This is a genomic window from Kitasatospora sp. NPDC101447, from assembly GCF_044767225.1.
Classification (GTDB): Bacteria; Actinomycetota; Actinomycetes; order Streptomycetales; family Streptomycetaceae; genus Kitasatospora.
The window spans coordinates 226,774-281,583 of sequence record NZ_JBIWNL010000003.1 but is presented as its reverse complement, the minus strand read 5'-3'; the positions used below and the strand labels follow the sequence as shown (position 1 = coordinate 281,583).

Below are 54,810 nucleotides of genomic sequence, written 5' to 3'. Positions count from 1 at the left end.
GCCACGCCATCGAGCGCAACGAGCGGTACAAGTGGCGGCACGGCGCCGCGATCTCCATCGGCATGGTCTTCGCCGCCGAACTCGGCCGCCTGGCGGGCCGGTTGGACGACGCGACGGCCGACCGGCACCGTACCGTGCTGGCCTCGGTCGGCCTGCCGCTGAGCTACCGCGCGGACGCCTGGCCGAAGCTGCTGGACGCGATGAAGATCGACAAGAAGTCGCGCGGCGACCTGATCCGCTTCATCGTCCTGGACGGCCTGGGCAAGACCTCGGTGCTGGAGGGCCCCGACCCGTCCCTGCTGGTCGCCGCCTACGCGGAGGTCGCGGCGTGACCAGGGTGATGGTGCTCAACGGCCCCAACCTGGGCCGGCTCGGCAGCCGCGAGCCGGACGTCTACGGCGCCACCTCGTACGCCGGGCTGGTCGAGCGCTGCACCGCGCTCGGCAAGGAGTTCGGCTTCGAGGTCGAGGTGCACGAGACCAACTCCGAGCAGCAGATGGTGGAGTGGCTGCACGAGGCGGCCGACGGGCAGGTGCCCGTGGTGATCAACCCGGGTGCGTTCACGCACTACTCGTACGCGATGCGGGACGCCGCCGCGCAGCGCACCGCGCCGCTGATCGAGGTGCACATCTCCAACCCGTACGCCCGGGAGACCTTCCGGCACACCTCGGTGATCGCCGCGGTGGCCTCCGGCACCATCGCCGGTTTCGGGCTCGGCTCGTACGAGCTGGCGCTGCGCGCGCTGGCCGAGCAGCTCACCACGCGCTGAGCGCGGGCCGGTCCGCCTCCTGCACGCGGGAGCGCGGACCGGCCGCGCGGGGCCCGCGGCCCGGCAGCGGACTGTGCCCGCCGCCGGGCCGCCGTGTAGTGTCCCCGCTGAGAGGTGTCGGGAGGTGCCGTGACGCAGTACGCCGGAGGTGGGCAGGTCCCGCCGCGTCCCGCCGCTCCGCCGGTGCCGCCGGGGGGCGGTGCGGGGGCGACCCCGTCGGGAGCGCCGGTTCCGTCTCCGCCGCCTCCTCCGCCGCCGACGGTCAGGCCCGCGCCGGCCGCTCCGCAGCCGTCCGCGCCCGCTACCGCTCCGGCGCCCGCACCCGTGCCCACTCCGGTGCCCGTGTCCGCTCCCGCGCCCGTGCCCGCTCCGGTGCCCGTGTCCGCTCCCGCGCCCGTGCCCGCTCCGGTGCCCGTGTCCGCTCCGGCGCCCGTGCCTGCTCCCGCGCCCGTGTCCGCTCCGGCCCCGGCCGGGGGCCCGGCTCCGGCGCCGGCCCCCGTCGCGGCCCCGGCGCCCGCCCCGGCACCCAGCGCGCCGGTTCCCGCCGGCGGGACCGGGCACTTCGTGCTGCCGTCCGGGATGCCCGTCCAGCTGCCCGCCCACCCGCCGCAGCAGCACGCGCCCACCGGGCCGATCGCCGTCCTGCTGATCGGGCCGGCCGGGGCCGGCAAGACCACCGTCGCCCGGTACTGGGCCGAGCGCCGCCCGACCCCGACCGCGCACATCAGCCTGGACGACGTCCGCGAGTGGGTGCAGTCCGGCTTCGCCAACCCGCAGTCCGGCTGGAACAACGCCTCCGAGGCGCAGTACCGGCTGGCCCGCCGCACCTGCGGCTTCGCCTGCCGCAACTACCTGGCCAACGGCATCTCCTGCATCATCGACGACGCGGTCTTCCCGGACCGCCCGGCGATCGGCCTCGGCGGCTGGAAGCGGCACATCGGCCCCGGCATGATCCCGGTCGTCCTGCTGCCCAGCCTGGACTCGGTGCTGCGCCGAAACGCCCGGCGCAGCGGCAACCGGCGCCTCGGGGACGAGGAAGTGGCGCGCATCCACGGACGGATGGCCGGCTGGTACAACTCGGGGCTGCCGATCATCGACAACTCCTACCTGGACGTGGCCGGGACGGCCGCCGAGCTGGACCGCGTGATCCTGGCCCGGCTGATGGGCATGCCGGTCCGCTGACCTGCGGATTCGTGGAGCTGTCGGTGCCGGCTGCGATGATGGACCGGTCCTGTCGCAGCGCCCCGAGGAGCTGACGCCCGTGCCCGAAGGCCACATCATCCACCGCCTCGCCGTCCGGAACCGGAAGGCCTTCGGCGGGCGCCCGGTCCGGGTTTCCAGCCCGCAGGGCCGGTTCGCCGACGAGGCCAAGGTGATCGACGGGCAGCTGCTCACCGGGGCCGAGGCCACCGGCAAGCACCTCTTCCTCGGCTTCGAGGAGGGCGGCTGGGTGCACATCCACCTCGGGCTCTACGGCGGTTTCACCTTCGGCACCGGCCCGGCGCCCGAGCCGGTCGGCCTGGTCCGGCTGCGGCTGGAGGGCGAGGACGGCTACGCGGACCTGCGCGGTCCCAACACCTGCGCGCTCGTCACCGACGACCGGAAGGCCGCCGTCGTGGCCCGCCTCGGGCCCGACCCGCTGCGGGCCGACGCCGATCCGGAGGCGGCCTGGCGCCGGATAGCGGGCAGCCGGACGACGGTCGCCGCGCTGCTGATGGACCAGAAGGTGCTGGCCGGGGTGGGCAACGTCTACCGGGCCGAGGTGCTGTTCCGGCACGGCATCGACCCGTACCGGGCCGGGCGCGACCTCACCCGGAAGGAGTGGGACGCGATCTGGGCCGACCTGGTCGCCCTGATGCACGAGGGCGTCGCGGCCGGCCGGATCGACACCGTCCGCCCCGAGCACACCCCCGAGGCGATGGGCCGCCCGCCCCGCGTGGACGACCACGGCGGCGAGGTGTACGTCTACCGGCGGGCGGCGATGCCCTGCCTGGTCTGCGGCACGGACGTCCGCACGGAGGAGCACGCCGCGCGGAACCTCTTCTGGTGCCCGACCTGCCAGGCGGCCTGAGGAGCCGATCCGCCCTCCGGCGCGGCTCCCGGACCGTAGGCTGGGGCCGACCGGCCGGAGGGAGCAGGCAGATGGAGCAACGCCGGGTGGCCAACACCGTGTCAGGGACGGTGGGCGGCCACGTGGTGCAGGCCGACACCATCGGATCGGTGCACCTCCACCAGGTGGAGCCGCCGCCGAGACCTCGTCAGGTCCGGCTGCCGCACGGCCCCTTCGTCAACCGGGAGCCGGAACTCGCCGCGCTGACCGCGGCGTTGGGCCGGGTCGAGGGGGGCGGGCTGGGGATCGTGGTGTTCACCGGGCTCGGCGGGGTCGGGAAGACCGAGCTGATCGCCAAGTTCGCCGAGGAGCACCGGGACCGCTTCCCGGGCGGGGACCTCTACGCGGACCTCCTGGCCTACCGGCACCGGGGCGGGGTGGACCTCCCGTCGCTGCTGGCCGGCTTCCTGCGCGCCCTCGGGTCGGAGCCCCCGGCGGTGGAGGCGGAGCGCTTCACGATGTTCCGCACCGTCACCGCCGAGCGGCGTTGCCTGTTCTTCCTGGACAACGTCGAGCACGCCGCCGAGGTGCGCGCCCTGCTCCCGTCGAGCGGGCTGGTGGTGGTCGCGAGCCGGCGACGGCTGCCCGCGCTGCGGACGGACGGCGCCGAGGTGCGGCAGCTCGGGCCGCTCGGTACGAGCGCCGGCACCGACCTGGTGCGGGCCTGGCTGGGCGCCGGGCGGGGCACGGACGGGGAGTTGGCGGCGCTGGTCGAGCTGTGCGGCGGGCTGCCGCTGGCGCTGAACGCGGTCGGCAGCCAGCTGCTGGACCGGGACAACCTGCCGGTCGGCCGGGTGGTGGCCGAACTGCACGACCGGGAAGGCGGATCGGCCTTGCTGGACGACGAGGAGAACGCCCTCGGCCCGACGTACGACCTGGTCCACGAGCGGCTGTCGCCGAAGGGCCGGGCGCTCTACCGCCTGATCGGCGTGCACCCGGGCCCCTTCGTGTCGGCCGAGTCGGCGTGCGCCGCGGGTGTCGAGCAGGCCGGCGCGGCGCTGGACGAGCTGCGCGCCGTCCACCTGGTCGACGAGGTGGTCGACGACGGCCCCGGGACCCGCTACCGCGCCCACGACGTGGTGCGGCTGCACGCCTACCGCCGCGCCCGCGACCTGCCCGGCCGGCAGGAACTCCTCGCCCGGGTGGTGGCCTACTACCGGGGCCGGGCCGCGCTGGCCGACCGGGCGATGGGGGAGCGGCTGCGGCTGCAGGAGGCCGGCGGCGAGGAGCTGCCCGGTTTCGCCTCCGGCTCCGCCGCCCTGGAGTGGCTGCACGCCGAGCGGGCCAACCTGCGTGCGGTGGTGGAGGAGGCGGCCGAGCAGCAGTGGCACGGCGAGGTGTGGCGGCTCTGCGAGTCGCTCTGGCCGCTGTACCACGGCCGCAAGCTGTACGAGGACTGGATCGCGACCCACCGGCTCGGCGTCGAGTCAGCTCAGTGGGACAACCAGCCGGCCGCCGTGGTCCGGATGCGCAACCAGCTCGCCCGCGCCCACTTCGAGCGCAAGGAGTACCCGCTCGCGGCCGAGCAGTTGGCGCTCGCCGCGGAGCAGCTGCCGCTGGTGGCGGACCGCCGCGTGGTGGGGGTGCTGCACGAGACGGACGGCCTGCTCTGCCTGGCCGACGGCCGGCCCGGCGACGCGGTGGAGCGGTTCACGCTGGCCCTGGCGGAGAACCGGGGCGACGACCACGGTGAGATCGTCCAGAGCTACAACCTGGCGCAGGCGCTGATCGCCGACGGCCGGGCGGAGGAGGCGCTGACCGTGCTGGACGGCGCCGTCGCACGGGCCGCGGACACCGACGACCGCGACATGCTGATGAAGCTGCCACTGGTCCGGGCCCGGGCCCACCGCGCGCTCGGGCAACTGCGTCTCGCCGCCGTTCACGCCGGTGACTGCGCCCGGCAGGCCGAGCAGCGCAAGCAGTACGCCAAGGAGGCGCAGGCGCACACCCTGCTCGTCGGCCTCGCGGCGGAGCTGGGCGACGAGGAGCTGGCGGAGCGCAGCCGTGAGCGGCTGCGGGAGCTGCGGGCACGGGACGGCGGGGAGGGCTAGGGCAGGGACGGCCGGGAGGGCTAGGGCAGGGGCGGTCGGGACTCGGTGCCCGGGGCCGGAGCGGTCGGGACGGCTAGGAGGGGGAGGGGCGGGGCGGCTCGGTGGTGAACCAGACCCGGGTGCGGTGTTCGCCGGTGCGGACGGTGAGCCCGTGCTCGGGGAGGCCGGCCGGGTCGCCGCCGTCGGCGAGCCAGCAGGCCACGGCGGAGCCGAGCAGCAGCGGGTCGAGGCGGGGCTCGGGGCTGCCCCAGTCCGGTTCGGCGCGGGCTTCGAGGAGCAGCCCGGTGCGCAGCCGGAGCAGGTGGCGGGCCGGTCCGAGGGCGGCCACCGCGACGGCGAGGCCGGGGAGTTCGGCGACGGTGTCGGCGAGCCAGCGGGTGGCGGGGCGCTCGGCGCGGACCTCGGTGCGGGCCAGCACCTCGGCGGTGTAGCGCAGTGCGTCGCCGGGGTGCTCGTCGGTGAGTGCGTGGAAGCCGCGCGGGGTGTGGTCGGCCGGGTCGAAGGGGTAGCGCCGCAGTCCGACCTCGGTGCCCTCGCTCTCGCCCTCGACGTCGTACGCGGTGGGCGCGTCGGTGGTGCCGGGACGCGGGACGGGCCCGGGGTAGGGCGGCAGGAGCGGTTCGTCCCCCGGTTCGTCCAGCTGTTCCAGGAAGGAGTAGAGCAGCGGGCGCAGCACCTCGGCGGAGCGGCCGCGGCGGCTCAGCGAGCGGTCGGTGAGCGGGCGCAGGGCGGCCGGGTCCCGCTTGGCCAGGGCCAGTTCGAGCTGGGCGGCGAGGTCGCCGTCGGGGTCGAGCAGGGGCGCGGCCTGACCGAAGGCGTAGCCGGGGGAGCGCGGGTCGAGTTCGGCGGCGCCGGTGGCGACCAGCACGGTGGGCCGCTCCAGGGCGGCGCCGTAGACGGAGACCGAGCCGTGGTCGCCGATCAGGCAGTCGGCGGCGACCAGGGCGGCCTGCCAGCCCTGGTGCGGCGGGATCAGGCGCAGGCCCATCCGGCGGGCGGCGTCGAGCAGGGCCTCGGGGTCGTGGCGGCTCCAGATGTTGGGGTGCAGGACGACGGCGACGGTGTACTCGTCGGCGGGCAGCCGGCGGACCAGGCGTTGGGGCAGGTCGGGGCGGCGGCCGAATAACGAGTGCTCGCTCCACGTGGAGTTGACGACGACGAGCCGCCGGCCGTCGACGGCGCCGAGCGCGGCGCGGTAGGCGTCGCGGGAGCGCAGGCTGCGCAGCATCCGGTCGAGGCACGGGTCGCCGACCACCCGGGCGACGTCCAGTGCCTCGGGGCAGGAGACCCGCAGGCGGTCCAGCTGCTCCGGGTGGGAGAGGCCGAGGACGTCCACGAACACCCGCCCGCGGTGGGTGAGTTCCTTGCGGGAGAGGCCGGCGGCGCTGACCGTGTCGCCGGTGGACTCGGTGACCAGGCGGTTGTAGCCGGCGCCGTGCGGGAGCACGACGAGCCGGGCGTCCAGGCGGTGCATGGAGGAGTGCACGGCGCAGGAGACGGCCAGGTCGAACCGGTGCCGGACGGCGTCCTCCCAGTCCAGCAGGGTGAAGCCGGGCAGGCCGTGCAGGTATTCGTCCAGGGCGCGATCGGCGAAGGCGGAGCCGGGGTTGACGGTGAAGTACCGCTCGACGCCGTCCGGGTGCAGCAGGGTGAGGACGTCCAGGACCCGGGTGGCGGAGGTGAGGGTGCGGGCGACCGCCAGCACGCGGGCCTTGACCGGTCGGGTGTTCCAGCGGTCGGCGGGCCAGGCGTGGGGGTGGGACGGCACACCATGATCGTACTCATCCGGGGTGCCGGTGCGGCCGCGTTTCCCGAGTGTCGGTCAGCCGGCCGCGGCGGTGGGCTCGTGGTGCTCGGCGGCGACGCACTCGTCGAGGAGGGGGCGCATGTCCTGGTCGACGAGCCGGTAGCGCACGACTCGTCCGTCCTTGTCGCCGGTGACCACGCCGGCCGTGCGGAGCAGCCGCAGGGCCTGGGAGACGGCGGGGTCGCGCATGCCGGTGGCGACCGCGAGGTCGGTGACGGCGAGCGGGCCCGCCCGGTGGAGGGCGAGCAGCAGGGCGAGCCGTCCGGGGTCGGCGAGCAGCGAGAACCGCTCGGCCCAGGACCGGACGTGCGCGGCGTCACCGATCGCGGCGATGGCCTCGCAGACCCGGTGTCCGTCGATGGTGCGGTGGCCCGCGCGGTCGGCCGGTACGAGATGCATGCGGACATTCTTGCAGGCGGGCGGCTGTGATCCTGGACACCTGCGCAGGTGCGCAGCCTTGCATGGGTCGGGGCCGGGCCCCTACCGTGTAGCCCGCCGTGGTGCTCGGGAAGACCGGTGACGGACCCTCAGGGGTCCGGAGTCCGGAGCGGCCCTCGCCACTGTGATCGGGCCGTTCCCCCGTCCGCGGGGGAGCGCCGTCCGTACCCACGACGTCACTGGGCGCCTCGCGCACCCGGGAAGGCGGGTACGGGCGTGTCCCGTAAGCCAGGAGACCGGCCGCGGCATCTCACGAAGTGATTCCACGAGGTGCTGGAGCGTGATCCGCAGATGACCCTGCCCGAAACCGCCGCCGCGGAGGCCGCAGCGGCTCCCTCCGTGCTGCCCACCTTCCGGTGGCGGCGCGAGGACACCGTCCGCACGGCCGGGCTGATGGGCGTGATCCTGGCCATGCACGTGGTGGCCTTCGGGACGCTCATCTTTCTGGTGGCACCCGAGCGGTACGCGGTCGGTACCCAGGTCTTCGGGGTGGGCCTGGGTATCACCGCGTACACCCTCGGGATGCGGCACGCCTTCGACGCCGACCACATCGCGGTGATCGACAACACCACCCGCAAGCTGATGGCGGACGGCAAGCGGCCGGTCTCGGTGGGCTTCTGGTTCGCCCTCGGGCACTCCTCGATGGTGGTCATCATGGCCGCCCTGGTGGCGGGCGGCGCGCAGCTGGCGAACACGCTGATGGACGACGAGTCGACCACCCACAAGTGGCTCGGGGTGGTCGGGACGACGGCCTCCGGCGCGTTCCTGTACCTGATCGGGGCGCTCAACCTGGCGGCGCTGCTCGGGATCCTCAAGGTGTTCCGGGCGATGCGCGCCGGGCAGTACGACGAGGCGGAGCTGGAGGCGCACCTCGACTCGCGCGGCTTCATGGCCCGGGTGCTGAACCGGGCCACCCGGTCGATCACCCGGCCGGGGCAGATGTTCCCGGTCGGCATGGTGCTGGGCCTGGGCTTCGACACCGCGACCGAGGTCACCCTGATGGTGATGGCCGGCTCGGGTGCGGCCGCCGGACTGCCCTGGTACGCGATCGTCTGCCTGCCGCTGCTGTTCGCAGCCGGGATGAGCCTGTTCGACACCCTGGACGGGACGTTCATGAACTTCGCGTACCAGTGGGCCTTCGCCAACCCGGTGCGCAAGGTGTACTACAACCTGACCATCACCGGGCTGTCGATCGCGGTGGCCTTCATCATCGGCACCATCGAGCTGGTCGGGGTGCTGCACGAGAAGTTCGACCTCACCGACCCGGTGAGCGGCTGGATCGCGGACATCTCGCTGGACAACGTCGGCTACGCGATCGCCGGGCTGTTCGTGGTGGTCTGGGCGCTGGCGATCGGGTACTGGAAGCTCGCCCGGGTGGAGAAGCGCTGGGCGCCCGAGGGCTCGTGACGGGTCCGAGCCCGGGGGCATGAGCGCGGCTCATGACGTCGGGCATGAGCGTGACTCATGGGGTCCCATGAGGTCGGCTCATGGCGTCGGGGGCATGAGGTCGGCTCATGGCGTCGGGGCATGAGCCCGGCTCATGCGGCCGCCCCATGAGCGCGGCTCATGGGGCAGCCCCACGAGCGCCTCTCATGCGGCCGCGAGCAGCAGCGTTCCCGCGACGGCGAGCCCGGCGCCGACCACCTGGACCGGGCGCAGCCGCTCCTTGAACACCCCGCGTGCCATCAGCGCGGTGACCACGGGGTAGAGCGAGGAGAGGACGGCGGCCACCGTGGCCGAGCCGCGGTGCGAGGCCATCGCGAAGACGGCGTTGGCGACGACGTCGGCGAGACCGACCGCGGTGAGCAGCGGCAGCCGGGCCCGCAGTCCCGGCAGCAGGCCGGCCGCAGCCCCGGAGCGGCGCAGGCCGGCCACCAGGACGGTGCCGCCGACGGCGACGTTGCACAGCCGCTGGACGCACAGCACCAGCAGCAGGCCGCCGCCGGCCGAGGCGTGCGCGATCAGGGCCATCACCGTGCCGAAGCCGAGGGCGGCGCCCAGGGTGAGCAGCAGGGTGCTGCGGGCGGCGGCCCGGCCGCCGCGCTCGGGCCCGGAGGCGAGCACCACACCGGCCACCGCGACGGCGATCCCGGCGATCCGACCGGGGCCCGGGCGGTCGCCGAGGGCGAGGCCGACGCCGACGGGCACCAGGACGGCGACGGTGGTCAGCGGCGAGACCACGCCCATCGGGCCGAGGGCGAGCGCGCGGTAGAAGGCGAGGACCGCGAACGGGCCGATCACCCCGGCCGCGACCGCGTACCAGAGGGCGGGGGAGGCGTCGGCCCAGCCGCCGGTGGCGAGGACGGCGGCCAGCAGTACGGCGGCGGCCGCCGCCTGGGAGGCGACCACCACGGCGAGCGCGGGCAGCCGCCGGGCGAGTGCGCCGCCGCCGAAGTCGGCGACGCCCCAGAGCAGGCTGGCGGAGAGCGCGAGCAGGGCGGTCACGGGCGGGCCCCGGGCCGCAGGGGGCTGCCCGGGGCGGTGGGCCCGCCGGGCACGGAGGGACTCAAGGACAGCACAATGCACTCCGAAGTACAGTCGGATGGACTCGTTGCCGAGGTTTGGCAGCGTAGTGCAACAAACTGAACTTGCCGAACACTATTTCGTACTGTTTCGACCAGTGGACACACCGGAGGACTGACCGCGTGCCGGACCCCGACCTCGTCTCCCGGGCTCTCGCCCGGAACCTCAAGCGGCTGCGCACCGAGCGCGGTCACACCCTGGACGCCCTCGCCGCCCGCTCCGGGGTGAGCCGCGGCATGATCGTCCAGATCGAGCAGGGCCGTACCAACCCGAGCGTGGCCACCGTCGTCCGGCTCGGCGACGCGCTGGGCGTCTCGGTCGCCACGATGCTCGACTACGAGAAGGGTCCGGACGTCCGGATCGTGCCGGCCGACCAGGCCGTGCCGCTGTGGGCCGGGCCGTCAGGTGGTACCGGCACCCTGCTGCACGGAATCGAGGCGCCCGGCCCGCTGGAGCTGTGGAGCTGGCGGATGGAGCCGGGCGAGGAGTACTCCTCGGAGCCGCACCCGGCCGGGACGGTGGAGATCGTCCGGGTCGACGAGGGCGAGCTGACCCTGGTGCACGACGAGCGCGAGCACCCGGTGCCGGTCGGCGGCACGGTCTCCTTCGACGCCTCGTACCCGCACGTCTACCGCAATGCGGGGGAGCGGACGCTGGCGCTGACCATGGTGGTCTCGGTACCGCCGCCGCGCTGATCCCCGGCGCCGCCCCGGTTGCGGCCCCCTTGCTCGCATGCCGCAACGGCGCCTCCCCACCCGGGGAGGCGCCGTTGCGGCGTTCTCGGTGTCGACCGCCCTCAGTGGCGGGCGCCGACTGCCTTCGGTCGCGGGTGCCGGTCGCCGTCAGTGCCGGTCGCCGTACCGCTGGCGGAAGCGCTCGACCCGCCCCGCGGTGTCGAGCACGCGGGACTGGCCGGTGTAGAAGGGGTGGCTCGCCGAGGAGATCTCGACGTCGATCACCGGGTAGGTGTTGCCGTCCTCCCAGACGACGGTGCGGTCGCCGGTGACCGTCGACCGGGTCAGGAAGGCGAGGCCGCCGACCTTGTCGCGGAAGACGACCGGACGGTAGGCGGGGTGGATTCCGGGCTTCATGGCGGGGTTCCTCCTGGGGGTCGGTCGGGTTCGGGTTCGGGGCTGGGTGCGGGGGTGCTCAGCGCTCCTCGCGGAAGTCGACGTGCCGGCCCGCGACCGGGTCGTACTTGCGCAGGACCATCCGGTCCGGGTCGTTGCGGCGGTTCTTGCGGCTCACGTACGTGAAGCCGGTGCCGGCGGTGGAACGGAGCTTGATGACGGGACGCAGTTCGCTGCGGGCCACGGGGTGTCCTCCTGGGGTCGTGGTGCGGGTGTCCGGGGTGCCGGGCCGAAACCGTACACCGAAATGGATGTCATTTTCATCTGGTGTAACGTGAGCTCCGTCCTGCCCATTCCCGGACGCCAGGGAGCAAGAAGCACCCATGTCTGCCCACTGCCAACTCACCGGCCGCCGGCCCGGCTTCGGCAACGCGATCTCGCACTCGCACCGCCGCACCCCCCGCCGCTTCGACCCCAACATCCAGCGCAAGCGCTACTGGCTGCCCAGCGAGGGCCGGTACGTCCGGCTCGTGCTGAGCGCCAAGGGCATCCGCACCGTCGACGCGATCGGCATCGAGGCCGCCGTCGCCCGCATCCGGGCCCGGGGGGAGAAGGTCTGATGGCCAAGCAGAGCAAGATCGCCAAGAACGAACGGCGGCGCGCCGTCGTCGCCCGCTACGCAGAGCGCCGGGCCGAACTGAAGCGGATCATCGCCCGGCCCGGCACCGACCCCGCCGAGCGCGCCGCCGCGCAGACCGAACTCGCCCGCCAGCCGCGCGACGCCAGTGCCACCCGGATCCGCAACCGCGACGCCGTGGACGGCCGCCCCCGCGGCTACCTGCGCGCCTTCGGCCTCTCCCGGGTCAACCTCCGCACGCACGCCCACGCCGGTCACCTGCCGGGCGTCCGCAAGGCCAGCTGGTGAGCGGCATGACGGCCGACCCGGACGGGATCAAGCTGCCGGTGGTCGTCGTCGCCGGTCTGCACGCCGACGAACGTCGCGCCGCCGTCGGGGAACTGGCCGCCGCCGCGGTGGACGCGGTGGTGCTTCGGCACGATCTGCGGGACGCCTCGCTCGGCCTCGTCCACCGCGAACTGCAGGACGCCGGAGGGGCGTTCGACGTGGACGACGTACCGCTGACGAACGACTGCCCGTGCTGCGCCCTGCGCGAGGACCTCCTGCCCCGGCTGCTGGAGATCGCCGACGAGGGCCGCCACGGGCTCGCGATCGTCGAACTGTGGGGCGGCAGCGACCCGCACCCGGCCGTGGAGGTGATCGCCGGAGGGGAGTCGGACGGCCGGCAGCTCGCGGACGTCGTCGAGCTCGCGGGCGTGGTCACCGCGGTCGACCCGGACCGCCTGATCGGCGAACTGTCCGTCCCCGACGACCTGGTGGACCACGGCGAGCACACCGCCGGGCGGGACGAGCGGACCCGCGCGGAGGCGCTCGCCCATCAGATCGAGTACGCCACCACCCTCGCCGTCCCGCGCGCCACGGCGCACGCGCCGGGGCTCGCGCTGCTGCGTCAGCTCCACGCCACCGCCAGGGTCGTCCGGCTCGGCACCGGCACCCTCACCCGGGCCGCGCTCGGCGGGTTCGACGTCGCCGCCGCCCGCGACCGGGTCAATCCGGCGATCGCGCTGCTGCCGCAGCAGCGGGACGAGGCGGGCGTCACCACCCTGGTGTGGGAACGCCGCCGACCGCTGCACCCGGGGCGGCTGCACGAGGCGCTGGAACTGCTCGTCCCGGCGGCGCAGCGCAGCCGCGGCCGCTTCTGGCTGGCCAACCGGCCCGACCTGCTGCTGGCCTGGGACGCGGCGGGGGCCAAGCTCGCGGTCGAGGAGTGCGGGCCCTGGCTCACCGCCCTCCCCGACGCGGCCTGGGACCTCTACCCGCCCGCGCGCCGGGCGGCCGCGGCCCTCGACTGGCACCCGCTGCACGGTGACCGGGTCCAGCAGCTCAGCTTCACCGCGGAGGGGCTGGACGCCGACGGCATCACCGCCCTGCTCGACTCCTGCCTGCTCACCGACACCGAACTCGCCGCCGGCGAAGGGGGCTGGAAGGCCCTGCCCGATGCCTTCCGGGACCTGCTCGACCCCGTCCACTGACGTCCGCCGAAAGGACTAGGAGACCCCGATGGCCGTACCCAAGCGCAGGACCTCGCGCAGCAACACCCGCCACCGCCGCGCCCGCTGGAAGGCGACGGCTCCGCGGCTGGTCCCGATCACGGTCGACGGCCGGGAGCTGCTCGTGCCGCAGAACCTGGTTCCCGCTTACCGGCGCGGGCTGATCGGCCCGGGCGGGGCGTAGCGCGGTTCGGTCCGGGGTGGCGCCGTCGGGGGTGTGGGCTCCCCGGCGGCGCCGCCCGCGTTCCCCTTCGGGGGAGCGGCCTGCGGCGGCGCCCCGGCCACCCGGTGGCCCCGCCCGGCCCGGGTGACGGCGGGAACCCTTCGGCCGGTACCGGTCGCGGGAACCGGTCGTGGGAACCAGCCGGTGGTACGGGGGCGCGGGCGGGCGCGGGGAGGCACCCCGGGGTCCTGTCGGGGGTGCTCGGCGGGCGGTTCGGGCCGGGGGTTCGTAGGCTCGACGCATGGCGGATGCGTACGCGGGGCGGCGGGAGCGGGTGAGGGAGCACTGCAGTGCGGCCGGGGCCGATGCGGCGCTGATCACCCGGGCGGCGAACGTGCGGTATCTGACGGGCTGCGCGCCCTGCGGGGCGACACTGCTGCTGACCAGGGAGCGGGCGCTGCTCGCGCTGCCGGACGACGTGCCACCGGACGACACGGGGGAGCACCTGATCGCCGCGGACGTGACCCAGCTGCCGGTGGCGGCCGGGACGGACACCGCGCTGGCCGCCGCGGCCACGGCGGCGAGCTTCGGGGTGGCGGGGCTGGCGGTGGAGGAGCACGACCTGACCGTCAGCCGGCACCGGGCGGTGGCGGGCCGGGTGGAACGGGCCCGGCTGGTCGACCTGGGGCAGCTGGTCGAGCGGCTGCGGGTGGTCAAGGACGAGCACGAGATCGCCGACCTGCGGATCGCCGCCGAGATCGCCGACCAGGCGCTCGGCGAGCTGCTGGAGTCGATCCTGGTCGGGCGCACCGAGCGGCACCTGGCCATGGAGCTGGAGCGCCGGATGATCGACCACGGCGCCGACCGGGCCGCCTTCCCGGTGTCGGTCGGTACCGGCAGCCACTCCGGCCAGGCCGCCCACCAGCCGACCGACCGCCGGGTGGAGGAGGGCGACTTCCTGACCGTGGTGATGGGCGCCCAGTACCGCGGCTACCGCATCTCCACGGCCCGCACCTTCGTGATCGGCGCTGCTCCGGCGCCCTGGCAGGTGGAGCTGCACCGGCTGGTCTTCCGGGCCCAGCGGGCGGGCCGGGAGGCGCTCGGCCCGGGTGTCGAGCAGTGCGTACCCGACCGGGCCGCCCGGCAGGTCCTGGAGGCGGCGGGCCACACGGAGACCTCGCCGCATCCCGTGGGCCACGGCATCGGACTGGAGATCCGGGAGGCGCCGCGCCTCGGCCCGTCGGACATGGGTAAACTGGACAGCCGCGTACCGGTCACCGTCGGTCCGGGGGTCCACCTCCCGGGCAAGGGCGGTGTCCGGATCGAGGACACGCTCGTCGTGCGCCCCCTCGAAGAGGGCGGGCCCGAGCTGCTCACCATCACCACCAAGGAGCTCCTCGCCCTGTGACCGCGGCCCACGGCCGTCGGCGGCAGGACGCAAACCTTGGTTCCTTGACAGCTATATCCAGGAGTAAGTGCGCCCGTGGCTTCCACGAACGATCTCAAGAACGGCATGGTCCTCAAGCTTGATGGCGGCAAGCTCTGGTCCGTCGTCGAGTTCCAGCACGTCAAGCCCGGCAAGGGCCCGGCCTTCGTGCGTACCAAGCTCAAGGAGGTCCTGACGGGCAAGGTCGTCGACAAGACCTTCAACGCCGGCACCAAGGTCGAGACCGCCAACGTCGACAAGCGCGGCATGCAGTTCTCGTACAAGGACGGCGAGAACTTCGTGTTCATGGACATGGACACCTACGACCAGATCACGGTCGAGCCGTCCGTCGTCGGTGACGCGGCCAACTACCTGCTGGAGGGCTTCGAGGCCCTGGTCGCGACGAACGAGGGCGCCGTCCTCTACATCGAGCTCCCGACCTCCGTCGAGCTGGTCATCTCGCACACCGAGCCGGGCGTCCAGGGCGACCGCTCCACCGGTGGCACCAAGCCGGCCACCCTGGAGACCGGTGCCGAGATCCAGGTCCCGCTCTTCGTCGTCACCGGCGAGAAGGTCAAGGTCGACACCCGCGACGGCAGCTACCTCGGCCGGGTGAAGTAAGTCCGTGTCGGCCGCACGCAGCAAGGCCCGCACCCGGGCCTTCCAGATCCTCTTCGAGGCCGACCACCGCGGGGTCGACCCGCAGCAGGTCCTCGCCGACTGGGTGGCCCGCGCCCGCGACCCCAAGCCCGACGAGGGCACCCCGCAGGTCGGTGAGTACACCATGGAGCTGATCGAGGGGTACGTCCAGCACGCCCGTCGCATCGACGACCTGATCTCGCAGTACGCGGTGGGCTGGACGCTCGACCGGATGCCGATCGTGGACCGCAACGTCCTGCGACTCGGCGCGTACGAGCTGATCTGGGAGGACGGCGTCCCGGACGCGGTCGTCCTGGACGAGGCCGTCGAGATCGCCAAGGAGTTCTCCACGGACGACTCCCCGGCCTTCGTCAACGGTCTGCTCGCCCGCTTCCTGGAGCTGAAGCCGAGCATCCGCCGGTAACGGCCACGCCCTTCCGGCGGCCGTCGGACCCGAACACGGGTCCGGCGGCCGTTCGGCGTTCCCGGCCGCGTTCGGCGTTCCCGGCCGCGTTCGGCGTTCCCGGTCCCGTCCGGCCCGGTCGCGTCCGGCGTTCCCGGTTCGTCCGGCGTTCTCCGAGTCTTCGCTGTTCCCGGCCGTCGCGCGTTTCACCCGGGCGGCGTAAGGTGAGTTCCTACTCATCAGTAACTTGGTGTTCGGAACCCCGTGCGAAGGGCAGGTCCCCCACATGACCACCGCGATCCGCAGCGAGTTCGACCAGGGCATCGCCCTGACCAGACACGCCGAGGAGGCCGGCCGCTACGAGGCCGAGCTGGGCGAGGGCTGGCAGATCGGCGGCGGGGTGAACGGCGGGCTGCTGCTCGCCGTGGCCGGACACGCGCTGTCGCTGGAGCACGGCACGCACCCGGACCCGGTGTCGATCAGTGGTTACTACCTGTCCGCCTCCACCCCCGGCCCGGCCACCGTCCGCACCGAGGTGCTGCGCTCCGGCCGCGGGCTCTCCACCGGCACCGCCTCGCTCAGCCAGGACGGCGTCGAGCGGCTGCGCGTGGTGGCCAGCCACGGCGACCTCTCCACCGCCGACGGCGAGGTGCGCACCAGCGCGCAGCCGCCGCAGCTGCCGCCGCCGGAGCAGTGCATCGGCGTGGAGCACGCGCCCAAGGAGCTGATCGCCCAGGCCGCCCTGCTGGAGCGCTTCGACCTCCGGCTGGACCCGGCCACCGTCGGCTGGGCGCTCGGGCAGCCCTCCGGCAACGGGCGGATCCAGGGCTGGTTCCGGCTCGCCGACGGCCGCGAGCCCGACCCGCTGCTGCTCCTGCTGGTCGCCGACGCGCTGCCGCCGGTCACCTTCGACCTCGGCATGCCGGGCTGGGCCCCGACCGTCGAGCTGACCGTCCACCTGCGCGCCAAGCCCGTCCCGGGCTGGCTGCGCGTCACCCACGCGACCCGCAACCTGGCCGGCGGGTACTTCGAGGAGGACGCCGAGGTCTGGGACGAGTCCGGCCGCCTGGTCGCGCAGTCCCGCCAGCTGGCCCGGGTGCCCCGGTAGGTCCGGCACGGGCGCGGCGCCGGTGCTATTACCCGTGGTTACATTCCTGTGACACGCCGTACGTGTGCGACGCGCGGGGGGTGGGGAGGAAGGCGGTCAGCGGCGAGCACGCCGCCGACCGTCACCGCCGATGCCAGGAGCCACCCGTGAGCGAGCGAAGCGAGCGAACTGTCGAGAGGCGTGCCCGGGCGACCGCCCTCGCCGAGCGCGGCGAGGTGGGCGCATGAGCCGGAACGGTCGCGCCCGTCGCAACTCCGACTGCACCGCCGGCGGTCCTCGGCCCGCGGTCCGGGCCTCGCACCGGCCGCCGCGGGCCGAGGGCGGCGAGCGGGCCGAGGGGGCCGGGGCGCCGGCCGGGGGTGCCGACCAGGCGTTCGTCATCGGCGTGCTGACCGACGCCGCGGACTTCGCGCGGGCCCGCGCCTGGGGGATCTCCGACGCCCCCGACTTCGAGCGCTACCTGGCCGACACCGCCGAGCTGCTGGCCGACGCGCTGGAGCGCTTCGAGACCGTCCGGGCCCGGATGTTCCACCCGCAGGACTTCGAGGAGTTCTGCCTGCTCCACGGCCTGGACCCGGCCGCACCCACCGCCCGTGACCGCTACCTGGTCAACCCGCCGCTGCAGACCCAGCTGCTGGCCTATCAGGGCGAGGAGCTGGCCGGGGACTTCGTGCCGCGCCTCGTCCGGGCCCGGGAGAACGGGCTGACGCTCAGCCACGCCGACCTGCTGCTCGACGGCGGGCTGTACGGGGGTGCGGGCGAGCCGGACGACGGGCACGCCGACTGGGTGCGCGCCGCCTACCGGCGCGGGGGCGAGGTGTTCCGCCGGATGCTGGTCGGCGCGGGCGCCGGCGTGTACGAGCTGCGCCTGCGGGTGGACGCTCCCGGCGGGGCCCTGACCGCGGCGGCGCGGGTGCTGCAGTGGGAGGACGGCGTGGTGCGGGTCAACGACGAGGACCTGGAGCTGGTCTGCGCGGTGCTGTGCGCCGGGCTGGCCCTGGAGCTGCCGGGCGTCGCGGTGCTGCACGGTTCGCAGGGCTCGGCGGCCTCCTGCGGGGAGTACCTGCCGGCGTCCTGGGCGTGGTCGAGCGGGGGCCAGGACTGGGCGCCGGCGGACCGGCCGGTCCGGCTGGACGGGGTGGCGGCGCGGCCCGGCTACAGCCTGGGCACCGTCTGCTGAGGCCCCGGTGCCCCGGTGCCCCGGTGCCCCGAGGCCTGCGGCGGTGCGGGCGAACGCCGCGGCGCGGCCCCGTTTCGGGGTGCCGCGCCGTGACGTTTCTGCTTGTCAGCACTGGTGAAACGAGTGCTGGGAACTGCAAGGGATCCGCTGGCGGGAGCCGGTGCGGTGAGCCTCAGCTCGCGTCCTCCTCGCGCACCGCGCGGCGCGCATCGGGGTTCAGCACGCCCCACGAGATGAGCTGCTCGGTGAGGATCGACGGCGACTGGTCGTAGATGACCGCCAGGGTGCGCAGGTCGTCCTGGCGGATCGACAGCACCTTGCCGTTGTAGTCACCGCGCTGGCTCTGGATGGTCGCCGCGTAGCGCTGCAGCGGACCGGCCTTCTCGGAAGGGACCTGGGTCAGTCTCTCCAGGTCGAGGACCAGCCGCGGCGGCGGCTCGGCCGCGCCACCGGGGGTGCCGCCGGGCAGCAGCTCCTGCACCGGGACGCCGTAGAACTCCGCCAGCTCGGCCAGCCGCTGCACGGTGACCGCACGGTCACCGCGCTCGTACGAGCCTACGACGACTGCCTTCCAGCGCCCCTGGGACTTCTCCTCGACACCGTGCAGGGAGAGACCCTGCTGAGTGCGGATCGCTCGGAGCTTGCCTCCGAGTTGCTTCGCGTAGTCGCTGGACATTGATCTCCCCGGACGAGATTGCTTCGCGTTCAGTGGTGGGTCACGGGCGATTGCCGACGCCGTTACCGGTGGGTTCGACGTCCGTCTCGTAACTCACTGTGAGGTTACGTAGAGTAAGGTAGTTGCGTCAAGCCGAATGGGGCAGTCGTGCGAATGGCCCGCATCGTCGGCGCGTCCGGGGTGTAAACCACGGGAAGCGGAATGATGGACTTCTGTTTGCCGTCCGGGGCGCTGCTACGATGACCCGAAGCCCACGCCGGTCCGGCGGGGGCGATCCCAGACATCCTTTAAGGCCCGTCCAGTGAGGCGGGGAAGGAGGTCCGCTTCGGCATGACCGCATACCAGGATTCGACGCCGCGACCGCCGCACCAGGTGCTGGACGGTACGGACATCGCCCGGGTCATCACCCGGATAGCGCACGAGATCGTCGAGCGCGCCAAGGGCGCGGAGGACGTCGTGCTGCTCGGCATCCACACCAGGGGCGTCCACCTCGCCCGCCGCCTGCACGGCCGGCTGGCCCAGATCACCGGGCGCGACATCCCGCTGGGCACCCTGGACATCACCATGTACCGGGACGACCTGAGGCTGAAGCCCGCCCGCGCCCTGGAGCACACCGAGATCCCGTCCGGCGGCATCGACGGCAAGCTCGTCGTGCTGGTCGACGACGTGCTCTTCTCCGGCCGCACCATCCGCGCCGCGCTCGACGCGCTGAACGACATCGGCCGGCCCCGCGCCGTCCAGCTCGCCGTCCTGGTCGACCGGGGCCACCGCGAGCTGCCGATCCGCGCGGACTACGTGGGCAAGAACCTCCCCACCTCGCTGCGCGAGGCCGTGCAGGTGCGCCTCTCCGACAGCGACGGCGTGGACGCCGTCCTGGTCGGCGACCGCGACTTCGCCCAGCGCTCCTCGCAGGCCATGGCAGCCAAGCCCACCGAACCGCACCTCCCGGAGTAACCCGCGTGAAGCGCCACCTCGTCTCCGCCGCCGATCTCAGCCGCGACGACGCGCTGCTGATCCTGGACACCGCCGAGGAGCTGGCCCAGCTCTCCGGCCGGGCCGTCAAGAAGCTGCCCACGCTGCGCGGCCGCACCGTCGTCAACCTCTTCTTCGAGGACTCCACCCGGACGAAGACCTCCTTCGAGGTCGCCGAGAAGCGCCTCTCGGCCGACGTCATCAACTTCTCCGCCAAGGGCTCCTCGGTCTCCAAGGGCGAGAGCCTCAAGGACACCGCGCTGACCCTGCAGGCCATGGGCGCCGACGCGGTGGTCATCCGCCACCACGCCTCGGGCGCGCCCGCCCGGCTGGCCCAGTCCGACTGGCTGCACGGCAGTGTGATCAACGCCGGTGACGGCACCCACGAGCACCCCACCCAGGCGCTGCTCGACGCCTTCACGATGCGTCGCCACCTCAACCCCGGCTCGGGCCACGACCTGGCCGGCCGCCGGGTGACGATCGTCGGTGACGTCCTGCACAGCCGGGTCGCCCGCTCCAACGTCCACCTGCTGAACACCCTCGGTGCCCAGGTCACCTTCGTCGCGCCGCCGACGCTGCTGCCGATCGGCATCGAGAACTGGCCCTGCGAGATCAGCTACGACCTGGACAGCGTGCTCCCCAAGACGGACGCGCTGATGATGCTGCGGGTGCAGCGCGAGCGGATGAACGCGGCGTTCTTCCCGACCGAGCGCGAGTACAGCCGCCGCTACGGCATGAACGGCCTGCGGCTGTCCCGGCTGCCGGAACACGCGATCGTGATGCACCCCGGCCCGATGGTCCGCGGCATGGAGATCACCGCCGAGGTCGCCGACTCGCCGCGCTGCACCGCGGTCGAGCAGGTCGCCAACGGCGTCTCCGTCCGGATGGCCGTGCTCTACCTGCTGCTCGGCGGAGCCACCCCCGCCGACGCCCCCGCCGACGCCCCCCGCACCGAGACCGTGGAGACCGCTCAGTGACCACCTACCTGATCCGCAACGCCAAGATCCTCGGCGGCGCCCCGCAGGACCTCCTCCTCGCCGACGGTGTGATCAAGGAGATCGGCACCGGCCTGACGGCCGAGGCGGACATCGAGATCGACGCCACCGGGCTGATCGCGCTCCCCGGCCTGGTCGACCTGCACACCCACCTGCGCGAGCCCGGCCGCGAGGACGCCGAGACCGTGCTCACCGGCACCCAGGCCGCCGCGATGGGCGGCTTCACCGCCGTGCACGCGATGGCCAACACCACCCCGGTGGCCGACACCGCCGGCGTGGTCGAGCAGGTCTGGCGCCTCGGCCAGGAAGCCGGCTACTGCGACGTCCGCCCGGTCGGCGCCGTCACCGTCGGCCTGGAGGGGAAGAAGCTCGCCGAGCTCGGCGCGATGCACGAGTCCGCCGCGGACGTCCGGGTCTTCTCCGACGACGGCAAGTGCGTCGACGACGCGGTGCTGATGCGCCGCGCCCTGGAGTACGTCAAGGCCTTCGACGGCGTCGTGGCCCAGCACGCCCAGGAGCCGCGGCTCACCGAGGGCGCCCAGATGAACGAGGGCCAGGTCTCCGGCGAGCTCGGGCTCGGCGGCTGGCCGGCCGTCGCCGAGGAGTCGATCATCGCCCGCGACGTGCTGCTCGCCGCGCACGTCGGCTCCCGGCTGCACGTCTGCCACGTCTCCACGGCCGGCTCGGTCGAGATCATCCGCTGGGCCAAGGCCAAGGGCTGGGACGTCACCGCCGAGGTGACCCCGCACCACCTGCTGCTCACCGACGAGCTGGTCCGCTCCTACGACCCGGTGTACAAGGTGAACCCGCCGCTGCGCACCGCCGAGGACGTCCAGGCGCTGCGCAAGGCGCTCGCCGACGGCACCATCGACGCCGTCGCCACCGACCACGCGCCGCACCCGGACGAGGACAAGGACTGCGAGTGGGCCGTCGCCGCGATGGGCATGGTCGGCCTGGAGACCGCGCTGTCGGTCGTCCAGCAGACCATGGTCGAGACCGGCCTGCTGAACTGGGAGGGCGTCGCCGACCGGATGTCGCGCCGCCCGGCCCGGATCGGCCGTCTCACCGGACACGGCCGGCCGATCTCGGTGGGTGAGCCCGCCAACCTGGTGCTGTTCGATCCCGCGTACCGTGGTGCCGTGAACCCGGACAGCTTCGCCACCCGCAGCCGCAACACCCCCTACAAGGGCCTGGACCTGCCCGGACGGGTGCACGCCACCTTCCTGCGCGGCCGCGCCACCGTGCTGGCCGGCGAGCTCGCCGAGCAGGACGGCGCGCAGTGATGGACTACGCCACGCTCGCCAAGGAGCAGGCGAAGGTCACCAACTGGCCCGGGTACATCGGCTGGTCCGTCGGCCTGCTGATCCTGATCGGCCTCGTCTACTGGCTGATGCGCCAGGGCTGGAACTGGCGGCGCACCCTGCAGTCCGGCATCCCGCCGCTGCCCGCCGTGCCGGACGGTGCCGGGCGCACCATCCTGGAGACCAGCGGCCGGTACCACGGCACGACCACCGCCGGGAACTGGCTCGACCGGGTCGTCGCGCACGGCCTGGGCACCCGCAGCCGGGCCGACCTCACCCTCGGCGAGGACGGCCTGCTGGTCCGGCGTCCCGGTGACGTCGACCTGTGGATCCCGGCCGCGCACCTGACCGGCGCCCGCACGGACTCCGGGATCGCCGGCAAGGTCGTCCCGTCCGGGCTGCTCGTCGTCACCTGGACGCACGAGGGCTCCGAGCTGGACTCCGGCTTCCGGGCCGACCACCCCGACGAGCACGCCGCCTGGGTCGAGGCGATCGCTCACCTTGCCACACGTACGCAGACGAAGAAGACGGAAGAGGCCGCGCAATGACCGCACCTGCCCCCACCACGCAGCGCCAACGGCGGGAACGCGTCCCCGCCGTGCTCGTCCTGGAGGACGGCCGGACGTTCCGCGGCCAGGCCTACGGCGCGATCGGCGAGACCTTCGGCGAGGCGGTCTTCAACACCGGCATGTCCGGCTACCAGGAGACCCTGACCGACCCGTCGTACCACCGCCAGGTGGTCGTGATGACCGCCCCGCAGATCGGCAACACCGGCTGGAACGACGAGGACGACGAGTCCGCGCGGATCTGGGTCGCCGGCTACGTCGTGCGCGACCCCGCCCGCGTCGCCTCCAACTGGCGCTCGCGCCGCTCGCTCGACGAGGAGCTGGTCGACCAGGGCATCGTCGGCATCAGCGGCATCGACACCCGCGCGCTGACCCGCCACCTGCGCGAGCGCGGCGCGATGCGCTGCGGCATCTTCTCCGGCGAGGCGCTGGCCGACCCGGCCGCCCTGCTCGCCCGGGTGCAGCAGTCGCCCGAGATGAAGGGCGCCGACCTGTGCGCCGAGGTGGCCACCACCGAGGCGTACGTCGTCCCCGCGATCGGCGAGAAGAAGTTCACCGTCGCCGCGCTGGACCTCGGCATCAAGGGGATGACCCCGCAGCGGATGGCCGAGCGCGGCATCGAGGTGCACGTGCTGCCGGCCAACTCCACCCTGGAGGACCTCTACGCGGTCCAGCCGGACGGCGTGTTCTTCTCCAACGGCCCGGGTGACCCGGCCACCGCCGACCACCAGGTCGCCGTGGCGCAGGGCGTGCTGGAGCGCAAGACCCCGTTCTTCGGGATCTGCTTCGGCAACCAGATCCTCGGCCGGGCCCTGGGCTTCGGCACCTACAAGCTCAAGTACGGCCACCGCGGCATCAACCAGCCGGTGCAGGACCGCACCACCGGCAAGGTCGAGGTGACCGCCCACAACCACGGCTTCGCCGTGAACGCCCCGCTGGACAAGGCGAGCGACACCCCGTACGGGCGGGTCGAGGTCTCCCACGTCTGCCTGAACGACGACGTGGTCGAGGGCCTGCAGGCGCTCGACGTCCCCGCCTTCAGCGTGCAGTACCACCCCGAAGCTGCTGCCGGCCCGCACGACGCGGCCTACCTCTTCGACCGTTTCGTGAAGCTCATGGAGGGCCAGCGTGCCTAAGCGCACTGACATCAAGTCCGTCCTGGTGATCGGCTCCGGCCCGATCGTGATCGGTCAGGCCGCCGAGTTCGACTACTCGGGTACGCAGGCCTGCCGGGTCCTCAAGGCCGAGGGCCTGCGGGTCGTGCTGGTCAACTCCAACCCGGCCACGATCATGACCGACCCGGAGATCGCCGACGCCACCTACGTCGAGCCGATCACCCCGGAGTTCGTCGAGAAGATCATCGCCAAGGAGCGCCCCGACGCGCTGCTGCCCACCCTGGGCGGGCAGACCGCGCTCAACACCGCGATCTCGCTGCACGCGGCCGGCACGCTGGAGAAGTACGGCGTCGAGCTGATCGGCGCCGACGTCGAGGCGATCAACAAGGGCGAGGACCGCGACCTCTTCAAGGGCGTCGTCGAGGCCGTCAACGCCAAGATCGGCTACGGCGAGTCCGCCCGCTCGGTCATCTGCCACACCATGGACGAGGTGCTGGCCGGCGTCGACACGCTCGGCGGCTACCCGGTCGTCGTCCGTCCCTCCTTCACCATGGGCGGCGCCGGCTCCGGCTTCGCCCACAACGAGGAGGACCTGCGCCGCATCGCCGGCCAGGGTCTGACCCTCTCGCCGACCACCGAGGTGCTCCTGGAGGAGTCCATCCTCGGCTGGAAGGAGTACGAGCTGGAGCTGATGCGCGACAAGCACGACAACGTCGTGGTCGTCTGCTCCATCGAGAACTTCGACCCGATGGGCGTGCACACCGGTGACTCGATCACCGTCGCCCCGGCGATGACCCTCACCGACCGCGAGTACCAGATCCTGCGCGACATCGGCATCGCCGTCATCCGCGAGGTCGGCGTCGACACCGGCGGCTGCAACATCCAGTTCGCGGTGAACCCCGAGGACGGCCGGGTCATCGTCATCGAGATGAACCCGCGCGTGTCCCGCTCCTCGGCGCTCGCCTCCAAGGCCACCGGCTTCCCGATCGCCAAGATCGCCGCCAAGCTGGCCGTCGGCTACACCCTGGACGAGATCCCCAACGACATCACCGAGGAGACCCCGGCCTCCTTCGAGCCGACCCTCGACTACGTCGTGGTCAAGGTGCCGCGGTTCGCGTTCGAGAAGTTCCCGAGCGCCGACGCCACGCTGACCACCACCATGAAGTCGGTCGGCGAGGCCATGGCGCTGGGCCGCAACTTCCCCGAGGCGCTGCAGAAGGCGCTGCGCTCGCTGGAGAAGAAGGGCTCCCAGTTCTCCTGGATCGGCCCGGTCGGCGACAAGACCGAGCTGCTGGCCAAGGCGGTCGTGCCGACCGACGGCCGGATCAACACCGTGATGCAGGCGATCCGGGCCGGCGCCACCCCGGAGGACGTGTTCGAGGCCACCAAGATCGACCCGTGGTTCGTCGACCAGCTCTTCCTGCTGGACGAGATCGCCGGCGAGCTGGCCGCGGCCGCCGAGCTGACCCCCGACCTGCTGCGCCACGCCAAGCGGCACGGCTTCTCCGACACGCAGATCGGCGAGATCCGCGGCCTGAAGCCGGACGTGGTCCGCGAGGTGCGCCACGCCCTCGGCATCCGCCCGGTGTTCAAGACCGTCGACACCTGCGCCGCCGAGTTCGCCGCCAAGACCCCGTACTTCTACTCGTCCTACGACGAGGAGAACGAGGTCGCCCCGCGCTCCAAGCCCGCCGTGATCATCCTGGGCTCCGGCCCGAACCGCATCGGCCAGGGCATCGAGTTCGACTACTCCTGCGTGCACGCCTCCTTCGCGCTCGCCGAGGCCGGGTACGAGACCGTCATGGTCAACTGCAACCCGGAGACCGTCTCCACCGACTACGACACCTCCGACCGGCTCTACTTCGAGCCGCTCACCCTGGAGGACGTGCTGGAGATCGTCCACGCCGAGCAGCAGGCCGGACCGCTGGCCGGCGTGATCGTCCAGCTCGGCGGCCAGACCCCGCTCGGCCTGGCCCAGGCGCTCAAGGACAACGGCGTGCCGATCGTCGGCACCCAGCCCGAGGCGATCGACCTCGCCGAGGAGCGCGGCGCCTTCGGCCGCGTCCTGCGCGACGCCGGCCTGCCCGCGCCCAAGCACGGCACCGCCTTCTCCTTCGAGGAGGCCAAGGCGATCGCGGACGAGATCGGCTACCCGGTCCTCGCCCGCCCGTCCTACGTGCTCGGCGGCCGCGGCATGGAGATCGTCTACGACGAGGCCTCGCTCGCCTCCTACCTGGAGCGGCACGCCGGTCTGATCTCCGAGCACCCGGTGCTCATCGACCGCTTCCTCGACGACGCGGTGGAGATCGACGTCGACGCGCTCTACGACGGCACCGAGCTCTACCTCGGCGGCGTCATGGAGCACATCGAGGAGGCCGGCATCCACTCCGGCGACTCCGCCTGCGCGCTGCCCCCGATCACCCTCGGCGGCCACGACGTCAAGCGTCTGCGCGCCTCCACCGAGGCCATCGCGCGCGGCGTCGGGGTGCGCGGTCTGATCAACATCCAGTTCGCCCTCTCCGGCGACATCCTGTACGTCCTGGAGGCCAACCCGCGCGCCTCCCGGACCGTCCCGTTCACCTCCAAGGCGACCGCCGTGCCGCTGGCCAAGGCCGCCGCCCGGGTCTCGCTCGGCGCCACCATCGCCGAGCTGCGCGCCGAGGGCATGCTCCCGGCCGAGGGCGACGGCGGAACGCTGCCCGCCGACGCGCCGATCGCGGTCAAGGAGGCCGTGATGCCGTGGAGCCGCTTCCGCGACGTGCACGGCCGCGGCGTGGACACCGTGCTCGGCCCGGAGATGCGCTCGACCGGTGAGGTCATGGGCATCGACAAGGTCTTCGGCACGGCCTACGCCAAGTCCCAGACCGGCGCCTACGGCGCGCTGCCGACCAAGGGCAAGGTCTTCGTCTCGGTCGCCAACCGCGACAAGCGCAACCTGGTCTTCCCGGCCCGCGCGCTGGTCGGCCTCGGCTTCGAGCTGCTCGCCACCGCCGGCACCGCCGAGGTGCTGCAGCGCGGCGGCATCCCCGCCACCGTGGTGCGCAAGCACAGCGAGGGCGAGGGCCCGAACGGCGAGAAGACCATCGTCCAGCTGATCCACGACGGCGAGGTCGACCTCATCATCAACACGCCGTACGGCACCGGCGGCCGCCTCGACGGCTACGAGATCCGCACCGCGGCCGTGGCCCGCGCGGTGCCCTGCCTGACCACCGTCCAGGCGATGGGCGCGGCCGTCCAGGGCATCGACCGGCTGCTGCGCGACGAGGTCGGGGTCATGTCGCTCCAGGAGCACGCCGAGCTGATCAACGCCGGCCGCAAGTAGCACCACCGCAGTGGGGGGCACCGAAAGCGAGTCGGGTGCCCCCCACTGCCATGCCCACCCGCCGCCCTCCGCCGGGCTGTTCCCGCCCGTCGCCCTCCGCCGGGCCCGTGCCTCGAATCCCGCTATCCGCTCCGGGAGTTGAACCACCCTTGTACAAGCTTCTGTTCGACCTGGTCTTCAAGAAGATGGACCCCGAGAAGGCCCACCACCTGGCCTTCTTCTGGATCCGGCTGGCCTCCTCGGTGCCGGGCCTGCGCACCCTGGTGCGCCTGGTGCTCGCCCCGCGCGACCGCGCCCTGCACACCCGCGCCCTCGGCCTCGACCTGCCCGGCCCGTTCGGCCTCGCGGCCGGTTTCGACAAGAACGGCGTCGGCATCGACGGCCTGGCCATGCTCGGCTTCGACTACGTCGAGATCGGCACCATCACCGGCGAGCCCCAGCCCGGCAACCCGGCGCCGCGGCTGTTCCGCCTGGTCGAGGACCGCGCGCTGATCAACCGGATGGGCTTCAACAACCAGGGCTCGGCCCGGGTCGCCGCCCGCCTGGCCGCCCGCCCGCACACCAGCTCCACCCCGGTCATCGGCGTCAACATCGGCAAGACGAAGGTCGTCGAGGAGGCCGACGCGGTCGCCGACTACGTCAAGTCCACCGAGCGCCTGGCCAAGTACGCCGACTACCTGGTGGTCAACGTCAGCTCGCCGAACACCCCCGGGCTGCGCAACCTGCAGGCCGTCGACCACCTGCGCCCGCTGCTCGCCGCCGTCCGCGAGGCCGCCGACCGCACCACCGCGCACCACGTGCCGCTGCTGGTCAAGATCGCCCCCGACCTGGCCGACGAGGACGTCGACGCGGTCGCCGACCTCGCCCTGGAGCTGGGCCTGGACGGCATCATCGCCACCAACACCACGATCGGCCGCGAGGGCCTGCGCACCGACGCCGGGCGGATCGAGGAGATCGGCATGGGCGGCCTGTCCGGCGCCCCGCTCAAGGCCCGCGCCCTGGAGGTGCTGCAGCGGCTGCGCGCCCGTACCGAGGGCCGGCTGACCCTGGTCTCGGTCGGCGGCATCGAGACCGCCGAGGACGCCTGGCAGCGGATCCTCCACGGCGCCGACCTGGTCCAGGGCTACAGCGCCTTCATCTACGAGGGCCCGTTCTGGTGCCGGAAGATCCACAAGGGCCTGTCCGCCCGGATCCGGGCCGCGGGCTTCCGCGACCTGGCCTCGGCGGTCGGCAGCGCCGTGCGCAGCTCGTGAGCGACCCGGCTCCCGTCAAGACCCGTACGGCCCCCGCACCCCCCGCACCCCTCGGAAAGGACGACATGACCCTCGCCCCGTTCGGCACCCGGCTGCGCCACGCGCTCGACACCCGCGGCCAGCTCTGCGTCGGCATCGACCCGCACGCCTCCCTGCTCGCCGCCTGGGGGCTCGGCGACGACCTCGCCGGGCTGGAGACCTTCAGCCGCACCGTGGTCGAGGCGCTGGCCGACCGGGTGGCCGTGCTCAAGCCGCAGGCCGCCTTCTTCGAGCGCTTCGGCAGCAAGGGCGTCGCCGTGCTGGAGAAGACCGTCGAGGAGGCCCGGGCGGCCGGCGCGCTGGTGCTGATGGACGCCAAGCGCGGCGACATCGGCTCCACCATGGCCGCCTACGCGGAGGCCTTCCTGTCGCCCGCGAGCCCGCTGTTCTCGGACGCCGTGACGGTCAGCCCGTACCTGGGCTTCGGCTCGCTGCGCCCGGCCCTGGACCTGGCCCGGGAGCAGGGTTGCGGCGTGTTCGCGCTGGCGCTCACCTCCAACCCCGAGGGCGCCGAGGTGCAGCGCGCGGTGGGCGCGGACGGCGAGCCGGTCGCCGCCTCGGTGCTGCGGCAGCTGGCGGCCGAGAACGAGGGCGCGGCGCCGCTGGGCTCCTTCGGCGCGGTGGTCGGTGCGACGCTGGCCGACGCGGGCGTCGAGCTGGCCATCAACGGGCCGCTGCTGGCCCCGGGGATCGGTGCCCAGGGCGCGACCATGGCGGACCTGCCGCGGGTGTTCGGCGCCGCGGTGATCAACGTGGTGCCGAGCGTCAGCCGGGACGTGCTGAAGCACGGTCCCTCGGTGGCGGCGCTGCGGGAGGCGTCGGACCGCTTCGTCGGCGAGTTCGCGGACGCGGTCAAGTAGGCCGGGCGGACGCGGTCGGGCGGGCCGGGGCGGACCCGGTCGCACCGGCCGGGCGGACCCGGTCACGCGGGCCGGACGGGCCCGTCACGGAGCGGGAGGCTACCCATCGGTAGCCGGTCGGTGACCCTGTGGAGTGTCCGCAGGACGGCGGCGGCGTCGCGGAGTGTACGTGAGCGCCGTCACATCGAGCCCGTCAAAGTTTCGCAATCGCGGTCATTTTGCCCGGGAAAGTCCTGGTCGGCCTTGGCTGACCAGGACTTTTCGTGTTCTTTTCCTGACGTGGCGCCGCAATGCGGGTAGTGTCCGGCGATAGGTCATCGGCGAGCCGCGAATTCCGTGGCTCCCGCAGGTCAGGGCCTTGTGGTTCCTCTTGCGGACGGTGTCCTGGGTACGAAACCAGTCATAGCTCAATCCCATCCATCCACACCCTGAGGTGAACGGCGTGGCTCTTCCGCCCCTTACCCCTGAACAGCGCACCGCCGCGCTCGCCAAGGCCGCCGAGGCTCGCCGGGAGCGCGCCGAGGTCAAGAACCGGCTCAAGCACTCCGGCGCCTCCCTGCACGAGGTGATCAAGGCCGGCAAGGCCGACAACGACGTGATCGGCAAGATGAAGGTCTCGGCCCTGCTGGAGTCCCTTCCGGGCGTCGGCAAGGTCCGTGCCAAGCAGATCATGGAGCGCCTCGGCATCAGCGAGAGCCGGCGCGTCCGTGGCCTCGGCACGAACCAGATCGCCTCCCTGGAGCGGGAGTTCGGCGGGGGTGCCGCCTGACCCTGCCCCGGTGGTCCCGTCATCCTCCGCGATCCGGGATAATCGGTGCATGAGTGAGCGTCCGCGGCTGACCGTGCTCTCCGGCCCTTCGGGGGTCGGCAAGAGCACGGTCGTCGCTCATATGAGGAAGATGCACCCCGAGGTCTGGCTCTCGGTGTCGGCGACGACCCGCCACCCGAGGCCCGGCGAGAAGAACGGGGTCCAGTACCACTTCGTCGACAACGACGAGATGGACAAGCTGATCGCCAACGGCGAGCTGCTGGAGTGGGCCGAGTTCGCCGGGAACCGCTACGGGACCCCGCGTGCGGCCGTGCTGGAGAAGCTGGAGCGCGGCGAGCCCGTGCTGCTGGAGATCGACCTGCAGGGTGCCCGGCAGGTGCGCGAGTCGATGCCCGAGGCGCAGCTGGTCTTCCTGGCCCCGCCGAGCTGGGACGAGCTGGTCCGTCGGCTGACCGGGCGCGGCACCGAGTCGCAGGACGTGATCGAGAAGCGTCTCGACGCCGCCCGGATCGAGCTCGCCGCCGAGCCCGAGTTCGACACGACCCTTGTCAACACCTCGGTCGAGCAGGTAGCGGCCGAACTGCTAGCCTTGCTCGGTGTAGCCTGACCTGTCTGTCTTTTCCACCCTTTCGGAAGGTTTTCGCGTGTCCTCTTCCATGACCGCGCCCGAGGGCATCATCAACCCGCCGATCGACGAGCTGCTTGAGGCCACCGACTCCAAGTACAGCCTCGTGATCTACGCCGCCAAGCGCGCGCGCCAGATCAACGCGTACTACTCCCAGCTCGGTGAGGGTCTGCTGGAGTACGTCGGCCCGCTGGTCGACACCCACGTGCACGAGAAGCCGCTGTCGATCGCGCTGCGCGAGATCAACGCGGGCATGCTGACCGCCGAGGCGGTCGAGGCTGCCTGAGGCGGTCGCTGATTTTCCGGGAGGGCCCGGCGGACTCGATTCCGCCGGGCCCTTCCGTCGTCTGCGGGCGCGGGGTGGGGCGCTGCGCGGGCGGCGGCTGAGGGGCCGTAGGGTGGGCGGGTTCCCGATGCGTAGAGAGGCCGGTTCATGACGACTGCGGACGCCCCGCGCGTGGTCCTCGGTGTGAGCGGCGGGATCGCCGCGTACAAGGCGTGCGAGCTGCTGCGCCGGTTCACCGAGTCCGGCCACCAGGTCACCGTGGTGCCCACCGAGGCCGCGCTGCACTTCGTCGGCGAGGCGACCTGGGCCGCGCTGTCCGGCCGGCCGGCCGCCACCGAGACCTGGGAACGCGTGCACGAGGTGCCGCACGTGCGGATCGGGCAGCAGGCCGACCTGGTCGTGGTCGCCCCGGCCACCGCCGACCTGATCGCCAAGGCCGCCCACGGCCTCGCCGACGACCTGCTGACCAACACCCTGCTCACCGCCCGCTGTCCGGTCGTCGTGGCGCCCGCCATGCACACCGAGATGTGGGAGCACCCGGCCACCCGGGACAACGTCGCCACGCTGCGCCGCCGGGGCGTGATCGTGCTGGAGCCGGCCGTCGGGCGGCTGACCGGCAAGGACACCGGCAAGGGGCGGCTGCCCGAGCCCTCGGCGATCTTCGACGCCTGCCGGGCCGTGCTGCGCCGCGGCGGGGCGGTGCCGACCGACCTCGCGGGCCGGCACGTGGTGGTCTCGGCGGGCGGCACCCGGGAGCCGCTGGACCCGGTGCGCTTCCTGGGCAACCGCTCCTCCGGCAAGCAGGGCTACGCGCTGGCCGTCACGGCCGCGGCGCGCGGGGCCCGGGTGACCCTGCTCTCGGCCAACGCCGAGCTGCCGGACCCGGCGGGGGTGGACGTGGTGCACGTCTCGACCGCGCTGGAGCTGCGCGAGGCGGCGGTGAAGGCGGTCGCGGACGCGGACGCCGTGGTGATGGCCGCGGCGGTGGCCGACTTCCGGCCCGCCGAGTACGCGACCGGCAAGATCAAGAAGGTCGAGGGGGTCGAGCCGGCGCCGGTCGCGCTGGTCCGCAATCCCGACATCCTGGCCGAGCTCTCGGCCCACCGGACCCGTTCGGGTCAACTGGTCGTGGGTTTCGCGGCGGAGACCGACGACGTGCTCGCCAACGGCCGCGCGAAGCTCGCCCGCAAGGGCTGCGACCTGCTCGTGGTCAACGAGGTGGGCAACGGCAAGGCCTTCGGCACGGACGTCAACGAGGCCGTGGTTCTGGGCTCGGACGGCAGTGAGACGCCCGTCCCGGTGGGTCCGAAGGAGGCGCTCGCGGACGTCGTCTGGGACCTGGTCGCAAAGCGGCTGGAAACGGGCGGCAACTGATCGGAAAGGGCTGCGGGACGCTCAAGAATTCCTGGAGTGGGTGACGTTCGGCGGAAGCAGCCCGTTAGACTCCAGGAATCAAGTCTTTCCGGAGTTACCGGGCCCACCGGGAACTTCAGTCAGCAGCCGCTGCAACCCCAGGGAGCGCTGTGTCTCGCCGCCTGTTCACCTCGGAGTCCGTCACCGAGGGCCACCCCGACAAGATCGCTGACCAGATCAGCGACACCATCCTTGACGCTCTCCTGCGCGAGGACCCGACCTCCCGGGTCGCCGTGGAGACGCTGATCACCACCGGCCAGGTGCACGTGGCCGGCGAGGTGACCACCAAGGCGTACGCCCCGATCGCCCAGCTCGTCCGGGACAAGATCCTGGAGATCGGCTACGACAGCTCCAAGAAGGGCTTCGACGGCGCCTCCTGCGGCGTTTCGGTGTCCATCGGTGCCCAGTCGCCCGACATCGCGCAGGGCGTCGACACGGCGTACGAGGCTCGGGTCGAGGGGTCCGCCCAGGGGGACGACACTGACGACCTGGACAAGCAGGGCGCCGGCGACCAGGGCCTGATGTTCGGCTACGCGTCCGACGAGACGCCCGAGCTCATGCCGCTGCCGATCACCCTGGCCCACCGCCTCTCGCGCCGGCTGACCGAGGTCCGCAAGAACGGGACCATCCCGTACCTGCGCCCCGACGGCAAGACCCAGGTCACCATCGAGTACGACGGCGACAAGGCCGTCCGCCTCGACACCGTGGTCGTCTCCACCCAGCACGCCAGTGACATCGACCTGGAGTCGCTGCTCACCCCGGACATCCGCGAGTTCGTGGTCGAGCCGGAGCTGAAGGCGCTGGCCGAGCAGGGCATCAAGCTGACCACCGAGGGCTACCGCCTGCTGGTCAACCCGACCGGCCGCTTCGAGATCGGCGGCCCGATGGGCGACGCCGGCCTCACCGGTCGCAAGATCATCATCGACACCTACGGCGGCATGGCCCGCCACGGCGGCGGCGCCTTCTCCGGCAAGGACCCGTCCAAGGTGGACCGCTCGGCCGCGTACGCGATGCGCTGGGTGGCGAAGAACATCGTCGCCGCCGGCCTCGCCCGCCGCGCCGAGGTGCAGGTCGCGTACGCGATCGGCAAGGCCGAGCCGGTCGGCCTGTTCGTGGAGACCTTCGGCACCGAGACCGTGCCGGTCCTCAGCATCCAGAAGGCCGTCTCCGAGGTCTTCGACCTGCGTCCGGCCGCGATCATCCGCGACCTGGACCTGCTGCGCCCGATCTACTCCCAGACCGCCGCGTACGGCCACTTCGGCCGTGAGCTGCCGGACTTCACCTGGGAGCGCACCGACCGGGTGGAGCAGCTGAAGGCTGCCGTGCAGGACTGACGTCCCCCGCACGTCGAAGCGGCGCCCGCCCCTCCCAGGGGGTGGGCGCCGCTCCGCTTTGTGCGTCCTGTCGGTGTGACCTGGTAGTACTTGGGAGCGATGAGCAACACAGGGGAGAACGGGGCCGGCGAGCCGGAGCAGCTGGCGTTCATCCGGGAGACGGTCAAGCGGGCCAAACCGCGCAGCTGGCGCGGAGCCAAGCGGGCCGAGCACCTTCCGGTGGCCCGGGTCGTGGTGGACAAGGGCGTGCTCACCATCGACAAGTTCTTCGACTACGAGGTGCCGGCCGTCATGGCCGAGGAGGCCCAGCCGGGCGTCCGGGTACGGGTGCGGTTCGGCGCGCGGGTGGTGAAGGGGCAGCGCGAGGGCGGCGAACTGCACGACGGCTTCATCGTCGCCCGCCTGGAGAAGAGCGACTTCCCCGGGCCGCTCGCCCCGCTGGCACAGGTGCTCTCACCCGAGCCCGTGCTCACCCCGCAGCTGCTGCGGCTGTGCCGGACCGTCGCCGACCGGTACGCCGGGACGCTCGCCGACGTGCTGCAGCTGGCCGTCCCGCCCCGGCACGCCAAGGCCGAGGCCGAGCCCTCGCCGCCGCCGCTGCCGCGCCCGCCCGCGCCGGCCCCCGGCGGCTGGCAGCGCTACCCGGCCGGGCCCGACTTCCTCACCGCGCTGGCCGACGGCGCCGCGCCGCGCGCCGTGTGGGCGGCGCTGCCCGGCCCCGGCTGGCCGTACGAGATCGCGCGGGCGGTGGCGGCGACCCTGTCGGGCGGGCGCGGCGCGCTGGTCGTGCTGCCCGACTCGCGTTCGGTCGCCCGGGTCGACCAGGCGCTGACCGAGCTGCTCGGCCCCGGGCGGCACGCCGCCCTGGAAGCCGACCTCGGCCCGCGCGAGCGCTACCGGCGCTGGCTCTCGGTGAGCCGAGGCTCCGTGCACGCCGCCATCGGGACCCGCGCCACCATGTTCGCGCCGGTGCGCGACCTCGGGCTGGTCGTCGTCTGGTCGGACGGCGACGGCAGCCACAGCGACCCGCGCGCCCCGCACCCGCACGTGCGGGAGGTCGCGCTGCTGCGCGCCGCCGAGGAGGGCGCGGCCGTGGTGCTCGGCGGGCACGCGGTGACGGTGGAGGGCGCGCAGCTGGTCAGCACCGGCTGGGCGCGGCCGCTCGTCGCGGACCGCGAGACCGTGCGGCAGGTCGCACCGAGGGTGCGGACCGTCACCGACCTGGACCAGCACCGTGACGTGGCCGCGCAGGCCGCCCGGCTGCCCTCGGTGGCCTGGGAGGCCGCCCGGGAGTCGCTGGCGGCGGGGCACCCGGTGCTCATCCAGGTGCCCCGGCGCGGCTACGTGCCCCGGCTGGCCTGCGGACGCTGCCGCACCCCGGCGCGGTGCCGGCGCTGCGAGGGGCCGCTGGAGGCGCCCTCGGCGGACGCCGCGCTGCACTGCGGGTGGTGCGGGGAGGCGGAGAACGACTGGCACTGCCCCGAGTGCGGGTCGTTCCGGCTCCGGGCCCAGGTGATCGGCGCCCGGCGGACGGCGGAGGAACTGGGCAAGGCGTTCCCGCGGATCCCGGTGCGGACCTCCGGCCGGGACTCGGTGCTGGCCACCGTGCCGGACGAGCCCTCGCTGGTGATCTCCACGCCGGGCGCGGAGCCGGTGGTGGAGGGCGGCTCCGGGTACGGGGCGGCCCTGCTGCTGGACGGGTGGGCCCTGCTCGGCCGACCGGACCTGCGGGCGGGGGAGGAGGCGCTGCGGCTCTGGCTGGCGGCGGCCGCGCTGGTGCGGCCCTCCACGGAGGGCGGCACGGTGGTCGTGGTCGCCGAGCCGTCCGCCCGTCCCGTCCAGGCCATGGTCCGCTGGGACCCGCTCGGGCACGCCGCGCTGGAACGGGACGAACGGGCGCAGCTGCACTTCCCGCCGGTGTCGCGGATGGCCTCGGTCAGCGGGAGCCCGGCGGCGGTCGCCGACCTGCTGGGGCTGATCCGGCTGCCGGAGGGCGCCGACGTGCTCGGGCCCGTGCCGCTGCCCGCGCTGCGCGGGGAGGAGCAGGAGCGCGCGCTGCTGCGGGTGGCGCCCGGGCAGGGGTCGGCGCTGGCGGCGGCGCTCAAGGCGGCGCAGATCGCGCGGATCGCGCTGCGGACGGCTGAGCCGGTACGGGTGCGGGTGGATCCGACGGACATCGGCTGAGGCGGGCGGGGCGGTCCGGGCGGTCCGCTCGGTTGGCGGGGCCGGGGCCGGCGCTTTCGGGGCCGGGGCCGGGGCCGGGGCCGGGGCTTTCGGGGCCGGGGGCTTGCTTCCCGGCGTGGCAGGGCGGCGGTGGGGCGGGGTGAGTGGGCCACCCCGCCCCGGGTGGCCGGTCGTTCGGGTGCGGGTGCCGTCAGCCGCGCAGGGGGATGCCGGTGCGGTCGACGGGGGTGCTGCGGTCGATCGTGGTGCGCTCGATGGTGCCGCGGTCGGGCTGGGGGCGGTCGACGGGGGTGCGCTCCAGGGCGGCGCGCTCCAGGCTGCTGCGGTCCAGGCCGCCCTGGCGGGCCGCCGGGACGGTCGCGGCCAGGCCGGCGGCGGGGGCGGCGGGCAGGTCCTCCGAGCGGTCCGGGCGGCCGGGGCCCGGGACGGCGCCGCTGGCGGCGAGCAGTTCGCTGGTCGGGCGGCGCATGCCGTAGCGGCGGTGCACGGCCTGCTTGGTGACCCCGAGGGCGGAGCCCACCGAGTCCCAGGAGAAGCCCAGCGCCCGGTCGAACTCGACCGCCGCCGCCACCAGGGTCTCCACGCTCTCCCGCAGCTCCTGCGCCAGGCGCACGGTCGGCGCCGGCGCCCGCCCGTACACCACGAAGCCGGCCGAGGTGCTGGGGCGGCGCGGTCGGTAGACGTTTCCCAGCTGGGCGGTGAGCGTCCGCAGCGCATCGACCTGGCGCCTCACCCGCTCGATGTCCCGCACCAGCAGGTGCAGGCTCGCCCGCGCCCGGGCGTCGTGGTTGATCTGCTCAGCCATGGCCTACGTGCCACCTTCCGTACGGTTGGGCTCGGCCGGGGCGCGGTGTCCCGTGCGCCCGGCCCCGGTCAATCTCTCTTGACCAACGCCGAAGCGGGGGCCGGGGTAACGCGGCTCGGCAGAGTCGGGTTATGCCAGAACGGTTCCGGCGGCGTCGAGGGCATGGGGGACGGGGCCGGCGCGTTGCATAGACTTGGCGGGAACAGCCGTTGCCCGCAGTCCCGCGCCGACTCCCGACACCCCGACGGACAGGAGCCCGTAGCCCGTGTCGATCCAGCCGATCCGTCTCTTCGGAGACCCCGTCCTGCGGGCCACCGCCAAGCCGGTGACCGTGTTCGACAAGGAACTGCGCAACCTGGTCCGCGATCTCACCGACACCATGCTGGACGCCCCCGGCGCCGGTCTCGCCGCTCCCCAACTCGGCGTCTCCCTGCGGGTGTTCACCTACCACGTGGACGGCGTCACCGGGCACCTGATCAACCCGGACCTGTCGCTGAGCGAGGACGAGCAGGAGGGCCCCGAGGGCTGCCTCTCGCTGCCCGGCCTGCGCTACGACACCAAGCGCGCGTACGGCGTGGTGGCCAAGGGCTTCAACATGTACGGCGATCCGGTGACCGTGGAGGGCACCCAGCTGCTCGCCCGGTGCATCCAGCACGAGACCGACCACCTGGACGGCATCGTCTTCATCGACCGGCTCGACCGCGAGCAGCGCAAGGCCGCCCTGAAGGCGATCCGCGAGGCGGACTGGGGCAGCGGGCCGGCGCCGGTCGTCAAGGTCTCGCCGCACAGCACCTTCGGCGCGGCGCGCTGACCCCGTCGGCTTCCCGAACTTCTTTTTACAGAAAGGCCCTTGATGCGTCTCGTCTTCGCCGGCACCCCCGAGGTCGCCGTTCCCGCCCTGGACGCCCTGCTCGCCTCCGACCGGCACGAGGTCGTCGCGGTGGTCACCCGCCCCGACGCCCCGGCCGGCCGCGGCCGCAAGCTGGTCGCCAGCCCCGTCGCCCAGCGCGCGGAGGAGGCCGGGATCGAGGTCCTCAAGCCGGCGAAGCCCAGCGACCCGGAGTTCGTCGCCCGCCTCACCGAACTCGCCCCCGACTGCTGCCCGGTGGTCGCCTACGGCGCGCTGCTGCGCCCCGGCACGCTGGAGATCCCCGTACACGGCTGGGTCAACCTGCACTTCTCGCTGCTGCCCGCCTGGCGCGGCGCAGCCCCCGTCCAGCACGCGGTGCTGGCGGGCGACGAGGTCACCGGCGCGTCCACCTTCCTGATCGAGCAGGGCCTGGACTCCGGCCCGGTCTACGGCGTGATCACCGAGGAGATCCGCGCGACCGACACCAGCGGCGAGCTGCTCACCCGGCTCTCGCTCTCCGGCGCCCGGCTGCTCGCGGCCACCATGGACGGCATCGAGGACGGCTCCCTGCACGCCGTGCAGCAGCCGGTCGACGGCGTCACGCTCGCGCCGAAGATCAGCGTCGAGGACGCGCGGATCGACTGGAACCACCCCGCGCTGCGGGTCGACCGGGTCGTGCGCGGCTGCGCGCCCGCGCCCGGCGCCTGGACCGAGTTCCGCGGCGAGCGGCTGAAGGTCACCGGGCCGGTCAAGCTGCTGCCGGAGTCGGCCGAACTGGCGCCCGGCGAGGTCGCGATGGTCGGCAAGAACAGCGTGCGGGTCGGCACCGGCAGCCACGACATCGAGCTGGGCGAGGTCCGTCCGCAGGGCAAGAAGGAGATGCGGGCGGCGGACTGGGCCCGCGGGGCGCGGCTGGAGGCCGGCGAGAGGTTCGGGACCGGCAAGGAGTGATCCGGCCGGGGAACGCGTCCCGGGCATCCGCGGCTGCGGAGACCCGGGACGGGGCTGATCAGGACGGCAGGGCGGCCCAGCAGCGGCCGTAGTCGGCGTCCTGGATGCCGGCGTCCCAGGCCGTCTTCAGCATGGCCCGGCCGGTGGCCGGGCCCACGATGCCGTCGACGTCGAGGGGGAACCGGCCGATGTCGACCATCCGCTTCTGGAACTTGCGGATGGCCCAGTCGGTTTCCGGCCCGTACTTGCCGTCCTCGAAGATCGGCTGCCGGTAGCCGCCGAACAGGTTCGAGAAGTGCTGCGCACACTTCACGGCCGCCGGGATGTTCTGGTAGCCGTATCCGACGTACGGCATGCCCGAAGCCGCCTCCGCGGTGCCGGAGGAGGCGAAGAGGGAGAGGCCGGCCATGCCGAGGCCGACGGCGGCGAGGCGGGTTCTGCGGAGCTTCATGCGGTGGGGTCCCCCTGGTGGATGGATGGCGGGGGCGTCCGTGCTTCGACGCGGCGTCCCCCGGTGCGTCCGTGCGAGCTGCGCACCCGTCAGATCGTAGCGGTGGGGATCACGGGGGCCCGGCGGCGGGGCGGCGGGCGCTGGGGGGTGGGCGGAACGGCGGCAGAGGGGTCGGCGGCGGGGCGGTACGGGGTGGGCGGAAGGGCGGTCGGCGCGGGTTTCGCGTTACTGTTCCTGTGGACAACCCGCAGCTGATAGCCCCCGCAGCACCTTGAGGCACACAGGTATGAGCACGCCCAGCAACACCCCCGGCGCCAAGCGCGCGCCCCGCCCGCACCGCCGTCCTAAGAAGGACCCGGCCCGGATCGTCGCGTTCCGTGCGCTGCGCGCCGTCGACGAGCGCGACGCCTACGCGAACCTGATCCTGCCCTCGCTGCTCCGCGAGGCCGAGCAGAAGGGCATGGACCGGCGCGACGCCGCCCTCGCCACCGAGCTCGTCTACGGCACCCTGCGCCTGCAGGGCACCTACGACGCGATCATCGCCGCCTGCATCGACCGGCCGCTGAGCAAGGTGGACCCGCCGGTGCTGGACGTGCTCTCGCTCGGCGCCCACCAGCTGCTCACCACCCGCATCCCCAGCCACGCGGCCGTCTCGGCGACCGTCGAGCTCGCCCGGGTGGTGCTCGGCGACGGCAAGGCGAAGTTCGTCAACGCCGTGCTGCGCCGGATCAGCGCCCACGACCTGGACGCCTGGATCGAGCAGGTCGCCCCGCCGTACGACCGGGACGCCGAGGACCACCTGGCGGTCGTCCACTCGCACCCGCGCTGGGTGGTCGCCGCGCTCTGGGACTCGCTCGGCCGCTGGCAGCCGGACGCCTCCGGGCGCAGCGCCATGGAGGAGCTGCTCCGGGCCGACAACGAGCGGCCCGAGGTCACCCTGGTCGCCCGCCCCGGCCGGGCCACCGTCGACGAGCTGGCCGACGCGCTGCCCGAGGCCGCACCGGGGCGCTGGTCGCCGTTCGCGCTGCGGCTCGCCGAGGGCGGCGACCCGGGCTCGGTCGCGGCGGTGAAGGACAACCGGGCGGGCGTGCAGGACGAGGGCAGCCAGCTGGTCGCGCTGGCCCTGGCCGCGGCGCCGCTGGAGGGCCCGGACCGGATCTGGCTGGACGGCTGCGCCGGACCGGGCGGCAAGGCGGCACTGCTCGGCGCGCTGGCCGCCGAGCGCGGGGCGGCGCTGGTCGCCAGCGAGAAGCAGCCGCACCGGGCCCGACTGGTGGCACGGGCGCTGCAGGGCAACCCCGGTCCGTACACGGTGATCGCGGCGGACGGCACGCGCCCGGCCTGGCAGCCGGACAGCTTCGACCGGGTGCTGGTCGACGTTCCCTGCTCCGGCCTGGGCGCGCTGCGGCGGCGCCCGGAGGCGCGCTGGCGGCGCCGGCCGGCCGACGTGGCGGCCTTCGGGCCGCTCCAGCGGGACCTGCTGCGCTCGGCGATCGAGGCCACCCGGATCGGCGGCGTGGTCGGCTACGCGACCTGCTCGCCGCACCTGGCGGAGACCCGGGCGGTCGTGGACGACGTGCTGCGCTCCGAGGGCGGGCGGGTCGAGTGGATCGACGCGCGCCCGCTGCTGCCCGGCGTCCCCGCGCTCGGGGACGGGCCGGACGTGCAGCTGTGGCCGCACCTGCACGGGACGGACGCGATGTACCTGGCGCTGCTGCGGCGGACGGCCTGATCGGACGGCCTGGTCGGTTCGGTCTGGTTGGACGGTCGGGTCGGCTCAGCCTGGTCGGGTGGCCTGGTCGGTTCGGTCTGGTTGGACGGCCTGGTCGGCTCAGCCTGGTCGGGTGGCCTGGTCGGTTCGGTTAGGCCTGATCGGGCGGCTTCCTCGGGTGGCCCGGTCGGTTCGAGGTGGTCGCTTGCACCTCCCGTAGGGGGAGGAGGCAGGGTGGTGGCCATGAACGGCGACACGACCTACACCATCGGTGAGCTGGCCCGGCGGACGGGGCTGACGGTCAAGACCGTCCGCTTCTACTCGGACCAGGGGATCGTGTCGCCGGCCGACCGCAACCCGGCCGGCCACCGGCGGTACGGCGTCGACGCCGTCGCGCGCCTGGAACTGGTCCGCACCCTGCGGGAGCTCGGGCTCGGACTGCCCGAGATCCGGTCGGTGCTGGAGCGTGAACGTGCCCTGCCCGCCGTCGTGGCGGCGCACGCCGAGGCGCTCGACGTCCGGATCCGGGTGCTGCGACTGCAGCGGGCCGTGCTGGGCGCGGTGGCCAGGCGCGGGTCCACACCCGAGGAGTTGACGATGGTGCACCGGCTGGCCCGACTGTCGGAGGACGAACGGGAGCGCCTGGTGGGGGAGTTCCTGACCGGAGTGTTCGGTGCGTCGGTGGCCGGTGGGTCGGCGGCTGTCGGATCGGCGGCCGGTGGCCGGTTCGCGGCCGTGGCGCGGTCGTTGACGCCGGAGCTGCCGGCCGATCCGTCGGCCGAACAGGTCGAGGCCTGGGTGGAGTTGGCGCAGCTGGCGGCGGACGACGGGTTCCGGGAGCTGTTGCGCGGACTGCTGGCGGACGAGGCGGCGGAGGCCGGAGAGGGCCGACCGCGTCCCGGACTGGCGGTGGCCGTGCGGGAGTTGGCCGGTCCGGCGGTCGCGGCCGGGGTGGTTCCGGAGTCGCCGGAGGCGGCGGTGATCGCGGCGGAGCTGCTGACGCGGTACGCGGCGATGTTGCCGAGAGGTGCCGAGGCGGTGCGGGGTCGGCCGGGGGATCGATCGGGGGATCGGCTGCGGGGTCGGCTGGGGGAGAGGCTGGCGGCGATGGCTGATCTGCGGCGGGAGCGCTATCTGCACCTGCTGGCGGTGGTCAACGGGTGGTCGGAGCCGGAGAGTCGGGCGATCGAGCTGGACTGGGCGCGGCGCGCGGTGGCCTGAACCGGTACGGGCGGCGTGGGCGTGGTGGCCACGTCGACGACGGTTGCGGCTGGGGCTACCGCTACGGCTTCGGCTGGGGGTGTGTCGGGCCGGGGAAGCCGGTGAGGAAGGCGTGGGCCTGGGCACGCAGGTCGTCGACCGGCGGGTCGTCGCAGACCACCTCCATGCCGAGTGCGGTCGTCTGCCCCCAGTGGAAGTAGGACTGGAAGGCGAGGTACGGGCGGTGGTCGTCGCTGGGGTCGAGGCCGACGGCGAAGGTCGCGAAGTGGTTCCGCTCGCTCTCCGTCCGGGCGAACTCGGTCCGGGAGAGCTCCCATTCGAACTCGTAGGGCTCGGGTTCGGCGGGCAGGTCCAGTAGGGCCTGGGCGAGCCGCCGGACCTCGTCCGAGTGCGCGAACGGGAGCGACTCGGATCCGAAGGGGCCCGCGGCGAACAGCTCCCACTCGCGGCCGTTGTGGCTGACGGTCAGTGCCCAGTGGCCGGCCTGGTCGTGCCACTGGCAGTGGAGGGTCTGATCCGGATTCATGGTGGTCAACCTCCCTGTGGTTCCCGACTGTTCGTAGTCCCTCATCGTGGCACACCGGCCGGTGGAGGGAAGTCGGGTGTGAGCCGTTCTCGGGCCCGTTGCCAGGCTTCCTGAAGGGGCCGGTAGCCGATGACGGTGATGCCGTGCTCGGCGAGGAGCCGAGGGGCCTCGGGGGACACCAGGAACTCGTGATCGGTGCGGCGCACGTGCCAACCGTCGTCGTGCGGGGCACGCGGGTCGGGCCCGGTCAGGCCGGGGTGCAGCGCCCATTCGGTCAGGCCCGGCGGGAGCGCGGCCAGCAGCCGGGCGTAGTGGGCGGGTTTGTCGTCCAGCGGGACGGCGAAGCTGTCGAGGAAGTCGTGGTCGACGACCGGCAGGCCGAGCCGGCGCATCCGGGCCAGGGCGGGTGGCAGCCAGACCCGGACCGCCAGGCCGTACTCGGCGCCGAGGGCGAGGGTGAGGTCGAGGATGTCCTCGCGGCCGCCGTCGGCGAGGCAGTGGAAGTCGAGGTGGGTCGGTGCGAGACCGGCCGCCCCCACCGCGTCGATCTGGGCGCGGAACTCGCGCTCGACGTGGTCGAGCCGGGCGCGTTCGAGCAGTCGGGAGCGTCCGGCGGGCGTGGGGGCGAAGAACCCGCCGGTGTCGTCGAGGAGGGACGGTACCCGGTCGCGGGCGGCCAGCGGGCCCCAGCGGAGGTGCGGTGACTCGCAGACCAGGGTGAGGTGGACGCCGAAGGGGACGTCCGGGTGCCGGCGCAGGAGCCGCAGTGCGTGCGGGGCGGCGTGGCAGACGGTCATCAGGCTGCAGGAGGCCGCGATGCCGTTCCGAACGGCGTCGATCACGGCGAGGTTGACGGACTCGTCCCGGCCGAGGTCATCGCAGTTGAGCAGCAGGAGGCGGGCGTCGGGCGGGTGGTGGAGGAGGGCGTTGGCGCTGGGGTTGGGGGTGGCGGCGGGGTCGGTGGCGGGCATGGGGGGAGTCTGCACCGGCTCCCGGGGTGGGCGCGCGGGGATTTCCACCGGGGGCGAACGGGGGTGGCGCGGTGGGTCGGTGCGGTGGGTCGGTGCGATGGGTCGGTGGGTCAGCCGGTGGTGGGGGCCGGGTGCCAGGGGCGGTCGGGGCGGGTCCGGACCGGGGCGGAGGTGAGGCGCAGCCCGTACACCTCGCGGTCGGCGGCCTCGTACGGGACCTGGCCGAGGTACTCGTGGCCGGTGAGGTGGCACCAGGCGGGCAGGTCGAGCGGGGCGGCGGGGTCCGTGGTCTGGATGTGGACCACCGCGCCGGCCGGGAGGTGCGCGATGCGGGCACGCAGGCGGAGCAGCAGCTGGACGCAGAGCAGGCCGGTGCCGTCGATGGTGAGGTCGGGGGCGGTGCGGTCGGGCGCGAGCAGGGGGCCGTCGGGGGCGGGGGGCGTGCCGTCGGGGCCGAGCGGCGTGCGGTCGGGGCCGAGCGGGGCGGACGGGGTGGCCGGGGAGGTCATCGGGGGGTCTCCTGGGTGATGCGCCAGAGGCGGCGGGGCAGTTCGCCCTCCTCGAAGGGGTGGACGTCGGTGAGGTGCCAGCCCTCGGCGAGCGCGTCCACCAGCTCGCGGGGGAAGAAGTGGACGGCGAAGCCGCCGTGCTCCCAGATGTCGTCCCCGTGGCCGGTACCGGCGCCGTAGTGGGCGTCGCCGGTGTGTCGGACGGTGTAGACGAAGGTGCCGCCCGGGCGCAGGACGCGGCGGACCTCGGCGACGAGTGCCGTGATCTCGTCGGTCGAGAGCGCCATGCAGAGCAGCATGTGGGCGAAGACCGCGTCGACGGAGGCGTCGGGGAGGGGCAGCGGGTCACGCACGTCGTGGGTGACGATCGAGAGCCGGTCGGCCAGGCCCTGGCCGGCGGCTGCTGCGCTCAGCTGCTCCAGGCCGGTCGGGCTGAAGTCGGTGGCCAGCACCCGGAAGCCCGCGCGGGCGAAGTGCAGGGCGTCGCGGCCGTGGCCGGCGCCGAGTTCGAGCACGTCGTGGGCCCTGGCGGCGGCGAAGGCCCCGGCGGCGTACGCGGCGGGGGCGGACGGCAGCTCGCCGTACATCCCGGGGTTGGCGGTGTAGGTCCGCTGCCAGTGCGCGCGCTGGGTGTCGGCGAGGGCGGGCTCCCGGCCTGGCGTGTCGCCGGGGGTGTGGGTCATGGTGCTGCCCTTCGCGGGGTGGTCGTGCGGTCGCGCGGGGGTGGTGCGGTCGTATCCGTGCGGGTGCGGGTGCGGGTGCGGGTGCGGGTGGTCAGGTGGACCGGGCTCAGCCCAGGACCGGGGTGCGGCGGTGGCCCCCGCGGGTCTCCGGTGGCGCTGCTCAGCCGAGGGGCGTGCCGGGGGCGGTGCCTCCGAGTCGGGTGAGCAGCGCGGACAGCCGGCCGAGGTCCTCGGGGCTCCACTGCCCGGCCGCGAAGTGGTCGGCGGCGACCTGGCGTGCGGTGTGCAGCATCTCGGCGAGCCGCTCGCGACCGGTCGGGGTGAGGGCGGCGTAGGCGACCCGGGCGTCGCGGGCCGCGGCCTCGCGGGTGACCAGGCCGATCCGCTCCAGCGGTGCCAGGCCGCGGGTCACGCCGGAGGCGGTGAGGCCGAGGGCCTCGGCGAGGTCGACCCGGCGCATCCTGCCGCCGGGGGCCTGGGCGAGGTGGAGCAGCATGGTGAAGTCGGACAGGCTCACGCCGTGCAGGCCGCTCAGGCTCGCGTCGAACCGCTTGACCACGGCCGCCTGGGCGCGGACCAGCCGCAGGGCGGTGTCCAGCGGGTCGGGGCTCGGGGGCGTGTCGGTCGGTTCCGTCGTCTCGGGCTCTGTCATTGCCACCTCCTTGACTGCTCAAGTATATCCCTACGGAGAGCCGTCAAGGAGATGGCCGGGGGGGGGGAGGGGGTCGGTCAGCCGGCGGCGTTGGCGGCGCGGCGCTGACGCTTGCCGAGCGGTGCCTGCGAGAGGTCCTCGGCCTGGGAACGGAGGTTCTTGAAGCCGTAGCCCCGGGCGGTCAGCCAGCTCTCCGCCGCCTGCTCGGCCCGCTCGGTGGCCGCCAGGATGTCCTCCTCGGCCTCGCCCTCGTCGAGGAAGCGGAAGGTGAAGGCGGACCGCGCGGAGAGGTCGTAGCTGAGGTGGCCCTCGCGGGTGAAGGCCGCGTGCAGCACGTCGTGCTCGGGCGCGGCGGCCAGGAGTTCGGCGCGCTGCCCGTCGGTGAGGCCGTCGAAGACGCCGCGCACCATGATGCGGAAGGTTCGGGTAGTCATCCCCCGACCATAGGCAGGAGGGGCTGCCGACCGCCAACGCGATTTCGTCGCGTCGGCGGTCGGCGGTCGGCGGTCGGCGGTTCGTGGCCGTGGTTCGTGGGTCCGGGTGGGGAGGCGGTCAGCTGCTGACGCCCAGTTGGGCCAGCAGCGTCGTGTTGTCCTCGATGTGCCAGTCCTCGACGATCCGGTCGGTGCCGACGTGCTGGATGTCGATCGCGTTGAACTCGACGGACCGGCCCTCACCGCGGACGCCGTTGAAGGTGCCGGTGAAGTGGCCGCGGAAGACCAGCCTGGCGGTGATCTTGTCCCCGGTGACCAGGATGTCGGACAGCTCGCAGGTCAGGTCAGGCACGGCGGCGCGGAAGGTGCGCGAGGCGAGCGCCGGGCCGGTCGGGCCCTGCGGGCGGCCGGGCGGCAGCGTGTTGTCCCTGAACTGCGGACTGATCGCCGCGTCCAGGTACCGCTGCTGCCCGGTGTTCCAGAACGTGTACAACTGCTGGGCCAGGCGCACCTCTTGGGCCGCGCGCCGGGAGCCGATCGAACGGTCCACGGTGAGCGCCTTCGGCTGGACCAGGTCGGGCGAGCGGTCGACCAGGCGCTGCGGCCAGGAGCGCGAGGACTCGTGGCGGTCGGCGATGGCGTCAGCGGTGGGGCGGCCGGCCCCGTGGACGGGCGTGGCCGCGGCGGTACCGCCCGCCAGGGCGGCCAGGGCGAAGGCGACGGCGGCGGCGCGGGCGGCGGTGCCGGTCCGCGGTCGCGGGCGTCGGCGGGCCGCGTCCGAGCGTCGGAGGTCAGACAAGGCGACCGCCCCCGTCGACGTGCAGCACCGTGCCGGTGACGTACGGGTTGTCGATCGCGTACAGCACCGCCTTGATCAGGTCGTCGGGACTGCCCACGCGTCGCGCCGGATTGCGCCCGGCCACGCCGCGCAGGAACGCCTCCTTGTCGGCACCGAGGCCGTCCCAGGAACCGGTGTCGACGATGCCGGGGGAGACCGCGTTGACCCGCACCGGTGCGATCTCCACCGCCAGCGCCTGCACCAGGAAGGCGAGCGCGCCGTTGGTGGTGGCCATCACCGTGCGCTCGGGGGCCGGACGCCAGGCGGCGACACCGGAGAAGAACGTGAACGAGCCGCCCTCGGCGACCTGCCCCACCAGGTGCTTCGCCAGCAGCAGCGGCCCGATCACCTTGGCTGCGAACGCCCGCTGCACATCGGCTGCGTCGAGCTCCCGCAGCGGCCCGTTGGCCGGCATCGCGGCGGTGGACACCAGGTGGTCGAACGAGCCCAGGCGGGAAGCGAGTTCGGCGATCGACCGCTCGTCCGCGAGGTCGAGTGAGAACACCTCCGACGGCCCGGACAGCTCTCCGGCCGTCCACTCCAGCTTGCGCGGATCCGGACCCGCCAACACGAGGTCGGCACCGGCCGCCGACGCGGCCTTGGCGAGCGCCCGCCCGGTGCGCGAACCCGCACCCACCACCACGAGACGTCGACCCTTCAGGGAACCGTCATCGGACACGGGAGAACTCCTTCGTCATCGGGGAAGCGGCCGACCGTCCGCTTGCGGCGGCCGCACCACGACCCTCCCCCGACCTGGTGTGATGAGTCCAAGGCTTGTTTTCGATGCAGTCGATAACATCTGTTCATGGCAACGCTCCGGCAGCTCGAATACCTGGTCGCGGTGGTCGACACCGGATCCTTCACCCGTGCGGCCGAACAGCTGCACGTCACCCAGCCCGCGCTCTCCCACCAGATGCGGGCCCTGGAGAACGCCGTCGGCGGCCCGCTGCTCGAACGCCTGCCCCGCTCGGTACGGCTCACCCCGATGGGGCGGGCGGTGCTGCCGCACGCCCGCGCCGCGCTCGCCGAAGCCGAACGCCTCCGCACGGTGGCCCGGCGCACCGCCGGACTGGAGCAGGGCGAGCTGGAGGTCGCGGCCGTCTACTCGGTCAGCCTCGGCATCCTGCCGCCCGTCCTGCGCGCCTGGCGCCGACTCCACCCCGGCGTGCAGATCCGGCTGCGTGAGTACCCGCACGCCGACCGGCTCCAGGCCGCCATGGCCGCCGGCTGCGCCGACGTCGCCGTCGGCCCCGCCCCGGCCGACTGGGAAGGCCCGATCCGCGAACTCGGCGTCGAGGAGTTCGTGGTCGTCCTGCCCGCCGACGACCCGCTGGCCGACCGCCCCGGCGGCACGATCGCGCCGGCCGAACTCGCCGACCGCGCCTGGGTCCACTACGCCCCCGACAACGGCCTCGCCGACCTGCTCGACCGCGTCGCCGCCCAGGCCGGCTTCCACCCCCGAGCGGCCGTCCGCGCCGAACAGACCTCCGCCGCACCGCTGTTGGCCGCCGCCGGACTCGGGCCCGCCCTGGTGCCCGCCAACATCGTCCCGCCGCACTTCGACGGCGCCGTGCTCCGCCCGGACCCACCGATCCGCCGCACCCTCACCGCCTACACCCGCACCCGCCCCGACCCGCTCACCGTGGCCTTCGCCGACCTCCTCGCCGCCCAGGCCCGGGTCAATCCGCCTGGCCTGTCGGTGGCCGGGTTGGGGGGTGTGGTGGAGGCGTGATGTGAGGTGGGCTGAGGGGGTGTTGGGGTGGGTGGGGGGAGGTGGCTTCACGGCCCCGGCCGGGATCGGTCGGCTCGCCGTGGCTACAGACCTCCTGGCCGCCCAGGCCCGCGTCAATCGGCCGGGCCTAGCGGTGGTTGAGGCGGGGTGGGGGTGTTGGGGTGGGTGCCCAGGTGGGCCCGTCTGGCCTGGGCGGTGGTTGGGGTGGGATGTGGAGGGTGGCCGTCGGGGTGGGTGTCTCGCGGGTCGGCTCGGCTGGGCGGTGCGGGTGGGTGGCGGTGTCGTCTGGGCGAGGTGGTCTCACTGCCGGCACTCACACCCGCCCGGCCCGGCGGTGGTCGGGGTGGGGTGAGGGCGGCGGCCCGTCCCGTGGTGGGCAGCGGTGTTGCATCGGGGAGAGGTGCGGGTCGTTCGCGGGCTCGGGCTGTCGGATGGGCGGTGAACTCGGTTCGACTTGAGCAGATGTGACGATGTGCCAGGTAGGCCTCGGGCGGATGCATGGCAGAGCCTCCTTCTGCGGCGGCCCGGGTGGCTGCCGTTCGGTGACTCCAAGAGTGGTTGCTCCGGTCCCGATCGCGCATGTGCCGATCGGCAGGAATCCTGGGGGAAGTGGCCGGGCCGATCCTGCCGAACGGCACTCCCGCCAGGACTGCTGCTGCGGAACCATGGCCGCATGACCGACATCGAGCCCACCGCGCCGCCCGCCGAGCGGCGCCGCACTCTCCTCGCCGCGATCCACCGCGCCGGCGGCACCTGGACCCGGCAGCGGGCCTGGGAGCTCTACCGGCCCCGGCCGGAGCCCAAGTTCGTCCGCCGGGACCTGCAGGCGCTCTGTGCGGCCGGCCTCCTCGTCCGCGTCCGGATCGGTGAGTACCGGGTGCCGCGGTGAACGGGGCGACGGGGTTCGCTACGTCCGGGCCGGGAGCCGGGTGCAGACGGCTCCGGTGGCGAGGGCCGCGGGCTCGGCATCGAGGGTGGCGAGGGTGAAGGCGGTGGTGAGTGCGCTGATGTCGCGGGTCTCGCGGAGGAGGTAGTGGTTGCCGCCGGGGATCTCGTAGCGGGCGAGGTCAGGGACGACCCGGCGGGCGCGCAGCGCGTACTCCAGCGACTGGGTGGCGTTGGCCGCGCTGTTGTCGCCGGTGCCGTGGACGATCAGCACCCGTCGGCCGGCCAGCTGGTCGACGGCGTCGCCGCTGGGCAGCCAGGGGGCGATCCCGGCGACGCCGACGACGGAGGGGTGTCCGGCGCACCAGAAGGCGGCGCGGCCGCCGAGGGAGTTGCCGATCAGGACCACCGGCGCGCCGTCGTACCGTCGGGCGAGCTCGTCGAGTGCCCACCGGGTGTCGACGGCGGTGTCGGCGTCGTCGCCGTTCCAGCCGCCGTAGCGGTAGCGCAGAACGTGGACGGCGAGGCCGTGCGGGCGGCCGCGCTCGGTGAGCTCGGTGGCGAGCTCCCGCAGGCCGAGTTCGGCGACCTTCACTGGTCCGCGGCGGCTTCGGATGAACCCGCCGGGCAGCAGCAGGGCGACGCCGTTGACCGGCCCTTCCTCCTGCCACGGGGTGAGTTCTGGGGTGCGCTCACGGTGCGCTAGGAACACGCGGAATCCTCCCTGGGGTGTACACGCGGATTCTACGGTTCCGGGGGTGGGGCCCGGTGCGTGAGCAGGGACTCCAGGATCCAGCCGGTGACCCCGCTGCGCGCCACCATGACCCTGGCCCAGCGGGCCCCGAGCGGTGAGGTCCAGCTGTCCGTCACCTCGACGACGTCACCGGAGCAGGCCAGCCCGACGACGGTGTCTCCGCCGGAGTGGTCGAGCCGGACGTTGGCGGCGTCGGCCGAGACCTCCCACCAGCCTGCCCCGACCGCGGGAGGCCGTTCGTCGCCCGGTGTGACCGCGGCCGGCACGAGCAGGATCGCGAGGGAGAGGACCGCTGCCGTCGCCCGGGCGGTCACGGCCACGGGGGCCTCGGCGGCGCGGTGCGCGCGGACGGCGGTGACGGCGTGACGGGCGGGGGAGTCATGTACAGCAGAACGAGCCGACCCTGCGTGTGCGCACTGTCGGGCGTCGAGGCTCACCCGTTCGAGTGGGCGGAGTCGGGGAGCAGCCGCCCTCCGACCACGGGGAGAATCTTGCTCCGTTGTCGACCGGGGGAGCGCTTCGACCAGGTCGTCCCGGCCTGGGCGACGTGCTGCGGGCCCGCGGGCAGGTCCGCGTGCTGCTCCGAGCAGGGGGCGGAGGGTCGGGCCGCAGGACGTCGGGCGGGCCGACTTCCTGCTCCGCTGGTGGCGAGGAGGGAGTTCGTAACGATCACCCCATTCGGCGCCTCGCATGTGCAGGTGATGGCCGGGGTTTTCCCTGCTCTTTGTTTTGGATGACCGGGGGCTCTGCGACGATCCGATGATCGTCGTCCTGATGCGGTGGGCGGCGCGTCGCAGGGGAGAGAACGGCATGGCCGTTGGGCCCGAGGACAGCGTTGTCCGGGCGGGGTGGGGTGCCAGGTTCGCCTGGGACAAGGAGATCTGGATGGTGGTCGCCGGCGGGGTGCTGGGCGGCCTGTTCGCGACCATCGGGCTGGCCGCACTGCTCGGGCCGGCGAACGGGTTCGGCGGCGACAGCCTCGGATACCTGGGCATCATCAGCATCCTCGGGCTGATGCCGTGCGGCGGGGGCCTGGTCTGGGCGCTGATCCACCCCCGGCGCGGCTTCCCGGCGATCGCCGTCGGGATGCTGCTGGGGCTCGGGATCTTCTTCGCCTTCGCCGGTGAAGGCGTGGACGACGCCTGGAAGGCCCCGCTGGACCGGCCGTCCACGACCCGCGCGCTGGGCAGCTGGACGGCCGGGGACCTGGTGGTGCGGGTCCGCCCCGACCAGGTGGTCGCCTACCGCAGTGCCACCGGGGCCGTCGTGTGGCACTGGACGCTGCCGGGGGAGGACTCGGTGTGCGCGATGAGCCGTGGCGTCGGGGCCGGCACCGCCGGGCAGGGCTCCGTCGGGCTGATCGGCCACTCGCCGCACGACAAGCCGTGCACCGCGGTGACCGCGCTCGACCTCTCCGACGGCAGGGAGGGCTGGACCACCGCCGTCGACGCGCCGGCACGGGACGGGGACGCGGCGACGCCGGACGTGGTCACCGTCGCCGGCGGGCAGGCCGTCCTGCAGGAGAAGGACGGCTGGCGGGCCGTCCGGCTCGCGGACGGTGCGGCGGTGTGGCGCGGGACGACCGACGCCGGCTGCGCCCCGCTGCACGTTGCCGGCGGGGCGGCGGACGTGGTGACGGTCGCGCAGTGCGGCGCGGCGGCGCCCGTGCTGCGGTCGCTGGCCGCCGAGGACGGGCGGGAGCAGGCGCGCATCGCGCTGCCCGTGGTGGGCGGGCTGAAGAACCTCGCGGTGGTGTCGGTCGATCCGCTCGCGGTGTGGGTCGACGCCCAGGGGGAGCGCGGGACGCACGCGGTGCTCAGCTTCGACCGGTCGGGGCGGCCGCGGGCGTCGATCCCGGTGTCGGGGAGCGAGTACGACCTGGACGTGATGCTGGGCGGCCTGCACGCCTTCGACGAGTTCGACGCCCGGCCGCTGTTCGGCGGGGTGGTCGTCGGGGACCTGTTCGTCGTGCCGGGGGAGCGGCCCGGCGACGTCACCATCGGCAGTGGCAGGAACCCGGTCCGCAGCGCGACCGGCCGGCTGGTGGCGTACTCGCTCGCGGACGGCGGGCAGCGGTGGACGGCGGGGTTGGACGACCAGGTCTCGGGCCTGGTCGTGGACGGGACGTCGGTGTGGGCGATGACGCGCAACCGGATCACCCGGGTGGACGCCGCGACCGGACGGCGGAACGCCGAGCTGGATGTGAACGGCACGTCGTCGCTGTACCCGGTGGACCTCTCGGTGTCGGGGCCCAAGCAGTTCACCGTGGTCGCGGAGGACGGGACGCGGGACGAGCCGCCGGTGCGCGGGATGAAGTGAGGGGTGATCGGGCGTCGGCGGCGGCCCCTCACCGGGCACGCCGCCGACGGCATGGTCGGCGGTGCCGCCCGCGGCGCGGCCGGCCCGCGGTCAGCGGGAGTCGTTCCGGAAGTCCGGGTAGCCCAGGATGAGGACCTTCTCGGCCGGGTTCCGGACGTAGGGGATCACCTTGCCGGTGTCCTCGAAGCCGAGCCGTCGGTAGAAGGCCAGCGCGCGGCCGTTGCCCTCGTTCACGCCGAGGGTCAGCCACCGGACGTCGACGTGCTCCTGCGCGTGCCGGACGGTCGCGTGCACGAGGTCGGCGGCGGGGCCGCCCGCACCGCGGTGCCCGGGAGCGACGTAGACGGCGTGGACGTGCGCGGTGTCGGGCACGTGCGGGATGGGCTCGACCGCGGCCATCCCGACCCAGTTCCCGTCCTCGTCACGGACGGTGAACGTGGCGCGTTCCCGGGCGGTGGCCTCGGCGGCGGCGTGCTGCTGCCAGTAGCCGTCGGGGCGGGCGGCGGTGTCGGCGTAGGAGAGGCTGAAGGCGTCGGGGGAGTCCCGCAGTGCCTCCAGGGTGATCTCGCGGAGTTCCCGCCATTCCTCGGTGGCCATCCGGCGTACGACGTAGTGCATGAGCCGAGCCTGGCACGGGTGCGGGGCGGGCGGATCACGCGTGAGGATGATCTTCATCGCGGGCCACCCCGGTTCCGGGCCGCGGGCCACCCCGGCTCGGGGCCGCGGGCCACCCCGGCTCGGGGCCGCGGACCGCTCCGGGGTGGGCCTCCCGGGCCGTCCGGCGCGGGCCTCCCGGGCCGTCGGGCGCCGGGGAGCGCTGCCGCGACCGGCGGATCTGAGCCTTCCAGGCGGTTGTGTCAGGCTGGTGTGGGAGCACCGCGGAGATCGGGAGGCTCGTGATGGCCGAGACCAGCGTGAACGGGGTGGCGCTGCACTACGAAGCCCAAGGTGAGGGCCCCGGCGTCGTCCTGGTGCACGGCTCGTGGAGCGACGGGGACTCCTGGGCGCGGGTGATGCCGGGCCTGGCGGAGTCCGCCACCGTCGTCGCCTACGACCGCCGGGGGCACAGCCGCAGCGAGGACCCGCTCACCCAGGGTTCGGTCCACGAGGACGCGGCCGATCTGGCCGGGCTGATCCATGGGCTCGGCCTCGCCCCGGCCTTCGTCTACGGCGACTCCTACGGCGCACTGGTCACCCTCCGGCTCGCCTCGGCCCGTCCCGACCTGCTCCGCGGGATCGGCGTCCACGAGCCGCCGGGCACCGGCATCCTGCTCGCCGACCCGGACCTCCGCCCGATCGGCACCGCCTTCGCCGACCGGATCGCCGCCGTCCGGGAACTGCTGGAGCAGGCCGAGTCCGCCGCGGCCGCCGAACTGTACGTGGACAGCCTCGCCTTCGGGCCGGGCGCGTGGGAGCAGTTGCCCGCGCCGATCCGGCACACCTACATCCGCAACGCGCCCACCTACCTGGACGAGCTGCGCGACCCGGACGCGCTCGACCTCGACCTCACCGGCCTGGCCCGGTACACCGAACCGGCGCTGCTCACCCAGAGCGACGACAGCGCGCCGATGTTCGGCGAGGTGCTGGACCTGGTCGACCTCGCCCTGCCGAAGGCGGAGCGGCACCTGTACAACGGCGCCGGCCACGCCCCGCACCTGTCGCAGCCAGAGGAGTGGGTGCGGGTGGTCCTCCCGCGCGTGCTGGTGTGAGGCGGACCGCCGCCGGGCCCGGGAGCTGAGCGCTCCTCGGGTCCGGCGGCCGTGCTCCCCGGGCCCTCGACGGTGCTCCTGCCGGCGCCACAGGCCCGGCGGGTGCGGCCGATCGGGGTGGGTTCGTCCGCCTTCCGGGTGATGACGATTCGCCCCCGGGCGAATCGCGGAGCCGACGCTCGCCAGTGAACTCCCGTGGGGCGCACGCTACTTCGGTGACCGCGTCCACACGGACGCGGCCGACCGGAAGGACGAACATGACGAGCACGCGTGGCCGCGTCGCCGCCCTGCTGGGAGCCGTCGCGGTGGTCGCCGGCACCACCCTGGCCACTCCCGCCCTCGCGGCGGCCGCCGAACCGGCCGGAGTCGGGGGCGGGATCTCCAGACAGGCGCCCTGTCCGGACGCGCCCGAGTTCACCTGCGGGACCCTCACCGTCCCGCTCGACCACAGCGGTGCCACGCCCGGCAGCCTCGACCTCGCCGTGGCGGTCGCCGGCAACACCGACGCCCCCAAGGGCGACCTGCTGTTCCTCACCGGCGGCCCCGGCCAGCCCGGTGTGCCGCTGATGAAGCGGATCGCGAGCAAGCTGGAACCCGTCCTCAAGGACTACCGCCTGGTCATGTACGACCAGCGCGGCACCGGGGGCGGCGCACTCCAGTGCCCCGGCCTGCAGGAGGACATGGGCTCCTCCGACCTCGCCGCGCCGCGCGAACAGTCGATCGCCGACTGCGCCGCCGCCCTCGGCCCGAACGCCCGCTTCTACGGCAGCGCGGACACCGTCGCCGACATCGACCTGCTGCGCCAGGCCCTCGGCGACCGGCGCCTCACCCTCGACGGCGTCTCCTACGGCACCTTCGTCGCCGAGCGGTACGCGCTCGCCCACCCGACGCACGTGGCCCGCCTGGTGCTCGACTCGGTGGTGCCGCAACAGGGTTACGACCCGCTCGACCTGGCCGCGCTGCCCGCCAGCGCCCGTGTCCTGACGGCCGCCTGCCGGGCCACCGGCTGCACCACCGACCCGGCCGCCGACCTCGCCGCGGTCGTCCGGCAGTACGGCAACGGGGCGCAGATCCTGGACGCCCTCACCAGCTACGAGTTCACCGACCCGAACTACGGCGGCGTCGCGGAGGCGCTGCACGAGGCCGCCGCCGGGCAGCCCGCGAAGCTCCAGAACTTCATCGACACCGTCCACCAGGGCGACGCCGCCCCCGCCAACCTGCTCAGCCAGGGACTGCACGCCGCCACCGTGTGCGCCGACGGCCGCTTCCCGTGGGGCACCGCCGA

General features: G+C 73.7%; 57 protein-coding genes, 1 pseudogene and 1 riboswitch (2 of these 59 cut by a window edge). Of the genes and pseudogenes, 39 read left to right on the top strand and 19 right to left on the bottom strand.

The window, feature by feature from the left end; all coding sequences use genetic code 11:
• From aroB to ACIRST_RS06210, 5 genes are all read left to right on the top strand, one after another.
• Positions 1 to 332, top strand: the final stretch of a protein-coding gene (aroB, locus tag ACIRST_RS06230) for a 3-dehydroquinate synthase (protein WP_350521243.1). 760 nt of this gene lie to the left of the window's left edge; the window shows 332 of its 1,092 coding nt (coding positions 761–1,092); its start codon lies beyond the left edge, outside the window; it ends in the stop codon at positions 330 to 332.
• 8 nt (positions 333 to 340) lie between these two features.
• Positions 341 to 769, top strand: coding sequence for a type II 3-dehydroquinate dehydratase (aroQ, locus tag ACIRST_RS06225; RefSeq protein ID WP_148647724.1), 429 nt, complete (start codon positions 341 to 343; stop codon positions 767 to 769).
• Between the two features lie 183 nt (positions 770 to 952).
• The gene (locus tag ACIRST_RS06220; protein ID WP_402800632.1) at positions 953 to 1,951 is read left to right on the top strand and encodes an AAA family ATPase; all 999 of its coding nucleotides are present in this window, start codon (positions 953 to 955) and stop codon (positions 1,949 to 1,951) included.
• A 79-nt stretch (positions 1,952 to 2,030) separates the two neighbouring features.
• On the top strand, positions 2,031 to 2,840 hold the full coding sequence (locus tag ACIRST_RS06215) for a DNA-formamidopyrimidine glycosylase family protein (RefSeq protein WP_350521241.1): 810 nt from the start codon (positions 2,031 to 2,033) through the stop codon (positions 2,838 to 2,840).
• Positions 2,841 to 2,911: 71 nt separating this feature from the next.
• Positions 2,912 to 4,930, top strand: coding sequence for an AAA family ATPase (locus ACIRST_RS06210; protein ID WP_402800462.1), 2,019 nt, complete (start codon positions 2,912 to 2,914; stop codon positions 4,928 to 4,930).
• Between the two features lie 73 nt (positions 4,931 to 5,003).
• Here the strand turns inward: ACIRST_RS06210 and ACIRST_RS06205 are convergent, their stop codons facing one another.
• Entirely contained in the window at positions 5,004 to 6,698 is a 1,695-nt protein-coding gene (locus ACIRST_RS06205) for a hypothetical protein (RefSeq protein WP_402800459.1), read from the bottom strand.
• Positions 6,699 to 6,752: 54 nt separating this feature from the next.
• Positions 6,753 to 7,136 carry a metalloregulator ArsR/SmtB family transcription factor gene (locus ACIRST_RS06200; RefSeq protein ID WP_350521238.1) on the bottom strand — a complete coding sequence of 128 codons (384 nt, stop codon included), beginning with the start codon at positions 7,134 to 7,136 and terminating at the stop codon, positions 6,753 to 6,755.
• Between the two features lie 82 nt (positions 7,137 to 7,218).
• A riboswitch (cobalamin riboswitch) is annotated at positions 7,219 to 7,435 on the top strand.
• A gap of 31 nt (positions 7,436 to 7,466) precedes the next feature.
• Here ACIRST_RS06200 and ACIRST_RS06195 point away from each other — a divergent pair.
• Complete coding sequence (locus tag ACIRST_RS06195; protein ID WP_350521237.1) at positions 7,467 to 8,582, top strand: HoxN/HupN/NixA family nickel/cobalt transporter; 1,116 nt, start codon at positions 7,467 to 7,469, stop codon at positions 8,580 to 8,582.
• A gap of 183 nt (positions 8,583 to 8,765) precedes the next feature.
• Here ACIRST_RS06195 and ACIRST_RS06190 read toward each other — a convergent pair whose 3' ends face one another.
• Positions 8,766 to 9,620 (bottom strand): DMT family transporter, encoded by an 855-nt coding sequence (locus tag ACIRST_RS06190; RefSeq protein ID WP_350521236.1) that lies wholly within the window; start codon positions 9,618 to 9,620, stop codon positions 8,766 to 8,768.
• A 200-nt stretch (positions 9,621 to 9,820) separates the two neighbouring features.
• On the opposite strand from ACIRST_RS06190, the gene ACIRST_RS06185 reads away from it, so the two are divergent.
• On the top strand, positions 9,821 to 10,393 hold the full coding sequence (locus tag ACIRST_RS06185; RefSeq protein WP_350521235.1) for an XRE family transcriptional regulator: 573 nt from the start codon (positions 9,821 to 9,823) through the stop codon (positions 10,391 to 10,393).
• 147 nt (positions 10,394 to 10,540) lie between these two features.
• Here the strand turns inward: ACIRST_RS06185 and ACIRST_RS06180 are convergent, their stop codons facing one another.
• Positions 10,541 to 10,789, bottom strand: coding sequence for a type B 50S ribosomal protein L31 (locus ACIRST_RS06180; RefSeq protein ID WP_350521234.1), 249 nt, complete (start codon positions 10,787 to 10,789; stop codon positions 10,541 to 10,543).
• Positions 10,790 to 10,847: 58 nt separating this feature from the next.
• Entirely contained in the window at positions 10,848 to 11,012 is a 165-nt protein-coding gene (rpmG, locus tag ACIRST_RS06175) for a 50S ribosomal protein L33 (protein WP_350521233.1), read from the bottom strand.
• Between the two features lie 139 nt (positions 11,013 to 11,151).
• On the opposite strand from rpmG, the gene rpmB reads away from it, so the two are divergent.
• The 9 genes from rpmB to ACIRST_RS06130 all read left to right on the top strand — a co-directional run bounded on the left by rpmB (position 11,152) and on the right by ACIRST_RS06130 (position 17,814).
• Positions 11,152 to 11,388, top strand: coding sequence for a 50S ribosomal protein L28 (gene rpmB, locus ACIRST_RS06170; RefSeq protein WP_402800454.1), 237 nt, complete (start codon positions 11,152 to 11,154; stop codon positions 11,386 to 11,388).
• Entirely contained in the window at positions 11,388 to 11,693 is a 306-nt protein-coding gene (gene rpsN, locus ACIRST_RS06165; RefSeq protein WP_350521231.1) for a 30S ribosomal protein S14, read from the top strand. Before rpmB ends, rpsN begins: the two co-directional genes overlap by 1 nt.
• 5 nt (positions 11,694 to 11,698) lie before the next feature.
• Positions 11,699 to 12,877: a CobW family GTP-binding protein gene (locus ACIRST_RS06160; RefSeq protein ID WP_402800451.1), complete on the top strand. Its 1,179-nt coding sequence runs from the start codon at positions 11,699 to 11,701 to the stop codon at positions 12,875 to 12,877.
• A 28-nt stretch (positions 12,878 to 12,905) separates the two neighbouring features.
• The gene (gene rpmF, locus ACIRST_RS06155; protein ID WP_402800449.1) at positions 12,906 to 13,079 is read left to right on the top strand and encodes a 50S ribosomal protein L32; all 174 of its coding nucleotides are present in this window, start codon (positions 12,906 to 12,908) and stop codon (positions 13,077 to 13,079) included.
• 280 nt (positions 13,080 to 13,359) lie between these two features.
• The gene (locus ACIRST_RS06150) at positions 13,360 to 14,466 is read left to right on the top strand and encodes an aminopeptidase P family protein (RefSeq protein WP_350521228.1); all 1,107 of its coding nucleotides are present in this window, start codon (positions 13,360 to 13,362) and stop codon (positions 14,464 to 14,466) included.
• A 75-nt stretch (positions 14,467 to 14,541) separates the two neighbouring features.
• Positions 14,542 to 15,105: an elongation factor P gene (gene efp / locus ACIRST_RS06145; protein WP_350521227.1), complete on the top strand. Its 564-nt coding sequence runs from the start codon at positions 14,542 to 14,544 to the stop codon at positions 15,103 to 15,105.
• 4 nt (positions 15,106 to 15,109) lie between these two features.
• Positions 15,110 to 15,547, top strand: coding sequence for a transcription antitermination factor NusB (gene nusB / locus ACIRST_RS06140; protein ID WP_350521226.1), 438 nt, complete (start codon positions 15,110 to 15,112; stop codon positions 15,545 to 15,547).
• Positions 15,548 to 15,812: 265 nt separating this feature from the next.
• Complete coding sequence (locus ACIRST_RS06135; protein WP_350521225.1) at positions 15,813 to 16,634, top strand: thioesterase family protein; 822 nt, start codon at positions 15,813 to 15,815, stop codon at positions 16,632 to 16,634.
• Between the two features lie 223 nt (positions 16,635 to 16,857).
• Positions 16,858 to 17,814 carry a hypothetical protein gene (locus ACIRST_RS06130; protein ID WP_350521224.1) on the top strand — a complete coding sequence of 319 codons (957 nt, stop codon included), beginning with the start codon at positions 16,858 to 16,860 and terminating at the stop codon, positions 17,812 to 17,814.
• A gap of 172 nt (positions 17,815 to 17,986) precedes the next feature.
• Here the strand turns inward: ACIRST_RS06130 and ACIRST_RS06125 are convergent, their stop codons facing one another.
• Entirely contained in the window at positions 17,987 to 18,490 is a 504-nt protein-coding gene (locus ACIRST_RS06125; RefSeq protein WP_030056198.1) for a transcriptional regulator, read from the bottom strand.
• A gap of 330 nt (positions 18,491 to 18,820) precedes the next feature.
• Here ACIRST_RS06125 and pyrR point away from each other — a divergent pair, with 330 nt between their 5' ends.
• The 14 genes from pyrR to ACIRST_RS06055 all read left to right on the top strand — a co-directional run bounded on the left by pyrR (position 18,821) and on the right by ACIRST_RS06055 (position 35,524).
• Positions 18,821 to 19,444, top strand: a complete 624-nt coding sequence (gene pyrR, locus ACIRST_RS06120; protein ID WP_350521223.1) for a bifunctional pyr operon transcriptional regulator/uracil phosphoribosyltransferase PyrR — start codon at positions 18,821 to 18,823, stop codon at positions 19,442 to 19,444.
• A gap of 5 nt (positions 19,445 to 19,449) precedes the next feature.
• Entirely contained in the window at positions 19,450 to 20,439 is a 990-nt protein-coding gene (locus ACIRST_RS06115) for an aspartate carbamoyltransferase catalytic subunit (RefSeq protein ID WP_350521222.1), read from the top strand.
• Positions 20,436 to 21,740: a dihydroorotase gene (locus ACIRST_RS06110; protein WP_350521221.1), complete on the top strand. Its 1,305-nt coding sequence runs from the start codon at positions 20,436 to 20,438 to the stop codon at positions 21,738 to 21,740. The genes ACIRST_RS06115 and ACIRST_RS06110 overlap by 4 nt, the downstream gene beginning before the upstream one ends.
• On the top strand, positions 21,740 to 22,306 hold the full coding sequence (locus tag ACIRST_RS06105; RefSeq protein WP_350521220.1) for a hypothetical protein: 567 nt from the start codon (positions 21,740 to 21,742) through the stop codon (positions 22,304 to 22,306). The genes ACIRST_RS06110 and ACIRST_RS06105 overlap by 1 nt, the downstream gene beginning before the upstream one ends.
• Positions 22,303 to 23,460 carry a glutamine-hydrolyzing carbamoyl-phosphate synthase small subunit gene (gene carA, locus ACIRST_RS06100; RefSeq protein WP_350521219.1) on the top strand — a complete coding sequence of 386 codons (1,158 nt, stop codon included), beginning with the start codon at positions 22,303 to 22,305 and terminating at the stop codon, positions 23,458 to 23,460. Before ACIRST_RS06105 ends, carA begins: the two co-directional genes overlap by 4 nt.
• Complete coding sequence (gene carB / locus ACIRST_RS06095) at positions 23,453 to 26,761, top strand: carbamoyl-phosphate synthase large subunit (protein WP_402800442.1); 3,309 nt, start codon at positions 23,453 to 23,455, stop codon at positions 26,759 to 26,761. The genes carA and carB overlap by 8 nt, the downstream gene beginning before the upstream one ends.
• Before the next feature lie 149 nt (positions 26,762 to 26,910).
• Positions 26,911 to 28,014, top strand: coding sequence for a quinone-dependent dihydroorotate dehydrogenase (locus ACIRST_RS06090; protein ID WP_350521217.1), 1,104 nt, complete (start codon positions 26,911 to 26,913; stop codon positions 28,012 to 28,014).
• Between the two features lie 65 nt (positions 28,015 to 28,079).
• Positions 28,080 to 28,913 carry an orotidine-5'-phosphate decarboxylase gene (gene pyrF / locus ACIRST_RS06085; protein ID WP_350521216.1) on the top strand — a complete coding sequence of 278 codons (834 nt, stop codon included), beginning with the start codon at positions 28,080 to 28,082 and terminating at the stop codon, positions 28,911 to 28,913.
• Between the two features lie 442 nt (positions 28,914 to 29,355).
• Entirely contained in the window at positions 29,356 to 29,682 is a 327-nt protein-coding gene (gene mihF, locus ACIRST_RS06080; protein ID WP_030056187.1) for an integration host factor, actinobacterial type, read from the top strand.
• Positions 29,683 to 29,731: 49 nt separating this feature from the next.
• Positions 29,732 to 30,289 (top strand): guanylate kinase, encoded by a 558-nt coding sequence (gmk, locus tag ACIRST_RS06075; protein WP_350521215.1) that lies wholly within the window; start codon positions 29,732 to 29,734, stop codon positions 30,287 to 30,289.
• A gap of 37 nt (positions 30,290 to 30,326) precedes the next feature.
• Entirely contained in the window at positions 30,327 to 30,593 is a 267-nt protein-coding gene (rpoZ, locus tag ACIRST_RS06070) for a DNA-directed RNA polymerase subunit omega (protein WP_030056185.1), read from the top strand.
• Between the two features lie 147 nt (positions 30,594 to 30,740).
• Positions 30,741 to 31,967 (top strand): bifunctional phosphopantothenoylcysteine decarboxylase/phosphopantothenate--cysteine ligase CoaBC, encoded by a 1,227-nt coding sequence (gene coaBC / locus ACIRST_RS06065; protein WP_350521214.1) that lies wholly within the window; start codon positions 30,741 to 30,743, stop codon positions 31,965 to 31,967.
• A gap of 149 nt (positions 31,968 to 32,116) precedes the next feature.
• Positions 32,117 to 33,340: a methionine adenosyltransferase gene (gene metK, locus ACIRST_RS06060; RefSeq protein WP_350521213.1), complete on the top strand. Its 1,224-nt coding sequence runs from the start codon at positions 32,117 to 32,119 to the stop codon at positions 33,338 to 33,340.
• A 99-nt stretch (positions 33,341 to 33,439) separates the two neighbouring features.
• The gene (locus ACIRST_RS06055; protein ID WP_350521212.1) at positions 33,440 to 35,524 is read left to right on the top strand and encodes a primosomal protein N'; all 2,085 of its coding nucleotides are present in this window, start codon (positions 33,440 to 33,442) and stop codon (positions 35,522 to 35,524) included.
• 287 nt (positions 35,525 to 35,811) lie between these two features.
• Here ACIRST_RS06055 and ACIRST_RS06050 read toward each other — a convergent pair.
• A pseudogene (locus ACIRST_RS06050) lies at positions 35,812 to 36,329 on the bottom strand (hypothetical protein); the annotation flags it as partial.
• Positions 36,330 to 36,594: 265 nt separating this feature from the next.
• Between ACIRST_RS06050 and def the strand changes: the two are divergent.
• Positions 36,595 to 37,140: a peptide deformylase gene (gene def / locus ACIRST_RS06045; protein WP_350521210.1), complete on the top strand. Its 546-nt coding sequence runs from the start codon at positions 36,595 to 36,597 to the stop codon at positions 37,138 to 37,140.
• Between the two features lie 42 nt (positions 37,141 to 37,182).
• Positions 37,183 to 38,130 carry a methionyl-tRNA formyltransferase gene (gene fmt, locus ACIRST_RS06040; protein WP_402800631.1) on the top strand — a complete coding sequence of 316 codons (948 nt, stop codon included), beginning with the start codon at positions 37,183 to 37,185 and terminating at the stop codon, positions 38,128 to 38,130.
• A gap of 58 nt (positions 38,131 to 38,188) precedes the next feature.
• On the opposite strand, the gene ACIRST_RS06035 is transcribed toward fmt, so the two are convergent.
• Positions 38,189 to 38,581, bottom strand: coding sequence for a peptidoglycan-binding domain-containing protein (locus ACIRST_RS06035; RefSeq protein WP_350521208.1), 393 nt, complete (start codon positions 38,579 to 38,581; stop codon positions 38,189 to 38,191).
• 286 nt (positions 38,582 to 38,867) lie between these two features.
• Here ACIRST_RS06035 and ACIRST_RS06030 point away from each other — a divergent pair, with 286 nt between their 5' ends.
• Positions 38,868 to 40,313 (top strand): RsmB/NOP family class I SAM-dependent RNA methyltransferase, encoded by a 1,446-nt coding sequence (locus ACIRST_RS06030; RefSeq protein WP_402800437.1) that lies wholly within the window; start codon positions 38,868 to 38,870, stop codon positions 40,311 to 40,313.
• A 222-nt stretch (positions 40,314 to 40,535) separates the two neighbouring features.
• Complete coding sequence (locus ACIRST_RS06025) at positions 40,536 to 41,513, top strand: MerR family transcriptional regulator (RefSeq protein ID WP_402800433.1); 978 nt, start codon at positions 40,536 to 40,538, stop codon at positions 41,511 to 41,513.
• Between the two features lie 61 nt (positions 41,514 to 41,574).
• Here ACIRST_RS06025 and ACIRST_RS06020 read toward each other — a convergent pair whose 3' ends face one another.
• From ACIRST_RS06020 to ACIRST_RS05985, 8 genes are all read right to left on the bottom strand, one after another.
• Positions 41,575 to 42,039, bottom strand: a complete 465-nt coding sequence (locus tag ACIRST_RS06020; protein WP_402800432.1) for a hypothetical protein — start codon at positions 42,037 to 42,039, stop codon at positions 41,575 to 41,577.
• A 41-nt stretch (positions 42,040 to 42,080) separates the two neighbouring features.
• Positions 42,081 to 43,010 carry a polysaccharide deacetylase family protein gene (locus ACIRST_RS06015; protein ID WP_402800429.1) on the bottom strand — a complete coding sequence of 310 codons (930 nt, stop codon included), beginning with the start codon at positions 43,008 to 43,010 and terminating at the stop codon, positions 42,081 to 42,083.
• 110 nt (positions 43,011 to 43,120) lie between these two features.
• Positions 43,121 to 43,519 (bottom strand): sulfurtransferase TusA family protein, encoded by a 399-nt coding sequence (locus ACIRST_RS06010; protein WP_402800427.1) that lies wholly within the window; start codon positions 43,517 to 43,519, stop codon positions 43,121 to 43,123.
• A complete protein-coding gene (locus ACIRST_RS06005) occupies positions 43,516 to 44,202 on the bottom strand; it encodes a class I SAM-dependent methyltransferase (RefSeq protein WP_402800424.1) in 687 nt (228 codons plus the stop codon). Before ACIRST_RS06005 ends, ACIRST_RS06010 begins: the two co-directional genes overlap by 4 nt.
• A 160-nt stretch (positions 44,203 to 44,362) precedes the next feature.
• On the bottom strand, positions 44,363 to 44,854 hold the full coding sequence (locus ACIRST_RS06000; protein WP_350521201.1) for a MarR family winged helix-turn-helix transcriptional regulator: 492 nt from the start codon (positions 44,852 to 44,854) through the stop codon (positions 44,363 to 44,365).
• A 77-nt stretch (positions 44,855 to 44,931) separates the two neighbouring features.
• Positions 44,932 to 45,288 carry a DUF6204 family protein gene (locus tag ACIRST_RS05995; RefSeq protein ID WP_350521200.1) on the bottom strand — a complete coding sequence of 119 codons (357 nt, stop codon included), beginning with the start codon at positions 45,286 to 45,288 and terminating at the stop codon, positions 44,932 to 44,934.
• Between the two features lie 118 nt (positions 45,289 to 45,406).
• The gene (locus tag ACIRST_RS05990; RefSeq protein ID WP_402800422.1) at positions 45,407 to 46,087 is read right to left on the bottom strand and encodes an ester cyclase; all 681 of its coding nucleotides are present in this window, start codon (positions 46,085 to 46,087) and stop codon (positions 45,407 to 45,409) included.
• Positions 46,080 to 46,805 carry an SDR family oxidoreductase gene (locus ACIRST_RS05985; RefSeq protein WP_402800420.1) on the bottom strand — a complete coding sequence of 242 codons (726 nt, stop codon included), beginning with the start codon at positions 46,803 to 46,805 and terminating at the stop codon, positions 46,080 to 46,082. Before ACIRST_RS05985 ends, ACIRST_RS05990 begins: the two co-directional genes overlap by 8 nt.
• Positions 46,806 to 46,931: 126 nt before the next feature.
• On the opposite strand from ACIRST_RS05985, the gene ACIRST_RS05980 reads away from it, so the two are divergent.
• Both ACIRST_RS05980 and ACIRST_RS05975 read left to right on the top strand, forming a co-directional pair.
• Positions 46,932 to 47,858, top strand: a complete 927-nt coding sequence (locus ACIRST_RS05980; protein WP_350521197.1) for a LysR family transcriptional regulator — start codon at positions 46,932 to 46,934, stop codon at positions 47,856 to 47,858.
• Between the two features lie 673 nt (positions 47,859 to 48,531).
• Positions 48,532 to 48,747: a hypothetical protein gene (locus ACIRST_RS05975; RefSeq protein WP_350521196.1), complete on the top strand. Its 216-nt coding sequence runs from the start codon at positions 48,532 to 48,534 to the stop codon at positions 48,745 to 48,747.
• Positions 48,748 to 48,765: 18 nt separating this feature from the next.
• On the opposite strand, the gene ACIRST_RS05970 is transcribed toward ACIRST_RS05975, so the two are convergent.
• Both ACIRST_RS05970 and ACIRST_RS05965 read right to left on the bottom strand, forming a co-directional pair.
• Positions 48,766 to 49,455 (bottom strand): alpha/beta hydrolase, encoded by a 690-nt coding sequence (locus ACIRST_RS05970; protein ID WP_350521195.1) that lies wholly within the window; start codon positions 49,453 to 49,455, stop codon positions 48,766 to 48,768.
• 32 nt (positions 49,456 to 49,487) lie between these two features.
• The gene (locus tag ACIRST_RS05965) at positions 49,488 to 49,817 is read right to left on the bottom strand and encodes an SH3 domain-containing protein (protein ID WP_402800416.1); all 330 of its coding nucleotides are present in this window, start codon (positions 49,815 to 49,817) and stop codon (positions 49,488 to 49,490) included.
• 490 nt (positions 49,818 to 50,307) lie between these two features.
• On the opposite strand from ACIRST_RS05965, the gene ACIRST_RS05960 reads away from it, so the two are divergent.
• Complete coding sequence (locus ACIRST_RS05960) at positions 50,308 to 51,816, top strand: PQQ-binding-like beta-propeller repeat protein (protein ID WP_402800413.1); 1,509 nt, start codon at positions 50,308 to 50,310, stop codon at positions 51,814 to 51,816.
• Between the two features lie 90 nt (positions 51,817 to 51,906).
• On the opposite strand, the gene ACIRST_RS05955 is transcribed toward ACIRST_RS05960, so the two are convergent.
• Complete coding sequence (locus ACIRST_RS05955) at positions 51,907 to 52,434, bottom strand: GNAT family N-acetyltransferase (protein ID WP_350521192.1); 528 nt, start codon at positions 52,432 to 52,434, stop codon at positions 51,907 to 51,909.
• A 281-nt stretch (positions 52,435 to 52,715) separates the two neighbouring features.
• Between ACIRST_RS05955 and ACIRST_RS05950 the strand changes: the two genes are divergently transcribed.
• Positions 52,716 to 53,525: an alpha/beta fold hydrolase gene (locus ACIRST_RS05950; RefSeq protein WP_402800411.1), complete on the top strand. Its 810-nt coding sequence runs from the start codon at positions 52,716 to 52,718 to the stop codon at positions 53,523 to 53,525.
• Between the two features lie 257 nt (positions 53,526 to 53,782).
• Positions 53,783 to 54,810: the 5' portion of an alpha/beta fold hydrolase gene (locus ACIRST_RS05945; protein WP_402800408.1), read on the top strand. The gene runs 367 nt beyond the window's last position; only the first 1,028 of its 1,395 coding nucleotides appear in the window; it begins with the start codon at positions 53,783 to 53,785; its stop codon lies beyond the right edge, outside the window.

Bases quoted from the DNA above. Each gene is read 5' to 3' on its own strand.
- pyrR (WP_350521223.1), top strand. From the start codon at position 18,821: ATGACCGCATACCAGGATTCGACGCCGCGACCGCCGCACCAGGTGCTG.
- ACIRST_RS06105 (WP_350521220.1), top strand. From the start codon at position 21,740: ATGGACTACGCCACGCTCGCCAAGGAGCAGGCGAAGGTCACCAACTGG.
- ACIRST_RS06005 (WP_402800424.1), bottom strand. From the start codon at position 44,202: ATGACCCACACCCCCGGCGACACGCCAGGCCGGGAGCCCGCCCTCGCC.
- ACIRST_RS06000 (WP_350521201.1), bottom strand. From the start codon at position 44,854: ATGACAGAGCCCGAGACGACGGAACCGACCGACACGCCCCCGAGCCCC.
- ACIRST_RS06125 (WP_030056198.1), bottom strand. From the start codon at position 18,490: ATGTCCAGCGACTACGCGAAGCAACTCGGAGGCAAGCTCCGAGCGATC.
- ACIRST_RS06195 (WP_350521237.1), top strand. From the start codon at position 7,467: ATGACCCTGCCCGAAACCGCCGCCGCGGAGGCCGCAGCGGCTCCCTCC.
- ACIRST_RS06020 (WP_402800432.1), bottom strand. From the start codon at position 42,039: ATGAATCCGGATCAGACCCTCCACTGCCAGTGGCACGACCAGGCCGGC.
- ACIRST_RS06030 (WP_402800437.1), top strand. From the start codon at position 38,868: ATGAGCACGCCCAGCAACACCCCCGGCGCCAAGCGCGCGCCCCGCCCG.
- ACIRST_RS06210 (WP_402800462.1), top strand. From the start codon at position 2,912: ATGGAGCAACGCCGGGTGGCCAACACCGTGTCAGGGACGGTGGGCGGC.
- ACIRST_RS05960 (WP_402800413.1), top strand. From the start codon at position 50,308: ATGGCCGTTGGGCCCGAGGACAGCGTTGTCCGGGCGGGGTGGGGTGCC.
- ACIRST_RS06130 (WP_350521224.1), top strand. From the start codon at position 16,858: ATGAGCCGGAACGGTCGCGCCCGTCGCAACTCCGACTGCACCGCCGGC.
- ACIRST_RS06015 (WP_402800429.1), bottom strand. From the start codon at position 43,010: ATGCCCGCCACCGACCCCGCCGCCACCCCCAACCCCAGCGCCAACGCC.
- ACIRST_RS05980 (WP_350521197.1), top strand. From the start codon at position 46,932: ATGGCAACGCTCCGGCAGCTCGAATACCTGGTCGCGGTGGTCGACACC.
- ACIRST_RS06200 (WP_350521238.1), bottom strand. From the start codon at position 7,136: ATGCATCTCGTACCGGCCGACCGCGCGGGCCACCGCACCATCGACGGA.
- fmt (WP_402800631.1), top strand. From the start codon at position 37,183: ATGCGTCTCGTCTTCGCCGGCACCCCCGAGGTCGCCGTTCCCGCCCTG.
- ACIRST_RS05975 (WP_350521196.1), top strand. From the start codon at position 48,532: ATGACCGACATCGAGCCCACCGCGCCGCCCGCCGAGCGGCGCCGCACT.
- ACIRST_RS05955 (WP_350521192.1), bottom strand. From the start codon at position 52,434: ATGCACTACGTCGTACGCCGGATGGCCACCGAGGAATGGCGGGAACTC.
- coaBC (WP_350521214.1), top strand. From the start codon at position 30,741: ATGACGACTGCGGACGCCCCGCGCGTGGTCCTCGGTGTGAGCGGCGGG.
- pyrF (WP_350521216.1), top strand. From the start codon at position 28,080: ATGACCCTCGCCCCGTTCGGCACCCGGCTGCGCCACGCGCTCGACACC.
- rpsN (WP_350521231.1), top strand. From the start codon at position 11,388: ATGGCCAAGCAGAGCAAGATCGCCAAGAACGAACGGCGGCGCGCCGTC.
- rpmF (WP_402800449.1), top strand. From the start codon at position 12,906: ATGGCCGTACCCAAGCGCAGGACCTCGCGCAGCAACACCCGCCACCGC.
- ACIRST_RS06135 (WP_350521225.1), top strand. From the start codon at position 15,813: ATGACCACCGCGATCCGCAGCGAGTTCGACCAGGGCATCGCCCTGACC.
- ACIRST_RS06035 (WP_350521208.1), bottom strand. From the start codon at position 38,581: ATGAAGCTCCGCAGAACCCGCCTCGCCGCCGTCGGCCTCGGCATGGCC.
- ACIRST_RS05995 (WP_350521200.1), bottom strand. From the start codon at position 45,288: ATGACTACCCGAACCTTCCGCATCATGGTGCGCGGCGTCTTCGACGGC.
- ACIRST_RS06010 (WP_402800427.1), bottom strand. From the start codon at position 43,519: ATGACCTCCCCGGCCACCCCGTCCGCCCCGCTCGGCCCCGACCGCACG.
- rpmB (WP_402800454.1), top strand. From the start codon at position 11,152: ATGTCTGCCCACTGCCAACTCACCGGCCGCCGGCCCGGCTTCGGCAAC.
- aroQ (WP_148647724.1), top strand. From the start codon at position 341: ATGGTGCTCAACGGCCCCAACCTGGGCCGGCTCGGCAGCCGCGAGCCG.
- ACIRST_RS06150 (WP_350521228.1), top strand. From the start codon at position 13,360: ATGGCGGATGCGTACGCGGGGCGGCGGGAGCGGGTGAGGGAGCACTGC.
- carA (WP_350521219.1), top strand. From the start codon at position 22,303: ATGACCGCACCTGCCCCCACCACGCAGCGCCAACGGCGGGAACGCGTC.
- ACIRST_RS06180 (WP_350521234.1), bottom strand. From the start codon at position 10,789: ATGAAGCCCGGAATCCACCCCGCCTACCGTCCGGTCGTCTTCCGCGAC.
- ACIRST_RS06025 (WP_402800433.1), top strand. From the start codon at position 40,536: ATGAACGGCGACACGACCTACACCATCGGTGAGCTGGCCCGGCGGACG.
- gmk (WP_350521215.1), top strand. From the start codon at position 29,732: ATGAGTGAGCGTCCGCGGCTGACCGTGCTCTCCGGCCCTTCGGGGGTC.
- ACIRST_RS05950 (WP_402800411.1), top strand. From the start codon at position 52,716: ATGGCCGAGACCAGCGTGAACGGGGTGGCGCTGCACTACGAAGCCCAA.
- ACIRST_RS06055 (WP_350521212.1), top strand. From the start codon at position 33,440: ATGAGCAACACAGGGGAGAACGGGGCCGGCGAGCCGGAGCAGCTGGCG.
- ACIRST_RS06160 (WP_402800451.1), top strand. From the start codon at position 11,699: ATGACGGCCGACCCGGACGGGATCAAGCTGCCGGTGGTCGTCGTCGCC.